Here is a 57,671-nt window from a genome sequence, read left to right on the forward strand (position 1 = left end):
AACCATAAGTGGCCGTTACCGCAGAAATGGATATGTACTCAGTCAGCAAGAACCTGGTCGGCTATAAGGCCGCCAAGATCAAAACAAGATCCCGGTCCAAACTGACAGAGCCGTCAGTTACCAGTCACGCTCCTGACCGGCGAACAGGTTTATAAAGGAAGGTATAAACCTGACAAAACCAGACCACTCAGCCCGGCGCCCCACTCGCATGCGAATACAGAAAAAAACCGCCCTGCTCGCCGCCCTTCTGATCACCCTGGCAGCGACGGGCGTTTGGTACGCCACCAAACCCGTCACCACCAAACTGGCCGCCCCCAGCGCCATCCCCGTGCGGGTGGTCAGCGTCGTCGAAAAAGATGTCCCCCGCTACGTCAGCGGCATCGGCTCGGTGTTGTCCTTGCACAGCGTGGTCGTGCGCCCGCAAATCGACGGCATCCTCACCAAACTGCTGGTCAAGGAAGGCCAACTGGTGAACCAGGGCGACCTGCTGGCCACCCTCGATGACCGCTCGATCCGCGCCAGCCTCGACCAGGCCCGGGCGCAACTGGGCGAAAGCCAGGCGCAACTGCAAGTGGCCCAGGTCAACCTCAAGCGCTACAAACTGCTCAGTGTCGACGACGGCGTGTCCAAGCAGACCTACGACCAGCAACAAGCCCTGGTCAACCAACTCAAAGCCACCGCCCAAGGCAATCAGGCCTCAATCGACGCCGCTCTGGTGCAGCTGTCCTACACACAGATTCGCTCGCCAGTCACCGGTCGCGTTGGTATTCGCACAGTCGATGAAGGCAACTTCCTGCGCATGACCGACACCCAAGGTCTGTTCACGGTGACCCAGATCGACCCGATCGCCGTGGAGTTTTCCCTGCCGCAGCAAATGCTGCCGACCCTGCAAGGCCTGATCAACGATCCACAGCAAGCACCGGTCAAGGCTTACATCGGCGCTGACACTGACGGTGAAACCGGCAACCTGCTGGGCGAAGGTCACCTGACCCTGATCGACAACCAGATCAACGCCAACACCGGCACCATCCGCGCCAAAGCCGAATTCGCCAACCCCGCACAGAAGCTCTGGCCGGGCCTGCTGGTGACGGTAAAGATTCAGACAGCGCTGGATAAAAATGCGCTGGTGGTGCCGCCCACGGTCGTACAACGCGGGCTCGATCAACATTTCGTGTACAGGGTCAACGGCGACAAGGTCGAAGCCGTGCAGGTGCAAATGGTTTATCAAGGCAGCGGCCAGGACATTATCAAAGGCGTTAAACCAGGCGACGTGCTGGTCAGCGACGGCCAATCGAGGCTCAAACCCGGCTCGACGGTTCAGGTACTGAGCGAGCCAGCGCAAGTGGTCCAGTCGGAGCCAAAACCATGAAGGGCCACGGTTCCATTTCCGCGTGGTGCATCGATCATCCGGTGGCGACGGTCCTGCTGACCTTTGCCCTTATATTGCTCGGCGTCATCGCCTTCCCGCGACTGTCGATTGCGCCACTGCCGGAAGCGGAATTCCCGACCATTCAGGTGGCCGCGCAGCTGCCCGGCGCCAACCCGGAGACCATGGCCTCGTCGGTGGCCACGCCGCTTGAAGTGCAATTCAGCGCCATCCCCGGCGTAACCCAGATGACCTCGAGCAGCGCCCTGGGCTCGACCATCCTGACCCTGCAATTCACCCTCGACAAAAGCATCGACACCGCCGCCCAGGAAGTCCAGGCCGCGATCAACACCGCCGCCGGCAAACTGCCCAAAGATATGCCCAACCTGCCGACCTGGCGCAAGGTCAACCCGGCTGACAGCCCGGTGCTGATTCTCAGCATCAATTCACCGCAAATGCCCGGCACCGAACTCAGCGATCTGGTAGAAACCCTGCTCGCCCGTCAGATCAGTCAGATCGACGGTGTAGGCCAAGTGAACATCACCGGTCAGCAACGTCCGGCGATTCGCGTGCAGGCCTCGGCGGACAAACTCGCCGCCATTGGCCTGACCCTGGCGGACATTCGCCTGGCGATCCAGCAAACCAGCCTCAACCAGGCCAAAGGTGCGTTATATGGCGAGTCGAGTATTTCGACCCTGTCCACCAACGACCAGTTGTTCCACCCCGAGGATTACAGCCAACTCATCGTTTCCTACAAGAATGGTGCGCCAGTTCATCTCAAGGACGTGGCCAAAGTGGTCAACGGTTCCGAAGATGCCTACATCCAGGCCTGGGCTGACGGCCAGCCGGGGGTGAACCTGGTGATTTTCCGGCAACCGAGCGCCAACATCGTCGAGACCGTTGATCGTATTCAAGCGGCCCTGCCGACGCTGAATGCCATGTTGCCGGCCTCGGTGCAGGTCAAGGTGCTGATCGACCGCACCCAGACCATCCGCGCCTCGCTGCATGAAGTGGAAGTCACCCTGATGATCGCGATCCTGCTGGTGGTGGCGGTGATGGCGCTGTTCCTGCGGCAACTGTCGGCGACCCTGATCGTGACAGCGGTGCTCGGTGTGTCGCTGACTGCCAGTTTCGCCCTGATGTACATCATGGGCTTCAGCCTGAATAACCTGACGCTGGTGGCGATCGTGGTGTCCGTCGGGTTTGTGGTCGACGATGCGATTGTGGTGGTGGAAAACATTCACCGGCACCTGGAGGCCGGCGACGGCATGCGCGAGGCGGCGATCAAAGGCGCCGGCGAGATCGGTTTTACCGTGGTCTCGATCAGTTTCTCGCTGGTGGCGGCGTTCATTCCGCTGCTGTTCATGGGCGGTGTGGTCGGGCGGCTGTTCAAGGAGTTCGCCTTGACCGCGACCTCGACCATCCTGATTTCGGTGGTGGTATCCCTGACCCTGGCACCGACGCTGGCCGCGCTGTTCATGCGCGCACCGGCGCATCATGCCCACAGCAAGCCGGGTTTCGGCGAGCGCTTGCTGGCGCTGTACGATAAGGGCCTGCGCCGCGCCCTCGCCCATCAGACATTGATGATCGGTGTGTTCGGCCTGTCGCTGGGGCTGGCCATTGCCGGTTACATTTTCATCCCCAAAGGCTTCTTCCCGGTACAGGACACCGGATTCGTCCTCGGCACCACCGAAGCAGCTGCAGATATTTCCTACGGCGACATGGTGAAAAAACACTTGGCGATGGCCGAAATCGTCGCCGCCGACCCCGCCGTCGAGACGTTCTCCCACTCGGTCGGCGTTTCGGGCAGCAACCAGACCATCGCCAACGGCCGCTTCTGGATTTCGCTGAAAAAGCGTGGCGACCGCGATGTGTCCGCCAGCCAGTTCATCGACCGGATTCGCCCGCAACTGATGAAAGTCCCGGGCATCGTGCTGTACCTGCGCGCCGGGCAGGACATCAACCTCAGTTCCGGCCCGAGCCGTGCCCAGTACCAATATGTACTCAAGAGCAATGACGGCGCCCTCCTGAGTACCTGGACCCAGCGTTTGACGGAAAAACTTCGCAGCAACCCGGCGTTCCGCGACATTTCCAACGACTTGCAACTGGGCGGCAGCATCACCCACATCAGCATCGACCGCAGCGCGGCGGCGCGTTTCGGCCTGACCGCCAGCGATGTCGACGAAGCGCTGTACGACGCCTTCGGCCAGCGGCAGATCAATGAATTCCAGACCCAGACCAACCAGTACAACGTGATTCTGGAACTGGACACCAAACAGCGCGGCAAGGCCGAAAGCCTCAACTATTTCTACCTGCGCTCGCCACTGAGTGGGGAAATGGTGCCGCTGTCGGCCCTGGCGAAATTCGATGCGCCGACCATCGGCCCGTTATCCATCGCTCACGACGGAATGTTCCCGGCGGCCAACCTGTCATTCAACCTGGCATCCGGCGTGGCGTTGGGTGATGCGGTGATCATGCTCAACCAGGCCAAGGCTGACATCGGTATGCCGGCCGCCATCAGCGGTAATTTCCAGGGCGCGGCCCAGGCGTTCCAGAGTTCGCTGGCCAGCCAGCCGTGGTTGATTCTGGCGGCGTTGGTGGCGGTGTACATCATTCTCGGCGTGCTGTACGAAAGCTTCGTGCATCCGCTGACAATCATCTCGACCCTACCCTCGGCGGGGCTCGGGGCAGTGATCATGCTATGGATCTGCGGCCAGGACTTTTCGATCATGGCGCTGATCGGGCTGGTGTTGCTGATCGGTATCGTCAAGAAGAACGGGATTCTGATGATCGACTTCGCGCTGGATGCCCAGCGCAACCGTGGCCTGCCACCGCTGGAGGCAATCCATGAGGCCTGCCTCACACGGTTCCGGCCGATCATCATGACCACGCTTGCCGCCCTGCTCGGCGCCTTGCCGTTGATGATCGGCTACGGCACCGGCGCCGAACTGCGCCAGCCATTGGGCATCGCGGTGGTCGGCGGTTTGCTGGTGAGCCAGGCGCTGACGCTGTTCACCACGCCGGTCATATACTTGTGGCTTGAGCGGATATTCCATAGACCCACACCAGCACAGCAGCCGGTGCTGGCGACCACAGACTGAGGCGGGGTCATGCGCGTTCTGATTATCGAAGACGAGGAAAAAACCGCGGATTATCTGCACCGCGGTCTGACGGAACAAGGTTACACCGTGGACGTGGCCCGCGATGGCGTCGAAGGCCTGCACCTGGCGCTGGAAAATGACTACGCGGTGATTGTCCTCGACGTCATGCTGCCGGGCCTCGACGGTTTCGGCGTGCTGCGCGCATTGCGTGCGCGCAAGCAAACCCCGGTGATCATGCTCACCGCTCGCGAGCGGGTGGAAGACCGCATCAAAGGCCTGCGCGATGGCGCGGACGATTACCTTGGCAAACCGTTTTCCTTCCTCGAACTGGTGGCGCGCCTGCAAGCGCTGACCCGTCGCAGCGGTGGCCACGAGCCGGTGCAGGTGAGCATCGCCGACCTGTGGATAGATTTGATCAGCCGCAAAGCCACTCGCGCCGGCACCCGCCTGGATCTGACCGCCAAGGAGTTCTCACTGTTGAGTGTGTTGGCGCGCAGACAGGGTGAAATCCTCTCGAAAACCGCCATCGCCGAGATGGTCTGGGACATCAATTTCGACAGCGACGCCAACGTGGTCGAAGTCGCGATCAAACGCCTGCGGGCCAAGCTCGACGGGCCGTTCGACGAGAAATTGCTGCACACCATTCGTGGCATGGGTTATGTGCTGGAGAGCCGTGGTGTCCAGTAACTCCATCGCGCTGCGCCTGAGCGGGATGTTTACGCTGGTGGCGTTGCTGGTGTTCCTGTTGATCGGCGGTGCGCTGTATCAACAGGTCGACAAGGGCTTGGGCCTGCTGCCCGAAGCCGAACTCGACGCCCGCTACAGCGTGCTCGAATCGGCGCTCAACCGTTACGGCACGCCCGAGCATTGGGTGAAGATCAACGCCAAGCTCAAGCTGCTGAGCGAAGAAGATAAACGCATTCGCTTTTGGGTGGTCAGCGGCAATCCCGGTTATGAATACGGCCAACCCGACGCGTCGATCCGCGCGTTCGCACAAGGCCCGTTGGGCATGCGCGACATGGCATTGCCCGACCATCCGTACCCGCTGAAAGTGCTGCTAACCGAGTTGCCAGCCAAGGACCAGCGCCCACCGCTGCGCTTCATGATAGGCATCGACACCGAAACCTTTTACGAGACGCAGCACCACTTGCTGATCGCCCTGATCAGCCTGGCGATCATTGGTGTATTGCTGGCCTCGCTACTCGGTTATTGGGTGGCGCGGATCGGCCTTAAGCCGCTGATCAAGTTGTCGCAGGAAGCCCAGCGCCTGGCGCCACCACGGCTGTCCGGGCGTCTGCAACTGTCGCCATTGCCCCCGGAGCTCGATCAGTTCGTCAGTTCGTTCAACGCCACCCTGGAACGGGTGGAACAGGCCTACTCGCGGCTGGAATCGTTCAATGCCGACGTGGCCCATGAACTGCGCTCGCCGCTGACCAACCTGATCGGTCAGACCCAGGTTGCACTGACACGCGGGCGTTCAGCCGAACACTACTTCGAAGTGCTGCAATCGAACCTTGAAGAGCTTGAACGGCTGCGCTCGATCATCAACGACATGCTGTTCCTCGCCAGCGCCGACCAAGGCAGCAAGGCCACCCAACTGACGTCCACCTCACTGGCCGACGAAGTGGCGACGACGCTGGAATATCTGGATTTCATTCTTGAGGATGCGCAGGTTCAGGTCGAGGTCAGTGGCGATGCGCAGGTGCGAATCGAGATCGCACATCTGCGCCGGGCGTTGATCAACTTGCTGAGCAACGCGGTGCAGCACACCGCGCCTGGGCAAGTGATTCAGGTGCGGATCGAAGTCGAGGAGCACCAAGTGAGCATCGGCGTCGCCAACCCGGGGTCGCCGATTGCCAATGAGCATCTGCCGCGCCTGTTCGAACGTTTCTACCGGGTCGATGCGTCACGCAGTAACAGTGGCAACAACCATGGACTGGGGTTGGCGATCGTCAAGGCGATTGCGCTGATGCATGGCGGGGATGTGTTTGTGCGCAGTGATCATGGGATGAATACCTTCGGGATTCATTTACCGGTTTGATTTCGAAATATGTAGCGACTGTCTGCTGAAAGCAAAAAACACGTTCAACCTATTATTTCTGACAGTAGACAGCTCGATGCTTACGGTCCCAAATGAAGAACCTTGCCATCTCCCAAGATATCGGCAAGACCTCTCTTCATCACGAACAGGAGTTCGGCATGACTACCGAAAATGTAGTGCAAGAATCCAAAGGCACACTGATTGCGACCAAATCCTATGAGGGCCCCATTAATGCGAGTGTCGTTTCATACAGAGAAGGCTCCAGAGACGGCATAACTCTTTACGGGCAGATGTTTACCGACGCTGAAAACTCCAGGGGTATTCAAATCGAGTTTTTTAAAGACGCTGAGGTGGGGGTAGCTTTGCCGGTTGGAGGCAACTGGCCAAAGGTCATTACACTGTCATACTTTCGCCAAGAGGGCTCCCACAGGACTCAGTACACGGCTCAAGCAGGCGATTTAACACTCAAATCATTCGATTATGAAACAAGCTATGCATCGGGGACTTTTAAGTTCTGGGCGGAGGTTGATGGGGGCACGCATGAGTTCGAAGGGAATTTTGATATCCGCCTGATCCCGACGAAACAGTGACTTTCTGCTTACCCCCCTACACCTCCTTGCCAACGTAGTAACTGTTGCCGTGCAGGCAACAGTCCTTATCCTGATCGACTCTTTTTCCCATCCCTGATCCCCCTTATCGTTGCCCCATCAAACAGCACTTGCCAAGCAAGAAGGTTTAAAGATGTCCAACAGTATGGGTATTGCCAGCGCTTTCGTTTTGTCGTCCTTGTTCCTGTCTCCATTCGCCATGGCTGAAGAGTCGCAGACATTCGTCGCACAAAATGCCGAACGCGCCAAAGCCTACGAACAGTATCAAAGCGAACTGACAGCCAAGGCTCAAGAGGCTGCGCAAACCCCTCAAGCGTCGAGCACTCAAGCCCAGCCTCGGGTTGAGAAAGACAGCTGATCCATACGTATCGCTCTGTTTCCCTCGACACTTTTCATCGGCTCTTCCCTTTGAAAAGTTGTCTTCAAAGCCGCTGCTATCAGCGGCTTTTTTTCGTGGTGGTTTTAAACCCCTTCAGTTCGTCTTCCCTGACAACAAACATCCGCACTTCAAAACAATGAAATACTTAGTTGACCCAAGGAGCTTTACCGCACGTGCGTTTCCCTCTCAGATTCAGTCCGCTGTTCATTGCAATCACTGCAACGATGGCCAACAACGCGCAGGCCGACGACGAATCCAGCCGCGAAGGCTTTGTCGATGGGTCGAGCCTCAACCTCAATGCCCGCAACTACTACATGAACCGCAATCGCCTGCAAAAGGCCGATGACAACATCGAGTGGGGTCAGGGCTTTCTCGGCCGCTTCGAATCGGGCTTCAGCCAGGGCACCATCGGTTTCGGCGTTGATGCCCACGCGATGCTCGGGCTCAAGCTCGACGGCGGTGGTGGCACCGACGGGTCGAGCATCCTGCCGATCAGCGATGGCAACGGCAAGGCACCGGGCTCGTTTTCCACGGCTGGCGGCACCCTGAAAATGCGGGCCTTCGATACCGAATTGAAGGCCGGCGACCTGTTCCTTGCCAACCCGGTGATCGCCGGTGGCGAAACCCGCATGCTGCCGCAGACCTTTCGCGGCGTCAGCCTGACCAACCACAGTGTCGACGGGTTGATGATCGAGGGTGGTCAGGCCAGCTTCACCAAACTCTACAACCAGAGCGGCCACACCCGCATCGGCACGTCCTATGGCAGCCTGGCCGATGGCGATGAAAGCCGGCATTTGAATTGGGCCGGCGTGGCCTGGAGCGGCCTGCCGGGTTTGACCAGCAGCCTGTATGCGGCCGAACTCAAGGACATCTGGAACCAGTACTACTACGACCTGGATTACACCTATGCGCTGAATGACTTGGTCAGCCTCAACCCGGGCCTGCACTTCTATCACACGCAAGACACCGGCGATGCACTGCTGGGCAACATCGACAACAACACCTACAGCCTGCATTTCACCGTCGGAGTGGGCCATCACAGCGTCACCGCCGCCTACCAGCGGGTCAACGGCAACACGCCGTTCGATTACATCAGCCAGGGCGACAGCATTTATCTCGACAACTCCCAGCAGTATTCGGACTTCAACGGTCCGAATGAGCGCTCGTGGAAACTCAAGTACGCCTACGACTTTGCTGGCCTCGACATGCCCGGCCTGACCTCGGCGGTGTCCTACTCACGGGGTGAACTGGACCTGACCAAGGTCGATCCGGACAGCCGCGGTTACGCCTCGTGGTACAGCGCCGACGGCAGAAACGCCAGGCATTGGGAACGAGACATCGAGCTCAAGTACGTGGTTCAGGGTGGCAAGGCCAAAGACCTGGCGATGCGTCTGCAATGGGCGTCTAACCGTGGCGGCAACGGTTACGGTGCGCTGGATCAGGACACGGATGAATACCGGGTAATTGTCGACTACCCGCTGAATGTCTTCTAAGCTTCAATTAGCAAAAGGCCAGCATGTTTTGCTGGCCTTTTTTTTATCCGGGATTTATATAGGCGCGCAGGACGCAACCGGTTTCTAGGACTCTGCCCGATTCTTGTAAAAGCACTTTCATAACGCCTTATTTGCAGAAGTCAGAACCATGAGTGTGAACAGTGCGAAATCCCGTGATCCGATCCGTTCGACACGCTCGGAGCGGCTTCTGGTTCTCAGTAGTGTGTTGTTGGTGATTGCAATACTGAGCATCGTCGCGTTCCTGCTGATCCGCGAACACGCCAATGCCAAATTGTCCGCCGCTCGCGCCGCCAACAATATCGTGCAATTGATCGACGCCGACGTGCTGCGCAATGTCGAACTCTATGACGTGTCCCTGCTGGGTTTGATCGCTGCCTCCCAGCGGGAAGACCTCAAGAACGTTTCCCCAGCCATTCGTCACCTGGCCTATTTCGACCGCGCCACTGCCGCGCCGTACAAGGGCAACATCTTGTTGCTCGACAACAAGGGCGACGTGATCGCCGACTCGGCCTCGTTGGAGCCCAGAAAGGGCAACTTTGCTGATCGCGAGTACTTCCAGACCCATATCAACAACCCGGACCCTGGCATGTTCATCAGTCGCCCCTTCAGGGCCCGGCCGCCGGAACAGGATTGGCGGATCAGTTTCAGCCGCCGGGTGAACGGCACCCAGGGTGAGTTCCTCGGCGTGGCCAAAGCCGCCATGCGCTTGAGCTACTTCGATCAGTTGTTCAACAGTTTGAGCATCGGCCGCGACAGTACGGTCAGCCTGATCAGCAAGGACGGGATTCTTCTGGCCCACCAACCCCGCCTGGCCGAAGAGCTGATCGGCAAGGATTTCAGCAACCGCCCCAATTTCCAGCGCATCGTCAAAGAAGGCAACGGCAGCTTCACCGGCATGTCCAGTCGATACAACGATGAGCGCTTGTACACCTTCTCCAAGGTCGGGAATTTGCCGTTGATCGTCATCGTTGCGCTGTCCAGCGATGAAGTCTTTGCGGCCTGGAAGCGCACCGCGGTGGTGGTCAGCTCGGCAACCATTGCCCTGTGCGCAAGTCTGCTGTGGCTGACCTGGTTGCTCTGCCGGGAGCTGCGTCGACGCCAAAGTGCCGAGCAGGAACTGGCACAATTGGCCGCCACCGATCCCTTGACCGGTCTGGCCAATCGCCGAAGCCTGGATCAGGCCCTGCACCATGAATGGTTTCGTGCCCAGCGTTCCGGTCAGCCGTTGTCGCTGTTGATGATCGATATCGATCACTTCAAGGCGTTCAATGATCGCCACGGCCACCAGGGAGGCGACGATGCCTTGCGCTCGGTGGCCAAGTTGATCGACACCCATGTCCGACGGCCGGCGGACATGGTCGCCCGGTATGGTGGCGAGGAGTTTTCAGTGATCCTGGCTGAAACCGACAGCGCCGGCGCCCAACAGATTGCCGAAAAAATCCGTATAGCGGTGGAGCAATTGCCGTTGGTGGGGGGGGATGTCTCGCCAATTACTGTCAGTATTGGTATCAGTACCTGGACGACAGCAACCGACATCAGCCTGGAACAGTTGCTGTTTGCAGCGGACAAGGCGCTGTATCAGGCCAAGGAAAATGGGCGGAACCGGGTGGTCGCTGCGGATTGATCTTTCCCGCAGGCATAAAAAAAGGCCACCCGAAGGTAGCCTTTAAAAAACTAGAGAGGTTTTTTGCTTACACGGCCGCAACAGGACGCATGTAAGAGATCGGTGCGGTGCTGGCGTCTTCGAACGTCACGACTTCCCAAGCATCTGTCTGCTCAATCAACTTGCGCAGCAGCTGGTTGTTCAATGCGTGTCCGGACTTGAAGCCCTTGAACTCACCAATCAGGCTATTGCCCAGCAGGTAGAGGTCACCAATCGCATCGAGGATTTTGTGCTTCACGAATTCGTCTTCATAGCGAAGGCCGTCTTCGTTCAGTACACCATCCGCGTCGACCACAATTGCGTTTTCAACGCTGCCGCCGAGTGCGAGGTTGTGCTTGCGCAGGTACTCGATATCACTCATGAAACCAAAGGTACGCGCGCGGCTGACTTCTTTTACGAACGAAGTGCTGGAAAAATCCACGCTTGCACTTTGTGTGCGGTCACGGAAAACCGGGTGATCGAAATCGATCTCGAAGCTCACTTTGAAACCTTCGAAAGGGACGAAAGTGGCGCGCTTGTCGCCGTCTTCCACTGTCACTTCCCGCAGGATCCGGATGAACTTCTTGGCGGCGTCCTGCTCTTCAAGGCCGGCCGATTGAATCAGGAATACGAAGGGTCCAGCGCTACCATCCATGATCGGGACTTCGGACGCGGAGAGCTCGACGTAGGCGTTATCGATGCCCAGGCCAGCCATGGCCGAGAGCAGGTGCTCCACCGTGTCCACTTTGACGTCACCGTTAACAAGCGTGGTCGACATAGTGGTTTCGCCAACGTTTTCCGCGCGGGCAGGAATCTGCACCACAGGGTCGAGGTCAGCACGACAAAACACAATGCCGGTGTCGACAGGCGCTGGCTTGAGGGTCAGGTAGACCTTCTCCCCGGAGTGCAGGCCGACACCTGTGGCACGGATAATATTCTTCAGGGTGCGTTGTTTAATCATGGCATGGGCCGCTTCAGCGCAAATTGCGAACTGGTATCAACAAAGGCTGGCGATGATAGCAGACCAGACCTTTGCTGAACACCAATCACCCTAATACCCCTGATACATTTCATCAATCGGCCTGACGACGCAGGAAAGCCGGGATGTCCAGATAGTCCAGATCATCTTGCGGGTTCATCTTCGCGGCAGTCGCAGCACCGGCCTGAGCCTGGTTGCGCATGACGGTCGGACGGTCCAGGTCACGGTAGTTCACCGCAGGCTGTTCCTGACGAACAGGGGCTTGTTGTTGTGGCTGGGAGGCCATCGAGGTGTGAACGGTGTTGTCGATGACCTTCACAGGCTTCTCGATTTTAGCGCCCAGACCTGTGGCAACCACAGTCACGTGCAGCTCGTCGCGCATGTCCGGATCGATAACGGTACCGACCTTGACCATTGCGTGCTCGGATGCGAAGGCTTCGATGATGCTACCCACGTCGGAGTACTCACCCAGAGACAGGTCAGGACCGGCGGTGATGTTCACCAGGATGCCGCGTGCACCTTGCAGGTTCACGTCTTCGAGCAGCGGGTTGCGAATGGCCGCTTCGGTCGCTTCACGTGCACGGTTCGGACCGCTGGCGCAGCCAGTGCCCATCATCGCCATGCCCATTTCGCTCATTACGGTACGTACGTCGGCGAAGTCGACGTTGATCATGCCCGGACGCTTGATGATGTCGGAGATACCGCGAACGGCGCCGGCCAGTACATCGTCGGCCTTGGCGAAAGCCGACAGGAGGCTTGCGTCTTTGCCGAGGATGGTCAGCAGCTTCTCGTTGGGAATGGTGATCAACGAGTCGACGCTTTCAGACAGCAGACGGATACCTTCGTCGGCGAGCTGCATGCGCTTGCGGCCTTCGAACGGGAACGGACGGGTCACCACCGCAACGGTGAGGATCCCCATTTCCTTGGCCACTTCAGCAATGATTGGCGCTGCACCGGTACCGGTACCGCCGCCCATGCCGGTAGTGATGAACACCATGTTGGTGCCCTGCAGGACTTCGGCAATGCGCTCACGGTCTTCGAGAGCGGCCTGACGACCTACTTCAGGGTTGGCGCCGGCGCCCAGACCTTTGGTCACGCTGGTGCCCAGTTGCAGAATGGTGCGCGCGCTGATGCTTTTCAGCGCTTGGGCATCAGTGTTGGCGCAGATGAATTCAACGCCTTCAATGTTGCTCTTGACCATGTGATTGACAGCGTTGCCGCCGCCTCCGCCAACACCGATAACTTTAATAACCGGGCTTGCGGGGATGTTGTCTACGAGTTCGAACATTTTCCCTCTCCTTACATTCTCTAGTTTTTTCGCCTACTGCTTTTGAAGCGGTGTTGCGGTAAAGCTTTAGAAATTGCCTTGTACCCAGCTCTTGATGCGATCGAGCAGAGCGGCTTTCGGTTCGTCATTGCTGTAGCTGTCGCGGCTGCCGATGCCCGAGAACGAAATCCCGTCGGACTGCTTCTGCAGGCCGTACATCAACAGGCCAACGCCGGTGGAATAGATCGGGTTGCGGACCACGTCGTCCAGACCCTTGACGCCATGGGGCACGCCCAGGCGAACCGGCATGTGGAAGATCTCTTCGGCCAGTTCGACCGCGCCTTCCATCTTCGACGTACCGCCGGTCAGCACGATGCCGGCCGGGATCAGGTCTTCATAGCCGCTGCGACGCAGTTCGGCCTGAATCAGGGTGAACAGCTCGTCGTAACGCGGCTCGACCACTTCGGCCAAGGCCTGGCGGGACAGTTCGCGCGGTGGACGGTCGCCGACACTCGGCACCTTGATGGTTTCACCGGCACCGGCCAGTTTGGCCAGGGCGCAGGCATAGCGAATCTTGATTTCTTCGGCGTACTGGGTCGGGGTGCGCAACGCCATCGCGATGTCGTTGGTCACCTGGTCGCCCGCAATCGGGATCACCGCGGTGTGACGGATCGCGCCTTCGGTGAAGATCGCGATGTCGGTGGTACCGCCGCCGATGTCCACCAGGCACACGCCCAGCTCTTTCTCGTCGTCGGTCAGGACCGAATACGCGGAAGCCAGTTGCTCAAGAATGATGTCGTCGATTTCCAGGCCGCAGCGGCGCACGCATTTTTCAATGTTCTGTGCGGCGTTGACGGCGCAGGTGACCACGTGAACCTTGGCTTCCAGACGCACGCCGGACATGCCCAGCGGCTCGCGCACGCCTTCCTGGTTATCGATCACATAATCCTGCGGCAGGGTGTGCAGCACGCGCTGGTCAGCCGGGATTGCCACAGCCTGGGCGGCGTCGAGGACGCGCTCAAGGTCGGCAGAGCTGACTTCGCGATCACGAATCGCCACGATGCCGTGGGAGTTCAGGCTGCGGATGTGATTGCCGGCCACGCCGACGAACGCCGAATGGATCCGGCAACCGGCCATCAGCTGCGCTTCTTCGATAGCGCGCTGGATCGACTGGACGGTGGACTCGATGTTCACCACTACGCCTTTTTTCAGGCCGCGGGACGGATGTGTACCGATCCCGACGATTTCGAGCGTGCCGTCGTCCGCGACCTCGCCGACCAGCGCCACCACCTTGGAGGTGCCGATATCGAGACCGACGATCATTTTGCCGCTTTGCACGTTTGCCATGGGTCCTGCCTCTTCTTAATTCTTTGCGACAGCGGGTTGGGCTGTCGTCGGCGCTACAGGTTCCCGCCAGCCAACGGCAAGGCCGTTGGCGTAGCGCAGATCGATGCGCGCAATGTTCGTAATCTGCTCTTTGAGCGTCTTGTCATAGATGGCAATGAAGCGGCGCATCTTTTCCACCAGGTTGCCGCGTCCCAGCAGCAGTTCGATTCCGGGACCGGCGCTGCCTGCGCCGGTGGTCAGGAACCAGCTGCCTCGTTCACGCAACTCCAGGCGTGCAATCGAGAAGCCCAATGGCCTGAGCATCTGGCTCAGCACCTGGTATTGCTGCATCACTTGTTGCTGGGCCCGCTGCGGGCCGAACAGCTGTGGCAAGTGTTCGTAGTTCGCCAGCTCGCGCGGGGTGAACGCCTGTCCCTGGTTGTTCAACAGCGACTCATCGCCCCAACGGGCCACCGGCAGTTGTTCTTCCAGGCGAATCACTACCTGATCCGGCCACACCCGACGCACTTCGGCGTGGGCAATCCATGGCATCTGTTCAAGCTCGGTGCGCATGCTCGCCAGGTCGATGGTGAAGAAGCTCGACGCCACGTACGGGGCGATCCGCTGCTGCACCGCTTGCTGGCTGATGTAACTCAAGTCGCCCTGCACGGCGATTTTGGTGATCGGCCGGTCAGCGTACGGCAGCAAACGCTGTGCGCCTTCGTAAGTACCGAGCCCCAACGCCACCAGCAGCACGGGCCAGAACAGGCTTTTCAGAAAACCGAAGTTGGCTTTCGGCAGGCGCACGGACATCGGCTCTTTGGCCACCATTCGGCTGGCACCCCGCGGCACCGGCTTGCGGCCGGGTGGTGCGGAGGACTGATGTCTCAGCTGTGCGCCTTGCATGGTCTTACCCTCGTGGCTCGATGCTTGCGGCCAGAATCGCCAGAACCAATTGCTGGAAATCCAGGCCGGCGGCACGGGCCGCCATTGGCACCAGACTGTGATCGGTCATGCCCGGTGCGGTGTTGACTTCCAGGAACCAGAACTGCCCGTCGGCGTCCTGCATCACGTCCGCCCTGCCCCAACCGGCGATACCCAGCGCCTCACAGGCTTTGGCCGTGAGGTCCATGAGTTCCTTTTCTTTGTCGCTGTCCAGGCCGCACGGAATGCGGTACTGGGTATCGTTGGCGATGTACTTGGCGTCGTAGTCGTAGAAACTGTGCGTCGTGCCCAAGGCAATCGGTGGCAACACCTGGTCACGCAGGGTGGCGATGGTGAACTCCGGACCGTGAATCCATTGCTCTACCAACACTTGCGAATCGTAGGTACCGGCCGCTTTCCACGCCTCGATCAACTCGGGCGCGGAAGTCACTTTGGCCATCCCGATACTGGAACCTTCATGGGCCGGTTTGACGATCAACGGGAAGCCCAGTTCCGTGGCCGCCGAAATACAATCGGCCTCGGAGCGCAGTACCGCGTGGCGTGGCGTCGGAATGCCGAGGCTGTGCCAGACCTGCTTGGTGCGCAGTTTGTCCATGGCCAGTGCCGAGGCCAGAATGCCGCTGCCGGTGTACGGAATCCCTGCGCATTCGAGCAGGCCCTGCATGCTGCCGTCTTCACCGCCACGACCGTGGAGGATGATAAAGGCGCGGTCGATTTTTTCGTTCAGCAAGCGCTGCAGCAGGTCATCGCCCACATCAATACCGAACGCGTCCACACCAGCGCTTTGCAGTGCGTCGAGCACCGCGTTACCCGACTTCAGGGACACTTCACGCTCGGCACTCTTGCCGCCGAACAGCACGGCAACGCGACCGAAATCCTTCGGCGCGACAGTGGAGACGAGGTTGGCGTAAGCAGCAGTCATTTCAACTTCCCCTCTACCGGTGCGGCAACGGCCCCGGCGAACAACGGACTGTTCAACAGTTTGGGTGCGAGACCGCCGATATCACCGGCGCCCTGGCACAGCAGAATGTCGCCGGCACGCAGCAGCGGCTTGACGATCGGCGCGAGATCGATACCGCGCTCGATGTAGATCGGGTCGAGCTGACCGCGCTGACGGATGCTGTTGCACAGCTTGCGGCTGTCGGCGCCCGGAATCGGCTCTTCGCCGGCCGGATAGACTTCCATCAGCAGCAGCACGTTGGCGTCGGCCAGCACATTGACGAAATCGTCGTACAGGTCGCGGGTGCGGCTGTAACGGTGCGGCTGGTAGACCATCACCAGACGGCGCTCCGGCCAGCCACCGCGCACGGCTTTGATCACGGCCGCGACTTCGGTCGGGTGGTGACCGTAGTCGTCCACCAGCATCACGTTGCCGTCTTCGACCGGCAATTCGCCGTACACCTGGAAGCGACGGCCAACACCCTGGAACCCGGACAGGCCCTGGACGATGGCTTCATCGCTGACGCCTTCATCAGTGGCAATGCAAATGGTCGCCAGCGCGTTCAGCACGTTGTGGTTGCCCGGCATGTTTACCGAGACATCCAGCGGCTCGCGATCAGGGCGCAGCACGGTGAAGAAAGTCTGCATACCTTGCTGGCGCACATTGATGGCGCGCACGTCAGCGTCATCGCCGAAGCCGTAAGTGACCGTCGGACGCTTCACCAGCGGGAGGATTTCACGCACCACTGGATCGTCCAGGCACACCACCGCCAAACCGTAGAACGGCAGGTTGTGCAGGAACTCGACGAAGGTTTTCTTCAGCTTGTTGAAGTCGCCGTCGTAGGTCGCCATGTGATCGGCGTCGATGTTGGTGACCACGGCCACCAGCGGCTGCAAGTGCAGGAAGCTGGCATCGCTTTCGTCGGCTTCGGCGATCAGGTAGCGGCTGGTACCGAGCTGGGCATTGGTGCCCGCGGCATTCAGACGGCCACCGATGACGAACGTCGGGTCCAGGCCACCGGCGGCGAACACCGAAGCGATCAGGCTGGTGGTGGTGGTTTTGCCGTGAGTACCGGCGACGGCGATGCCGTGGCGGTAGCGCATCAGCTCGGCGAGCATCTCGGCACGCGGCACCACCGGAATCCGGCGTTCCAGCGCGGTCGCGACTTCCGGGTTGGACGTGTTGACGGCGCTCGACACCACCAGCACGTCGGCGGCTGCGGCGTTCTCGGCACGGTGGCCGATGAAAATATGCGCACCAAAAGATTCCAGGCGCTCGGTCACCGGCGAAGCTTTCAGGTCGGAACCGGACACTTGATAGCCCAGGTTCAGCAACACTTCGGCGATACCGCACATACCCACGCCGCCAATTCCGACGAAGTGGATACGACGGATACGGCGCATTTCCGGTTGTGGCATGGCTTTCTTGTTCTCAACCATGGGCCACCTCAAGGCAAGTATCGACCACGTTACGAGTGGCATCGGGTTTGGCCAGGCGGCGTGCCGCGCTGGCCATGTCGTTGAGTCGTTGCGGTTGCATCAAGACCTCTGTCAGGCGAGCGGCAAGGTCCGCTGCGCCAGTCGTTCTTTGCGGCATCAGGAAGGCAGCGCCTTCACGGGCCAAATAATCGGCGTTGCGGGTCTGGTGATCGTCGATCGCGTGGGGCAAAGGCACCAGCATCGAGGGCAGACCGGCGGCCGCCAGTTCACTGATGGTCAGCGCTCCTGCGCGGCACACCACCAGGTCGGCCCAGCCATAGGCTTGGGCCATGTCTTTGATGAATGGCTGCACTTGCGCCTCGACGCCAGCCGCGCGATAGCGCTCTGCAGTCACTTCATCGTGGTTTTTGCCGGCCTGATGGAACACGTCCGGGCGCAGGTCGGGGGCGACTTGCGACAGGGCTTCAGGCAGCAACTTGTTCAACGGCTCTGCGCCCAGGCTTCCACCCAGGATCAGCAAACGCGCCTTGCGACCGGCCAGGGCAGGTCGCGGTGTTTCGAGGAACAGCTCGGTGCGCACCGGGTTACCGGTGGTCCGACGGCTGTCCGACAGGGTAAAGGTGTCGGGGAACGCTTCACAGACTCGGGCGGCCAACGGCACCAGCAACCGATTGGCGGTACCGGCCACGGCGTTCTGCTCGTGAACGATGACCGGCACGCCGGCCAGTCTGGCTGCAACGCCGCCAGGACCAGTCACAAAACCACCAAAGCCGACCACACAGACTGGCCGCAGCTGACGAATGATCGCCCGCGCCTGCCAGATCGACTTGAGCAACATGACCGGCGCCTTGAGCAGGGACAATTTGCCCTTGCCGCGCAAACCGCTGGCGTGGATCCGATGCAATTCAATACCGGCCGCCGGCACCAGATCGTTTTCGATCCCGCGGGGCGTGCCGAGCCAGTGCACGGTGTAGCCACGGGCCTGGAACTCACGCGCACAGGAAAGTGCCGGGAACACATGGCCCCCGGTGCCGCCAGCCATGATCAGTACGTTAGCGCCCATGGTTCGGCTCCTCGGCGAAGTCGCTCTCATGGAATTCCATTTCTTCGCTGCCCAAATGGGTTCGACTCTCCCACTCGATGCGCAGCAACAAGCCAAGACAGGCACAGCAGATCACCAACGAACTGCCGCCATAACTGAGGAATGGCAGGGTCAGACCTTTGGTCGGCAGCAGGCCGACGTTCACGCCGATGTTGATCAGGAACTGGCCGATCCACAGGAACGACAAGCCGTAAGCAACGTAGGCGGCAAAAAACTGTTTGGCTTTCTCGGCCCACAGGCCGATGTACATGCCACGAATACACACGAAGACGAACAGCGCCACCGTGCACAAGGAACCCACGGCCCCGAGTTCTTCAGCCAGCACCGAAAACACGAAGTCGGTGTGGGCTTCCGGCAAGTAGAACTGTTTCTGCACGCTGTTACCCAGGCCGACGCCCAGCCATTCGCCGCGACCGAAAGCGATCAAGGCCTGGGAGAGCTGATAGCCGGCACCGAACTGGTCGGCCCACGGATCGGCAAAGTTGGTCAGACGCGCCATTCGATACGGCTGCATCTGAATCAACAACACCACCGCCGCGACAGCCAGGACCACCATCAGGGAAAACCGGAACAGACCGACTCCGCCGAGGAACAGCATTGCCGCCGCCGCCCCCATCATCACGACGGTGGCACCGAAGTCCGGCTCCATCAGCAACAGACCCGCCATTGGCAACAGCACGATGAACGGCTTGAAGAAGCCCATCCAGCTTTCACGCACTTCTTTCTGACGGCGCACCAGATAACCGGCGAGGTAGATCACCACGAACACCTTGGCGATCTCGGAAGGCTGAACGTTGAAGAAACTGAAGCCGATCCAGCGCATCGAACCGTTCACTTCCCGACCGATCCCCGGGACGATCACCATCACCAGCAAGCCGAACGCACCAAGCAGCATCAGCCAGCCCAGGCGTTGCCAGGTGGCAATCGGAATCATCATGGTGACGATGCAGGCACCCAGGCCCAGCACAACGTAGATCAGGTGGCGAATCATGTAGTACAGGGCGCTGCCCGACTGCACCGCCCCCACCTCGGTCGATGCCGAGGCAATCATGATCAGCCCCAGGCCGAGCAGTGCCAGGCAACCGGCGAGCATCGGGAAATCGAGGTCGATACCGCGCCCGGTGATAAGCGGCGATGGATACGGCTTGATGATGTTCTTCAAGCTCATGCCAGATCCTCCACGGCGCGGACGAACTGGTGACCACGGTCTTCATAGTTCTTGAACATGTCGAAGCTGGCGCAAGCCGGCGACAGCAGCACCGCGTCGCCCTTTTCGGCGATGGCGCGGCATTGCTCGACCGCTTCGATCAGCGAGCCAACGCGAATCAGTGGCACGGCATCGCCGATGGCCTCACCGATCTTGTCGGAATCACGGCCCATCAAAATGACGGCGCGGCAGTTGGCCGCCACCGGATCACGCAAATCCTTGAATTCGGCGCCCTTGCCATCGCCACCGGCGATCAGCACAAGCTTGCCGTCGATGTCCGCCCCCAGGCCTTCGATGGCCGCCAAGGCGGCGCCGACGTTGGTGGCTTTGGAATCGTTGTAGTAGCTCACGCCATCAAGGTCGCGGACCCACTGGCAGCGATGCTCGAGCCCGGCGAAATTACGCAGGGCCGAAAGCATTGCGTCGAACGGCAGGCCCACGGCGTGGCCGAGCGCCAAGGCCGCCAGGGCATTGGACTGGTTATGCGCGCCACGAACTTTCAACTCGCGCACCGGCATCAGGTTCTGGAATTCGAAGGCCAGGTATTTCTCGCCGTTCTCTTCTCGAATGCCGAAGGCCTTGAAGTCGGGTTTGTTCAAACCGAAGGTCCAGCACGGCTGACCTTCACCCATCAGCGGACGGCTCAGGGCGTCCTGACGGTTGACCACAAACTGCCTGGCGCCCCGGAAGATCCGGTGCTTGGCCAAGTGATAGGCCGGCAGACCGCTGTAGCGGTCCATGTGGTCTTCACTGATGTTGAGCACGGTCGCCACTTCGGCGTTGAGCTGATCGGTGGTTTCGAGCTGGAAGCTCGACAGTTCCATCACGTACAGTTCGATGTCGTCGCTGAGCAAATCCAGCGCCGGTGTGCCGAGGTTGCCACCAACGGCAACACGCTTGCCGGCCGCAGCCGCCATCTCGCCGACCAGGGTGGTGACGGTGCTTTTGGCGTTGGAACCGGTAATGGCGACAATCGGCGCTTTCGCGTTACGCGCGAACAGCTCGATGTCGCCGGACATTTTCACGCCACGGGCGGCGGCAGCCTGCAGGGCCGGGGTCGCCAGCGCCAGGCCGGGGCTCACGTAGAGCTCGTCGGCACGGCACAGGAATTCGACGTCCAGCTCGCCACAACGCACTTCCACGTGCGGATAGTCACGCTTGAGCGTGGCCAGTTCCGGTGGATTTTCCCGCGTATCGGCGACAGCAAACGACACGCCCCGGTTCGCCAGGAAGCGAACCAGGGACATGCCGCTCTTGCCGAGGCCGACAACGATGCGGAAGTGGTCAGAAGCGATCAGAGACACTCGTTCTACCTCAGCTTCAGGGTGGCAAGGCCGATCAACACGAGAATCACGGTGATGATCCAGAAACGGACGATCACGCGCGGCTCGGGCCAGCCCTTGAGTTCAAAGTGGTGGTGAATCGGTGCCATGCGGAATACACGGCGACCGGTCAGCTTGAAGGAGGCGACCTGAATGACGACTGACAGGGTCTCCATCACGAACACACCGCCCATGATGAACAGGACGATTTCCTGACGGACGATCACTGCGATGGTGCCCAGGGCCGCACCCAGCGCCAGCGCGCCAACATCGCCCATGAAGACTTGTGCCGGATAGGTGTTGAACCAGAGGAAGCCCAGGCCCGCACCGATCAAGGCGCCGCAGAACACAATCAGCTCACCCGCGCCCGGTACGTAAGGAATCAGCAGGTATTCGGCGAACTTCACGTTACCCGACAGGTAGCAGAAGATCCCCAGGCCACCGCCGACCATCACGGTGGGCATGATCGCCAGACCGTCGAGGCCGTCGGTCAGGTTGACCGCGTTGCTCGAGCCGACAATCACGAAATAGGTCAGGACGATGAAGCCTGCGCCCAGCGGAATGCTGTAGTCCTTGAGCATCGGCAGGATCAGGGTGGTTTCCACCGGCGTCGCGGCAGTCATATAAAGGAAGATCGCCGCACCCAGGCCGAACACCGACTGCCAGAAATACTTCCAGCGGCTCGGAAGGCCGCGGGAGTTTTTCTCGATGACTTTGCGATAGTCGTCAACCCAGCCGATGGCGCCGAACAGCAGGGTCACCAACAACACGACCCAAACGTAACGGTTGGTCAGGTCAGCCCAAAGCAAGGTGCTGACGCCGATGGAGGAAAGAATCAGCGCGCCGCCCATGGTCGGGGTGCCCGACTTCGACAGGTGCGATTGCGGACCGTCGTTGCGAACGGATTGACCGATTTGACGGTTCTGCAGAGTGCGGATCATCCACGGGCCATAGCACAGCGACAAGACCAACGCGGTCAGTACACCGAGAATCCCGCGCAGGGTCAGGTACTGAAAGACCGCGAAGCCTTTGTAGAACTGTTGCAGATACTCCGCTAGCAGCAGCAGCATTAATGTTTCTCCAGACTGGTCCCGCACAAAGCGGCAACGATGTTTTCCATCGCAGCGCTGCGCGAGCCCTTGATCAAAAAGGTAGTGTTTGTGTCCTGCTCGGCTTCCAGGGCCTTGATCAGTTCAGCCTGTGTGCTGAAGTGAAAGGCCTGCTCGCCGAAAGCGTTCACGGCGTGAGCCATCATTGGCCCGACGGCGTAAAGCGCGGAAACCTTGCCGCGGGCGTAATCGCCCACATCGCGGTGCCCCTGCTCTGCCCACGCGCCCAACTCGCCGATATCCCCGAGCACCAAAACGGTGCGGCCGGAAAAGCCGGCGAGTATATCAACGGCGGCGCACATAGAGGTGGGGTTCGCGTTGTATGTGTCATCGATTACGCGCATGCCGTTAGGCGCCAGTTGCGCGACGGTGCGGCCCTTGACCGGTTGCACCGCGCCAAGGCCGGTGGCGATGCCGAACAGCGACACACCCAAGGCATGCGCGGCAGCGGCAGCGGCCATGGCATTGGCCACGTTGTGAGTGCCGAGCAGATTCAGCTGAACCCGCTCCACACCTTCAGGGCCGTGCAGGTTGAACGCCGGGCAACCGCGGGCATCGCGATCCAGGTCGCTGGCATGGAAATCGGCGTTGACGTTGCTCAGGGCAAAAGTCAGCACTTTTCGACCGGCGGCACGGGTCTTCCAGATGTCGAAGGCCTTGTCGTCGAGATTCAGCACAGCGATGCCATCGGCATCCAGCCCTTCGAGAATCTCGCCCTTGGCTTCGACGATTTTTTCCGGCCCGCCGAACTCACCAACGTGGGCAGTCCCGGCGTTGTTGATGATGGCCACGTGGGGTTTGGTCATGGCGACGGTGTAGGCAATCTCGCCAATGCGCGAAGCGCCGAGTTCGATCACGGCGGCGGTGTGTTCCGGCGCCAGTTCGAGCAGGGTCAGCGGTGCGCCGAGGTCATTGTTCAGGTTGCCACGGGTCGCCAGCACCGGACCGCGCGTGCGCAGGATGCTTGCCAGCATTTCCTTGACCGTGGTCTTGCCGCTGGAGCCGGTAACGGCCGCGACCGGCTGAGTGAACGCGGCACGGTTGATCGCGCCCAACTGGCCGAGGGCCTGGCGGGTGTCCTTGACCAGCAGTTGCGGCAGCGAGCTGTCGGCCACTTCGCGCTCGACCAGTGCACCCACGGCGCCTTTGGCGGCGACGTCGTTCAGGTAGTCATGGCCATCGAAACGTGGACCGGCCAGAGCAATAAACAGCTGGCCGGGCTTGATCGCGCGGCTGTCGATGCTGACACCATCAAAGCTGGCATCGACGGAGATCAGACGGGCATTCAGTGCGCCGGTCAGTTCGCTCAGTTTCAAGGCTTTAAGCATGGGCCACCTCCCACGCGGTCAGGGCATGATCGGCCTCGACCAGATCGGAGAAAGCGAGGCGTTCGCCATTGATTTCCTGATAGTCCTCATGACCTTTACCAGCCAGGACAATCACGTCATCCGCCGAAGCGCTGGCGATCAACTGGGCAATCGCCTGGCCACGACCGGCGACGAAGGTGACTTTATCCACAGCGGTGAAACCGGCGCGGATGTCGTCGAAAATCGCGGCGGGGTCTTCGGTGCGCGGGTTGTCGTCGGTGACCAGCACACCATCAGCCAGACGCTCGACCACTTCAGCCATCAGCGGACGCTTGCCGCGATCGCGATCACCGCCGCAACCGAACAGGCACAGCAACCGGCCTTTGGCGTGAGGACGCAGGGCCATCAAGACTTTTTCCAGCGCATCCGGTGTGTGGGCGTAATCGACCACCACCAACGGCTGAGTGCCGCCGCCCAGACGCTGCATGCGACCGGCCGGGCCTTCGAGTTTCGGTAGCACGTTGAGGATTTCGTCCAGCGCGTAGTCCAGACCGAGCAAGGCACCGACCGCGGCCAACACGTTGCTCAGGTTGAAACGGCCGAGCAAGGTGCTGCGCAAATGGTGTTCGCCCTGCGGCGTAACCAGCGTGGCGCGCACGCCCTCGTCACTGAACTGCGCTTCGCGGCAATACAGGTAAGCGCGGGAGTCTTCCAGGCTGTAAGTGATCAGCCGCGACTCACCTTCATCAGCCGCCAGTTGCCGGCCAAAATCGTCGTCGAGGTTGACCACCCGGCACTTCAGATCATTCCAGGCAAACAACTTGGCCTTGGTTTCGCCATAGGCCTGCATAGTGCCGTGGTAATCCAGATGATCACGCGACAGGTTGGTCATCACCGCCACATCGAAGGCCAGCGCGGTTACGCGGCCCTGATCCAGCCCATGGGAAGAGACTTCCATGGCCACGGCTTTGGCACCGGCCTTTTTCAAGTCGGCGAGGGTCGCTTGCACTGCAATCGGATTCGGCGTGGTGTGCAGGCCGCTCTCCAGCGCGCCGTAGAAACCGGAGCCCAGAGTGCCGACGATGCCACAGTGTTGACCGAGCAAATCGAGGGCTTGCGCGACCAATTGGGTCACGCTGGTTTTACCGTTGGTGCCGGTCACGCCGATCAGGTTCATGTGACGGCTCGGGTCGCCGTAAAAGCGCCCGGCGATATCCGACAGCTGCGCCGCCAGGCCTTTGACCGGAATCAGCGGCACGTCGGTAATCGGCAGCACGGTCGCGCCTTCGACTTCATAAGCCACGGCGGCAGCACCGCGCTGCAAGGCGTCGGCGATGTGCGCACGACCGTCGAACTTGCCACCAGGGACCGCAAGGAACAAATCACCTGCCCGTACGTTACGGCTGTCCAGCGCCAATTCGCGGATCAATAGATCATGGCCGGCGTGGGCGAAAATCTTGTTCAGGCTCAGCGACATCAGCCGCGCCCTCCATTAGCTTTCAGCGGAACGACCGGTGCGGCGTTCGCTTGTTGAGTGGCTGGCAGGTTGTCCGGGGTGATGTTCATCAGGCGCAAGGTCCCGGACATCACTTTGCTGAACACCGGCGCCGATACCAGACCACCGAAATAACCGGCCTTGGTCGGTTCGTCGATCACCACCACGATCGCGTAACGCGGGTCGCTCATCGGGCCGAAACCGGCGAACAGCGAGCGGTAGGAGTTCTCGGCGTAGCCTTTGGTTCCGACCGACGTCTTACGCGCAGTACCCGACTTGCCGCCCACGTGATACGCCGGCACCTGCGCACGGAATACGCCGCGCGGGGCTTCGATCACTTGTTGCAGCATGCCTTGCATGGTTTTCGCGACGGCTTCCGGCAGCACCTGAGTGGTTTGCGGCGCCTTGTCGGTTTTGATCAGGGTCAACGGTGCGAGGCGACCATTGTTGGCCAGGGCCGAGAAGGCGTGGACCAACTGGATCGCGGTCACGGAAATACCGTAGCCGTAGGACAGCGTGGCGGTTTCAGCCTTGCGCCATTCGCGGTAGTTCGGCAGGTTGCCGACGCGCTCACCCGGGAAACCCAAGCCGGTGTCCTGGCCGAGGCCAACTTTCTGTGCCAGACGGAAAATCGTTTCGCCGCCGATGTCGAACGCGACCTTACTCATGCCGACGTTACTGGAATTGATCAGGATACCGGTCAGGTCGAGCACCGGACCTTCGGTCTTGGATACGTCCTTGATGGTGTATTTACCAATCTGCAAGCTGCCCGGGTACACCTCGACGGTGTCGCTCGGTTTCCAGCGCCCGGTTTCGATCGCGGCGCTCATGGAGATCGCTTTCATGGTCGAGCCCGGCTCGAACACGTCGATCATTGCGCGGTTGCGCATCATCGCCGGTTGCAGGTTGCGACGGTTGTTCGGGTTGTAGGTCGGCTGGTTGACCATGGCGAGAATCTCGCCGGTCTTCACGTCCATGATCACCAGGCTACCGGCCTTGGCGCCGTTCTCGATGATCGCGTTGCGCAGCTCGCGGTTGGCCAGGTATTGCAGGCGCAGGTCAATGGACAACGCCAAGGGCTTGCCGGCCTTGGCGTTTTTGGTGACCTGGACATCTTTGATCAGCCGGCCGCGCCGGTCCTTGATGACCTGTCGCTTGCCGGGCACCCCGGCCAGCCATTCGTCGTAGGCTAGCTCGACGCCTTCGCGCCCGTGATCGTCGATGTCGGTAAAGCCGACCATGTGGGCAGTGACTTCACCGGCGGGGTAGAAACGCCGGAACTCTTCGATGCCATAAACGCCCGGCACTTTCAGATCGAGCACAGCCTGGCCCTGCTCGGGAGTCAGCCCGCGCACCAGGTAGATGAATTCTTTGTTGGCCTGGGCTTCGAGACGTTCGGCCAGGGCTTTGGGATCCTGCCCCAGGGCAGCCGCCAGTGCCGGCCATTTCTCTTTGGCCAGTTGCATTTCCTTGGCGTTGGCCCACAGCGTGGTGACCGGGGTACTCACGGCCAACGGCTCGCCGTTACGGTCGGTGATCAGACCACGGTGAGCCGGAATTGGAATATGACGGACACTGCGCGCGTCGCCCTGACCTTTAAGGAAGTCACGGTCGACCACTTGCAGATCAATGATGCGCCAGGAAATCGCCGCCACCATGATGCCGAGCAAGCCCAGCACCAGACGGAATCGCCACGGGAAGAGTGCGCCTTCGAGTTTCATCATGGCGCCACCATCTGCACTTCAGCAGCGCCAGGAATACGCATCTTCAGTTGCTCGGTCGCCAACACTTCGATACGGCTGTGGGCGGTCCAGGTGCTTTGTTCGAGAATCAACCGGCCCCACTCCGCCTGCGCCTTGTCGCGCACGCTCAATTCGTTGTACAGCGAATTCAACAGCTGACGGTTCCAGTGGGCGCTATAGGACACGCCGATGGCCGATACGAGCACACCGATAAACAGCAGCAGCATGAAAAAGCTTCCGCCGGGAAGTGGTTTGGCGAAAAGCTTGCTCACCGCAGTTTCTCCGCGACGCGCATGATGGCGCTACGGGAACGTGGGTTGGCTTTGAGTTCGGCCTCGGAGGCGGACTGCGCTTTGCCATGGACTTTGATTTTCGGTTCGAAGGCGACGTGACGGACCGGCAAGTTGCGCGGCAAGTTGTCGGCTTCGCCTTTCACCAGTTTGCGCATGAACAGTTTGACGATGCGGTCTTCCAGCGAGTGGAAGCTGATCACCACCAGGCGACCGCCGACTTCCAGGCACTCCAGCGCGGCTTCAAGACCGGTTTCCAGATCGCCCAGTTCGTTGTTGACGTGAATACGCAGCCCCTGGAATGCACGGGTGGCCGGGTTCTTGCCCTTTTCCCATGCAGGGTTGGCGACTTTCAGCACTTCTGCCAGATCGGCAGTGCGCTCGAACGGCTTGATGTTACGACGTTCGGCCACGGCACGCGCCATGCGGCCGGAGAAACGTTCTTCGCCGTATTCCTTGAACACCCGGGCGATTTCTTCCACCGGCGCGGTATTGACGAACTCGGCGGCGCTGATCCCGCGGGACGGGTCCATGCGCATGTCCAACGGACCGTCGTTGAGAAAACTGAAGCCGCGCTCAGGGTCGTCGAGCTGCGGCGAAGATACGCCGAGGTCAAGCAGAACGCCGCTGACCTTGCCGGCCAGACCGCGTTCGGCGACTTCCGAACCGAGTTCGGCAAAGCTGCGCTGTACAACGACAAAGCGGCCGTCTTCGGCCGCTAGCGTTTGCCCGGTGGCAATCGCTTGAGGATCTTTGTCGAACCCGAGCAACCGACCATCGGGCCCGAGCTTGCTGAGAATCAACCGGCTATGTCCGCCGCGTCCGAACGTGCCGTCCAGATAGCAGCCATCAGGACGTACGGCGAGAGCCTCGACAGCTTCGTCAAGCAGTACGGTGATGTGGTTAAAGCCGCTATCAATAGTCACAGGATCAAATCACGCAGTTCATCAGGCATGGCGCCCGGTTGTTGAATAGCAGCCAGGTCAGCGGCAGAAACCGCATTCCAGGCATCCTCGTCCCACAATTGGAACTTGTTCAGTTGGCCTACCAACATTGCGCGCTTATCCAACTTGGCATATTCGCGAAGACGCGGCGGGACCAGAAAACGACCACTGCCATCGAGCTCGAGGTCGACGGCATTACCAATCAGTAAACGTTGCAGGCGGCGGTTTTCTTCGCGAAGCGAAGGCAGTGCGCGCAGTTTGGTTTCGATAATTTCCCACTCATCGAGGGGATAAACACACAAACACGGATCAACGGCATCAATGGTGACGATTAATTGACCGGAACTACGCGAAACGAGCTCGTCACGGTACCGGCTCGGCATGGCGAGACGGCCCTTTGCATCGAGACTGATAGCGTTAGCTCCGCGAAACACGTCAGCGTTTCTCCAAATATTAGCGTTTTGCGCTCAAAAAACCCACTTCATGCCACTTTCCGCCACTTGCGCACACTATAGGAATGCGCCCACCACACCGTCAAGGCGCGGATAGAAGGAAAAGCCTTACAGAACGGAGATTTAGGAGTGCAAAAGGAGGGGAAACGAGAATCTGGCGGATGAATTTGTTCAATAACTTGAATCAGCACAGAAGGCTGCGTTCAGAAGTTAAAGTAGTTTGTTAAGAGTAAGATTTTTTCGGTATTACAAAAGCGCTTCTGCTATTGATTCAGCAGGGAGGGAAATTGCCATTACGCATATCGCTGTCAATGATTGAAGCAGAGAGAAAAAAAGGTGGAGAGTCGATCTGTAAGCCGGGTTCTGTCTTGAACAGTCATTCGTCTACGATGGCCATCACTGGACATCTTTAGCAACCTACCCGGTCCCAGCGCGGGCCACGCCTTGGGACCCTATTTGGTCTTGCTCCAAGTGGGGTTTACCTAGCCACGAACTGTTGCCAGACGTGCGGTGCGCTCTTACCGCACCTTTTCACCCTTACCGGCGCCGAAGCGCTTAGGCGGTTATTTTCTGTGGCACTTTCCGTAGGCTCACGCCTCCCAGGCATTACCTGGCACTTCGCCCTATGGAGCCCGGACTTTCCTCCCCCCCCTAATTTTCATAGAGGGCAGCGACTGTCCGATCGACTCTCCGCCGCGAAGATTAACGGCAGAGCGGTCGAAGAACAAGCTCTAAAAGCCTCTGGCCGGCGCTGCGCGTCGCTTTTTTACTCGCCCTTCTGCTTATCCAGCGCAACCTGATAGAGCACATTCTTGCGCTCGCCAGTAATTTGCGCCGCCAATGCCGCCGCACGCTTGAGCGGCATTTCTTCAAGCAGCAGATTGAGAATACGCATGGCTTCGCTGCTGACAGCGTCCTCAGTCTCGGGAGCAGACCAGCCAGCGACCAGCACTACGCACTCGCCGCGCTGCTGGTTGCTGTCCGATTCGACGAACTCGCGCAACTCGGCCAGCGGCAAGCCTTTAAGGGTTTCGAAGGTCTTGGTCAGCTCACGCGCCAGCAATGCCGGACGATCGGCGCCGAACACCAGCTCCATGTCTTGCAGGCATTCAAGGATGCGGTGTGGAGCCTCATAAAAAATCAGTGTGCGCGGCTCTTCTTTTATCAGCTCCAGGCGAGCGCGTCGGCCGACAGCCTTGGCCGGTAGAAACCCTTCGAAGATGAAGCGGTCCGATGGCAACCCCGCCGCCGAGAGCGCCGCAATCAATGCACAGGCCCCCGGAACCGGCACCACATTGATCCCTGCGGCACGGGCCTGACGCACCAGGTGATAACCCGGATCGGAAATCAGCGGCGTCCCGGCATCGGAGATCAATGCCACATCGTCGCCAGCGAGCAAGCGAGTGATAAAGCGGCTGCCTTCATCCCTCTCGTTGTGTTCATGGCAGGCCGCCAGCGGCGTGGGGATGCCGAAGTGCTGCATCAATCGCTGGGAATGGCGAGTGTCTTCGGCAGCAATCAACGAAACCTCGCGCAGGATCTTCAGCGCACGCGCACTGATATCGTCCAGGTTGCCGATGGGCGTCGCCACCACATAAAGCGAGCCAGCAGCGGAATTCAAAGCACCTGGAGCAGTCAAAGCGCACACCTCATGATCGGTAAAAGCCGCCATTGTAGCGCGTAGCGACATTCGCGATACCTGCAAGCAACCCTCGGTTTTCCAGCCTTTTGTGCAGTGTCGCAACATTTGCATGAGCTAAATTGATCGATTCACGCCAGTAACATCGCGCCCCGGCCAGCGCTTGGGTACAATTCCACGCTTATTTGATCGAGTATCAGGAACACTTACATGATCGCTTGCCTGCGGCTGTTCTCTGCCCTCTGCCTCGCTGCCTTGCTGGCGGCTTGCGCCAGCTCGCCCTCCTCCAGCCTTGGCGAACTTCCACGGACCCCGGATGCCAGTGTCGAGCAACTGCTCGAACAGGCCACTCAAAGTAAAACGCCGGACAAGGCAGCCTTGCTGCGCTTGAGCGCGGCAGACCTGGCTTATCGTCAGGGCAATGCCGGTCAATCCGCGCAAATCCTGCAACAAGTACCGATGGAACAACTCAAGCCTGGCCAACAGGTCTTCGCCAGCACCCTGGCGGCTGAATTGGCCATGGTGCGCAATCAGCCCAAAGCGGCGCTGACGGCCCTGAACCATCCGAGCCTGCAACGCCTGAGCGAACTGCCAGCCGAACAACAGGTTCGCACCGGCACCGTCCATGCCCGCGCCCTTGAGGCCGACGGCCAGACCCTGGCCGCCGCACGGGAGCGCATTTTCATCGCCCCCATGCTGAGCGATCAAGCTGCGAGCAAAAACCACGAAGCGATCTGGACCCTGATCGCTTCACTGCCGACCGATCAATTGCAGCCGACCACCGACGACGACCTCGGCGGCTGGTTGAGCCTGGCCCGGGCAGTGAAAACAGCCGGCACCCTGGAACAGCAGCAAGCCGCGATCGACAACTGGCGCGCGAACAATCCAAAGCACCCGGCCGCCATCCAGCTGCCGCTGCCATTGACCAAACTCAAGGATCTGGCCAGCCAGCCCCTGAGCAAGATTGCCCTGCTGCTGCCGCAAGACGGCCCGCTGGCCTCGGTTGGCAAAGCATTGCGCGAAGGCTTCATGGCCGCACACTACCAGGCGCAACAAGCCGGGCAGAAGCCGCCAGCCATCGAGTTCTATGACAGCTCGCGCCTGACCTCCCTCGACGAGTTCTATCGCAAGGCCCAGGCTGACGGCGTGCAATTGGTGGTCGGGCCGCTGGAAAAGCCGCTGGTCAAACAGCTCAGCGCTCGCCCGCAACTGCCAATCACCACCCTGGCGCTGAACTACAGCGAAGGCGAACAAGGTCCGGCCCAGCTGTTCCAATTCGGCCTTGCCGCTGAAGACGAAGCCCGCGAAGTATCCCGTCGTGCGCGCGCCGATGGCTTGCATCGCGCCGCCATCATGGTGCCGAAAGGCGAATGGGGTGACCGCGTACTCAGAGCATTCAGCCAGGATTGGCAAGCCAACGGCGGCAGCATTGTCGCGACCGAGCGCGTCGACCAACCGGTGCAACTGGCCCAGCAAATTGCCGACATGTTCCAGCTGCGTCAGAGCGAAGGCCGCGCCAAGAGCCTGCAAAACACCGTTGGCTCGCAGGTAGCCGCCCAGCCTTCGCGTCGTCAGGACATCGAGTTCATCTTCCTGGCCGCGACGCCGCAACAGGCTCAACAGATCAAACCGACCCTGAACTTCCAGTACGCGGGTGACGTGCCGGTTTACGCCACTTCCCACGTATTCAGCGCCAGCGGCGACCAGAACCAGTACAACGACATGAACGGTATTCGCTTCTGCGAAACCCCATGGCTGCTGGATGCCAACGACCCGCTGCGCAAACAAGTCACCGCACAATGGCCACAAGCCGCTGGCAGCCTGGGCCGTCTATACGCGATGGGCGTTGACGCCTATCGCCTGGCACCACGCCTGGGGCAACTCAAGGCCTTGCCGGACAGCCGCATCGAAGGTCAATCGGGCAGCCTGGGCATGACTCAGAATCAACGGGTAGTGCGTCAGTTGCCATGGGCACAGTTCGTCAGCGGTCAGGTTCAACGCCTGCCGGACACCTCACGCTGATGCCCGACAGGTCACGCCAGCAGAGCGGCAAGGATGCCGAGCGCCATGCGCTCGAGCATCTTCAGCAACAAGGTCTGCGCCTGCTGGCGCAGAACTGGTTATGTAAACGCGGCGAGCTTGATCTGGTCATGCTTGATGGCGATACAGTAGTATTCGTCGAAGTCCGATACAGAAAAAACACCCAATGGGGTGGCGCGCTCGATAGCATCGATGAGCGCAAACGGCAGAAACTGATTTTCGCCGCGCAGTACTTTCTTCAGCGCGAGTCGCGTTGGGCCAATTCCCCTTGCCGCTTCGACGTGGTTGCCATCGACAGCAACCTTGATCAGTTGAACTGGTTGCAGAATGCCTTCGACAGCTGATCGCTTGCGCCCCGAACCGGACACCTTCACCCAACACTTTTGCTCTTTGCTTTGCGGGCTGCACATTCATGTGCCGAGTAGCCGCGCTAATTAAGGTCACACAGATGGACATGCAATCGCGAATTCGCCAGCTTTTTCAGGCCAGTATCGACACCAAGCAACAGGCGATGGACGTACTTGCACCGCACATCGAGCAAGCCAGCCAGGTCATGGTCAACGCCCTGCTCAACGAGGGCAAAATGCTGTCCTGCGGCAACGGCGGTTCCGCCGGTGACGCACAGCACTTCTCGTCCGAACTGCTCAACCGTTTCGAGCGCGAGCGCCCGAGTCTGCCGGCCATCGCGCTGACCACCGACAGCTCGACGATCACCTCGATCGCCAACGACTACAGCTACAACGAAATCTTCTCCAAACAGATCCGCGCCCTCGGCCAACCGGGTGACGTATTGCTGGCCATTTCCACCAGCGGCAACTCGGCGAATATTATTCAAGCGATCCAGGCCGCACATGATCGCGAAATGATTGTCGTAGCATTGACGGGTCGTGATGGCGGCGGCATGGCGTCACTGCTTTTGCCGGAGGACGTCGAGATTCGCGTACCGGCCAACGTCACGGCACGTATTCAGGAAGTCCACCTGCTGGCGATCCATTGCCTTTGCGATCTGATCGACAGCCAACTGTTCGGGAGTGAAGAATGACCCCTAATCGCCTAGGCCTTCTGGCCTTGACCCTGTGCCTCGGCATCAGCGGCTGCACCTCGGTGGTTAACGCCAGCCGTGAAGCGCCGATCGACGATGATCGCGGCACCCGCACCTTCGGCAGCAAAATCGACGACTCCCTGATCGAAACCAAGGCCGGTGTAAACATCGCCAAGGCCGATCCGGACCTGGACAACAACTCGCACATCGTCGTCACCAGCTTCAACGGCGTGGTGCTGCTGGCCGGGCAAACTCCACGCGCCGACCTCAAGGCCAAGGCCGAACAGGTTGCCGCCTCCGTTCAGCGCGTGAAGAAGGTGCACAACGAACTGCAAGTGCTACAGCCCTCCTCGCTGCTGGCACGCCAGAACGACACTTGGCTGACCACCAAGATCAAGACTCAGATGCTCACCGATCCCTCCATCCCGGGCTCGCGCATCAAGGTTGTGACCGAAAACGGCATCGTTTATCTGCTCGGCCTGCTGACCAAGCAGGAAGCGGCGCAGGCGACCAATCTGGTGCAAGGCGTTTCTGGCGTGCAGAAGATTGTGAAGCTGTTTGAGTACATCGACTGATACATCCCTCCTGCAGCAATAAAAAAAGGCGATCCATCCGGATCGCCTTTTTTATTACTTCACCACTTTCAAACTGGGTCGACCGCTGGGACGCGGCGGCTCGCTGTCGGGTGGCGGGATATCATCATCCGGCTCGATCTCTTCCTCGTCATCCAGAGGCGATTCCATATCGAACACCATGCCTTGGCCGTTCTCCCGAGCGTAAATGCCCAGGATCGATGCGATAGGCACGTACAGGGTGTGCGGCACGCCACCGAAGCGCCCTTCGAAACTGACCGCCTCGTTATCCATGTGCAAATGACGCACGGCTGCCGGGGATACGTTCAGGACAATCTGCCCGTCACTGGCAAAACCCTGAGGCACCTGTACCGACGGATACTCGGAATTGACCAGCATGTGCGGGGTGCAATCGTTGTCCACAATCCACTCGTAGAGCGCGCGGACCAGATAAGGTCGACTGGAGTTCATAGCGGCTCCTTAAGCCTTAGCGCATATCGCGTTCGACACCAGACAGACTCGCCTGGAAAGCCTCACGCGCAAACTGGCGCTCCATGTAATCAAGCAGCGGCTTGGCAGGCCGCGGCAGTTCTATACCCAGAATCGGCAATCGCCAGAGTATTGGTAGTAGGCAGCAATCCACCAGACTTTGTTCCTCACTGAGGAAAAACGGCTTGTCGGCGAATAGCGGCGACACGCCTGTCAGGCTTTCGCGCAGCTCTTTACGAGCCACCACGCGAGCTGCTTCCTTGGTCCGCGAATCCAGAATCAGATCCACCAGGCCACACCAGTCACGCTGAATGCGATGAATCAGCAGGCGGCTGTTGGCACGCGCCACAGGATAAACCGGCAGTAGTGGCGGATGCGGGTAACGCTCATCCAGATATTCCATCACCACGGTCGACTCCCACAACGCCAGATCACGATCGACCAGGGTGGGCAGGCTTCCGTAAGGGTTCACTTCAATCAGTTTAGGCGGCTGACGACCAGCCTCCACGTAAATGATCTCGGCGCTGACACCCTTCTCTGCAAGTACGATGCGCACTCGGTGGGAATAGTGGTCGGCGGGGTCGGAGTAACAGGCCAACCGATTGGTCACGCCCATGGCGGTCCTCCTCGCTTGTTGAAATTATCGGAAACGGAAAAACACGCGCGCCCAGAGGGCGCCTCCCGTAACGCCTGGATCACCAGACTCGTTACACCTTCAGAGACGCCCCTGGGCGCGTGCGATTAACAGCAATGGCTTACAACGTTATCAATGGACGTCTTTCCAGTATTCACGCTTGAGCAAGTAAGCGAATACGAAGAAGAACGCCAGGTACAGCAACACATAGGTACCGATGCGCTGATGCTGCAGCTTCACCGGGTTGGCCGAGTAGGCCAGGAAGGTCACCAGATTCTTGACCTTCTCGTTGAACTGCTCTTCGGTCAGCGTGCCGGTTTTCGGCAATACAGTCAGTTGATCGCAGGCTTCATGAGTCAAAGCGGTGCCGGTCAGCGGATCGAATTGCTTCTTGCCGTCATCGACGACTTGAACCTGCTTACAGCCTACCACCTGGCGACCCTGCAAGCCGACCAGAACGTTAGGCATGCCGACGTTCGGGAACACCTTGTTGTTCACGCCCCATGGACGCGACGGGTCTTCATAGAACGAACGCAGGTAGCCATAGAGCCAATCTGTGCCACGAACGCGAGCCACCAGTGTCAGGTCGGGTGGCGCCGCACCAAACCAGGTCTTGGCGTCAGCCGGCTGCATGCCGATGCTCATGTGGTCGCCGATCTTGGCGCCAGTGAACACCAGTTTCTCGAGCATCAGCTCGTGAGGAATGCCCAGGTCATCGGCGACACGCTCGTAGCGCTGGAACTTGGCACTGTGGCAGCCCATGCAATAGTTGGCGAACGTACGTGCGCCATCCTGCATCGCAGCCTTGTCGGAAACGTCGATGTCGACTTTTTCCAGCTCTGGGCCGCCGTGCTCGGCCGCGAAGGACAGTGCTGGCAGAGCAGCAAGAATCAGTACAGCAAATAGTTTTTTCATCAGCCAGTCACCCTTTCCGGAACCGGTTTGGTCTTCTCGAGCCTGGTGTAGAACGGCATCAGAATGAAGTAGGCGAAGTACAGGAAGGTACAAACCTGCGACAGCAACGTACGTTCCGGGGTAGGCGCCATCACGCCCAGCCAGCCAAGAATCACGAAGGAGATGCAGAATACCCAGAGCCAGATCTTGCTCAGCCAACCCTTGTAGCGCATGGACTTGACCGGGCTACGGTCGAGCCAGGGCAGGACGAACAGCAAGGCAATCGAAGCACCCATGGCAACAACACCCAGGAGCTTGTCCGGAACTGCCCGCAGAATCGCGTAGAACGGCGTGAAGTACCAGACCGGAGCGATGTGCTCAGGGGTCTTGAAAGCGTTCGCCACTTCAAAGTTCGGCTTCTCGAGGAAGTAGCCGCCCATTTCCGGGAAGAAGAACACGATCGCGCAGAAGATGAACAGGAACACCACCACGCCGACGATATCTTTCACGGTGTAGTACGGATGGAAGGCAATGCCGTCCAGCGGTACGCCGTTTTCGTCTTTGTGTTTCTTGATGTCCACGCCGTCCGGGTTGTTCGAACCCACTTCGTGCAACGCCAGAATGTGCAGCACCACCAGGCCGAGGATCACGATCGGCAAGGCAACCACATGCAAGGCGAAGAAACGGTTCAGGGTAATACCGGAAATCAGGTAGTCACCACGGATCCACTGGGTCAGGTCGTTACCGATGACCGGGATCGCACCGAACAGCGAGATGATCACCTGGGCGCCCCAGTAGGACATCTGGCCCCACGGCAGCAGGTAACCCATGAAGGCTTCAGCCATCAGCGCCAGGTAGATCAGCATGCCGAACACCCACACCAGCTCACGCGGCTTCTGGTACGAACCGTAGAGCAGGCCACGGAACATGTGCAGATAAACCACGATGAAGAACGCCGAAGCGCCAGTGGAGTGCAGCAGACGCAGGATCGAGCCGTACTCGACGTCGCGCATGATGTATTCGACGGAAGCGAATGCTTCTTCCGCCGACGGGGTGTAGCTCATGGTCAGCCAGACACCGGTAACGATCTGGTTGACCAGAACGAGCAGCGCCAGGGAGCCAAAGAAATAGAAGAAGTTGAAGTTCTTCGGGGCGTAATACTTGCTGAGATGGTCTTCCCACATTTTGGTCGCGGGAAAGCGCGCATCAACCCAATCCATGAACTTGCTCATCACGCTTTCTCCGTATCGACGCCAACGACAATGATGTCATCGGTCTCATAGGAATGCGGGGGAACTGGCAGGTTCAAAGGCGCGGGTTGCGACTTGTAGACGCGGCCAGCCAAATCGTAGTGGGAACCGTGGCAAGGGCAGAAGTAGCCCCCGACCCAATCCTTGCCCAGATCGGCAGGTGCCACTTCCGGACGGAAGGTCGGTGAGCACCCCAGGTGAGTGCAGATACCGATCAGCAGCAGGACTTCTGGCTTGATCGAACGCGTCTGCGGGTCGACATAGGTCGGTTGCGTCGAGTTCTTGGAGGCGGGGTCAGACAGCTGGCCCTCAATCTTTTTCAGATTCCCCAGGATTTCCTCGGTACGGCGGACGATGAACACCGGCTGACCGCGCCACTCAGCAATCATTTGCTGGCCTGGCTCGATTTTGCTGACATTCACTTTCACCGGTGCACCTGCGGCTTTCGCCTTGGCACTGGGAAACCATGACCCCACGAACGGGACCGCAGCCCCCACCGCTCCTGCAGCACCCACCACGGATGTGGCTGCTACCAAGAAGCGACGCCGGCCTGCATTCACGCCGTCATTGCTCATTCAGTCCTCTCCCATCAGCTTTGTGGCCTGTTAAATCAGGCGTCTACTAAGTAAAAATCTGAACTTATAAAAATTTTGCCGAATGGTAATGAAAAGCCCCAATTCTGACAAGGTAATTACCGAAGGGCTCCACTGCCAAGCCTTGTAGTATAGGGCCTCTGCGGATGTGGCAAGTTGTCACAGCGCAATTCGTTGATAAATAGCGCCCATAAAAAAACGCCCAGCTTCGCAAGGAAACTGGGCGTTCTTTTTGAACGTGAAAGCGAATTAACGCTTCGAGTACTGCGGACGCTTACGCGCTTTACGCAGACCGACTTTCTTACGTTCAACTTCACGAGCATCGCGGGTTACGAAGCCAGCTTTGCGCAGAGCAGAGCGCAGAGTTTCGTCGTAATCCATCAGAGCGCGAGTGATACCGTGGCGGATTGCGCCAGCTTGACCACTTACACCACCGCCGATCACGGTGACGTAGATGTCGAACTTCTCGACAGTCTCAGTCAATTCCAGCGGCTGACGAACTACCATGCGGGCAGTTTCGCGGCCGAAGAAATTATCCAGCGAACGGTTGTTGATGGAGATGTTACCAGTGCCCGGACGCAGGAAAACGCGTGCGGTTGCAGTCTTGCGACGGCCAGTGCCGTAATTTTGAGTCGCCGACATAATGAACTATTCCGTTAAAACTTCAGTTCTTGGGGCTGCTGAGCAGTATGAGGGTGAGCAGCGCCCGCATAGACTTTCAGCTTACGATACATGTCGCGACCCAGCGGGTTCTTAGGCAGCATGCCTTTGACCGCGGTCTCGATCACGCGCTCAGGGGCTTTAGCGATCAGCTTTTCGAAGTTGATCGACTTGATGCCGCCCGGGAAACCGGAGTGGGAGTAGTACATTTTGTCAGTGGTTTTAGCGCCAGTAACACGTACTTGCTCAGCGTTGATTACGACGATGTAGTCGCCGGTGTCAACGTGAGGAGTGTACTCAGCCTTGTGCTTGCCACGCAGACGGCTCGCGATTTCAGTGGCCAGACGACCCAGGGTCTGACCAGCAGCGTCGACGACAAACCAGTCGCGCTTTACTGTTTCCGGTTTAGCAGTAAAAGTTTTCATTCTTTATAGCCTCAGGGGCCGCCCTGTAAATTAGACGGCGGATCTTACTGAATAGTGCGTACTTTGACAAGTCAAAGGCAGCCGGATACAGACGCTTTCGGGGGCTCGGGTCGGCGCGTCCGTTCAACGGCAAGATTCTTCGGCGGCGGCGCATCACTTCCACTGCAGAAAGAGGTGCGCAATTATGCAGATTGCGAAAAATATTTCAACCTGCTTTTATGATTGTTTTGCCCAAGGAGCACCCGATGGACTATCGCCAGCTAGGCCGTACCGATCTGAACGTGAGTGCCATCTGCCTCGGCACCATGACCTGGGGCGAGCAAAACAGCCAGGCTGAAGCCTTCGCCCAGATCGAACGCGCCAAGAGCGCCGGGATCAATTTCATCGACACCGCCGAGATGTACCCGGTGCCGCCCAAGGCCGACACCTACGCCACCACCGAGCGCTACATCGGCAACTACTTCAAAAGTCGCGGCGATCGCGCCGACTGGATCCTGGCGAGCAAGATCGCCGGCCCCGGCAACACCATCGATTACATTCGCGACAAAAACCTGCGGCACAACCGCCAACACATCCGCGAAGCCGTGGACGCCAGCCTCAAGCGCCTGCAAACCGACTACATCGACCTGTATCAGTTGCACTGGCCGGAACGCAGCACCAATTTCTTCGGTCAGCTCGGCTACAAGCACAAGATAGAAGCCAATCTGACGCCACTGGAGGACACCCTCGAAGCGCTGGACGAGCAGGTCAAGGCCGGCAAGATCCGCCACATCGGCCTGTCCAACGAAACCCCGTGGGGCACCATGCGCTTCCTTGCCCTCGCCGAAGCCCGTGGCTGGCCCCGCGCGGTATCCATCCAGAACCCCTACAACCTGCTCAATCGCAGCTTCGAAGTCGGCCTGGCGGAAATTGCCATCCGCGAACAGTGCGGCTTGCTGGCCTACTCGCCACTGGCGTTCGGCTTTCTGTCGGGCAAGTACGAAGGTGGCGCGCGCCCACCCAAAGGTCGCCTGAGCCTCTACAGCCGCTTCAGCCGCTATTTCAACCCACAGTCGGAAGCAGCGTGCAGTCGTTACGTGGCACTGGCCCGTAAACACGGCCTGGACCCGGCGCAGATGGCGCTGGCGTTCGTCACACAACAGCCATTCGTGACCAGCAACATCATTGGCGCCACCACGCTTGAGCAACTGGACAGCAACATTGCCAGTGTCGATTTGAAGCTGTCGGATGAAGTGCTGGCAGGCATTGAGGCGATTCACCAGGATCAGCCGAATCCTGCGCCGTAACTTACGTCGACGATCGTTCCCACGCAGAGCATGGGAACGATCACGCTGCATTACAGCGACCGCGCAATAATCTCCTTCATGATTTCATTGGTCCCGGCATAAATCCGCTGCACCCGCGCATCCGCCCATGCCCGGGCGATCGGGTATTCCCACATGAATCCGTAACCGCCATGCAACTGCACGCATTCGTCGAGCACCTTGCATTGCAGGTCGGTGCCCCAGTACTTGGCCATCGCCGCTGTCGGCACGTCGAGCTTGCCTTGCAGATGCAGTTCCAGGCAGCGATCGACGAAGACCCGGCCGATCTGGATCTCGGTCGCCATTTCAGCGAGCTTGAAGCGGGTGTTCTGGAAGTCGGCGATGGCCTTGCCGAAAGCCTTGCGTTCACGGGTGTAATCCAGCGTCCACTGCAACGCCGCTTCGGCTGACGCCAAGCCTCCCACCGCGACCGTCAAGCGCTCCTGCGGTAACTCCTGCATCAGGTAAGCGAAGCCCATCCCCGCTTGGCCCAACAGGTTTTCCTTGGGCACCCGAACGTCCTGGAAGAACAGCTCCGAGGTGTCTTGAGCCTTCATGCCGACCTTTTCCAGGCGCTTGCCCTTGGCGAAACCCGGCGTGTTGGCCTCCACCAGAAACAGACTGGTGCCCTTCGCCCCCGCCTTCGGATCAGTCTTGGCCACGACGATCACCAGGTCAGCCAGAAAGCCGTTGGTGATGAAAGTCTTCGAACCGTTGATCACGTATTCGTCGCCCTCCAGCACCGCGGTAGTCTTCACCCCTTGCAGGTCGGAGCCAGCACCCGGCTCGGTCATGGCAATCGCAGTGACCATCTCGCCAGACACCAGCTTGGGCAGGTATTTGTGCTTCAGCGCTTCACTGCCGTAATGCAGGATGTAAGGCGCAACAATGTCCGAATGGAGAGAAAAGCCGATCCCGGTCAACCCCAGGCGGCCGATCTCCTCGATCACCACCGCGCTGTAGAGAAAGTCAGCGCCCAGCCCGCCGTATTCTTCCGGCAGATGGGAACAGAGCATCCCCGCCTCCCCCGCCTTGTTCCAGAGATTGCGGTCGATATAGCCTTGTTTTTCCCATTGCCCATGGAACGGCAAGGCCTCTTTTTCGAGGAACGTTCGCACGCTGTCGCGAAAAAGTTCGTGGTCGGGGCTGAACAAGGTTCTGGGGATCATGCGGCACCTGTCGTTATTGTTAGACGGAATTGACCTTCAGAGACTAAGCCTCGCTTCCGATACAGGACACTGGACACATCCGACAAAAAATAAGACGATCCAGCCGTCTGGTGACCACTTTCCCCTATAAAAATAAAGTTGAATTATGTCTAACCAAGCCTCACAGCCCTTACGGCGCGTCAGTATCCTGGCTATCGACCGGGTTTTCGCTTCCACCCTCATGCAAGCCAAGGATTTCTTCCATCTGGCCAGCCTGCGCTATGGCAAACAACTGGGCCACGGCCTGACACCGGCGTTCGAAACCCGGCTGGTCAGCCCCGACGGCAAACCGGTGAACAGCTTCAGCGACGTGATCATGCCGGTGGACGGCGGCCTGGAAAATGCCGACGTCATCATCCTCCCCGCCTTCTGGGACGATTTCGACACGCTCTGCAAACGTTATCCACAGGTCCTGCCGTGGCTGCGCGAACAACACGCCCGCGGGGCAGTGCTGTGTGGCGAGGCCACGGGGGTGTTCTGGCTCGCCGAAGCCGGGCTGCTCAACGGCAAGGAAGCGACCACGTACTGGCGCTTCTTCAATGCTTTCGCCGAGCGCTTCCCGCAGGTTCATCTCAATCAGGACAAACACCTGACCGACGCCGACAACCTGTATTGCGCCGGCGGCACCACCTCGGCCTGCGACCTCTACATTTACCTGATCGAGCGCTTTTGCGGTGCCAACGTGGCCCAGGCCGTGGCTCGCGACATTCTCTACGAAGTACAACGCAGCTATGCACCGGGGCGGATCGGTTTCGGCGGGCAGAAACTGCACCAGGATGTGATCATCCTGCAGATCCAGCATTGGCTCGAAGAACACTTCGCCGATAAATTCCGCTTCGAAGACGTGGCCCGCGAACACGGCATGAGCATCCGCAACTTCATGCGACGCTTCCAGACCGCCACCGGCGATAAACCGCTGCATTACCTGCAACGCCTGCGCATCGAGACCGCCAAGGGCTTGTTGTCCGGCAGCCGCAAGAGCATCAAGACCATCAGCTATGAAGTCGGATACGACGATGCGAGCTTCTTCGCCCGGCTGTTCCGCCAGCATACGGAGTTGTCGCCGAATCAGTATCGGCAGCAGTTTCAACAAGCAGCTTAAGAGCTAGACACCAATCCAGATTGGCTCTTCAGCGCGCATAAAAAAGGGCCTGCAATGCAGGCCCTTTTTTATTTTCCGAAATGTCCTACGGCTTGTGCGCCCGGGACAGGAATTCGTGAGACTGCATTTCCAGCAAGCGGCTAAGCGTGCGCTGGAACTCGAAGGTCAGGCGACCGCCGGTGTAGAGGTCTTTAAGCTCGACTTCGGCGGAGATGATCAGCTTCACGTTGCGGTCGTAGAACTCGTCGACCATGTTGATAAAACGTCGGGCGATGTCGTCGGTGGTGACGCTCATCTGCTCGACGCCGCTGAGCAACACGGCATGGAAGATCTTGCCCAGTTCGATGTAGTCGTTCTGGCTGCGCGGGCCGTCGCACAGTTCGCGGAAGTCGAACCAGGCCACGTCATCGCAGGTGCGCACGGCGCGGATTTCACGGTTCTCGATCATCAGCACGTCGTTCTCGACGGCAGCCGTGCATTCCGGCGTCAGGGCCCGGAAACTCTTGCGCAGGCTTTCCTGGGCGGCTTCGTCCAGCGGGAAGTGGAACAGCTCCGCTTGCTCGAGGTGACGCAGACGGTAATCGACGCCGCTGTCGACGTTGACGATCTCGGTGTTCTGCTTGATCAGCGCAATGGCCGGCAAGAAGCGCGCACGTTGCAGGCCGTCCTTGTACAGACCGTCCGGCACGATGTTCGAGGTCGCGACCAGGGTCACGCCGTTCTTGAACAGTTCTTCCATCAGCGTGCCAAGGATCATGGCGTCGGTGATGTCGGAGACGAAGAATTCATCGAAACAGATCACTCGCGTCTCGTCGGAAAAGCGCTTGGCGATGATCGTCAGCGGGTTTTTCTCGCCGCCCAGAGTCTTCATCTCTTCGTGCACGCGCTTCATGAAGCGGTGGAAGTGAGTGCGGGTCTTTTCCTTGAACGGCAGCGCTTCGAAGAAGGTGTCGACCAGGTAAGTCTTGCCGCGACCCACGCCGCCCCAGAAGTACAGGCCCTTGACCGGCGCCTGGTCCTTCTTGCCAAACAGTTTGCCGAGCAGGCCCGGTTTGTTCTGCGAGGCCGCGACCAGATCGTCGTACAGGCGCTGCAAATGACGCACTGCCGTTTCCTGCGCAGCATCGTGGAAGAATTCCGGGCGTTTCAGATCAGCTTGGTATCGTTCTAGGGGCGTCATAATTCGTTAGCAAGGCAACAAAAACGGGCCGTCACTGTAGCGACGGCCCGTGGGAATGGCAATCGGCCCTTGGTCGGACCGAACCGTTGTTTATTCCTGAACCGGTGTCAGTGCAACCCGCAATGCGCCGATGGCAGCATCGCGAGCAGCACTGTCGGCGAAGGCCGGGCTGTCGGCCACGCACTCGCCTTCCAGCCAGACGCTGAAGTTCAGGTCTTCACTGCGCACGTCCAATGGCTGGCCGGATTGCAGTTGTTTGGTCACCTGACCTGCGGTTTTGCCATCGGCGAAGTGCCGCGACAGCAGCAGCTGCTCGCCATCGGCCGCCAGCAGACGGAAGCGGAAACTGCCATCGTCTTCACGGAAGCTGACAAAACGCGCGGCTTTCGCGGCTTTCTTCTTGGTGGTGGCAGCCACTTGAGTCTGGGCGACGAAAGAACGCAGGCCGACCGCTTCACGCAGTTCGTTGAGGAACGGCGTGGCCACGGCACGCGCCTTTTTGGCGCCGGCCTGCAGGATGTCTTCCAGATCCGCCGGACGCTCGATCAACTGCTGATAACGCTCGCGGGACTCGCCCAATTCGTTATCCAGCAACTGGAACAGGCGATTCTTCGCCTCGCCCCAACCCAGGCCCTGGAGCAATTCGCTGCGGAATTCGTCGGCTTGTGCCGGTGTAGCGAAAGCCTGGAACAAGGTGAACAGGTGCGAGTTGTCCGGATCTTTGGCTTCACCCGGGGCACGGGAGTCGGTCACGATCCGCGAAATCGCGTCTTTCATCTCTTTGGCGCTGCTGAACAACGGAATGGTGTTGTCGTAGCTCTTCGACATCTTGCGACCGTCGAGGCCTGGCAGCGTGGCGACGCTTTCCTCGATCAGCGCTTCGGGCATGGTGAAGAACTCCTTGCCCTGGCCGAACAAGTGGTTGAAGCGCTGGCCGATGTCACGGGCCATTTCCACGTGCTGAATCTGGTCACGACCGACCGGCACCTTGTGGGCGTTGAACATCAGGATGTCCGCGGCCATCAGCACCGGGTAGCTGTACAGGCCCATGGTGATGCCCGCATCCGGGTCTTCGCCATTCTCGACGTTCTTGTCCACCGACGCCTTGTAGGCGTGGGCGCGGTTGAGCAAGCCCTTGGCGGCCACGCAGGTCAGCAGCCAGGTCAGCTCCGGGATTTCCGGGATGTCGGACTGGCGATAGAACGTCACCCGGTCCACGTCCAGGCCACCGGCCAGCCAGGTCGCGGCGATTTCCAGACGCGAGCGCTGGATGCGCAGCGGGTCATCGCATTTGATCAGGGCGTGGTAGTCGGCCAGGAAGTAGAACGAATCGGCATTGCTATCGCGGCTGGCAAGAATCGCCGGGCGGATAGCCCCCGCGTAATTGCCCAGGTGCGGCGTGCCGGTGGTGGTGATGCCGGTGAGGATACGGGTACGAGTCGTCATGGGTAATCGCTTGTCAGACTGCAATCAATTCGAAAGACGCGGCAGGATCAGATCCTTGAGATCGGTCAGCTTGCCATGAAAAAAGTGTCCGCATTCTGCCACTTTCAGCAGCTCATGGGGGCGATCGAGTGCGTCGGACCAATCGTAAACGAGTTGCGGATCGATCACTTCGTCGGTTTCCGGCTGGATCAGGGTCAATGTACCTTGGTGCGGCAGTTGATCCTGATCGCCCAGACGCATGACCGCAGGCGCGACCATGAACAGATGCTTGATCTGCTCACCCTTGGCCTCCAGGCGTCCGCCGAGACTGGCTGCAACAAAACCGCCGAAGGAGAAACCGAACAGGGTCAAAGGTAATTCAGGATGTTTGGCCCGCAGCCACTCGGCCGCTGCCTGGGCATCGTCGACTTCGCCGGAGCCCATGTCGTGCGAGCCTTCACTGGCACCGACGCCACGGTAGTTGAAACGCAAGGTAATCAAACCGGCGTCCCGCGCGGTGCGCTGCAGGGTCGAGACGACTTTGTTGAGCATCGTGCCGCCCTGCACCGGGTTCGGATGGCAGATCAGCGCCAGGCCGCGGGGCTGCTCATTGTCCGGGCTCATGTTTTCCAGATACAGGGCTTCCAACTGACCCACCGGGCCATCAATCACTACAGGGGTTTCGCGCATAAGCAAGGAAGGAACTCCGTGACCTCGAATCGGGTCGACTCGTCTAGCAAATTGTCTGTGCCAATCTATTGCGAGTGAATCGCGGTATACAGCGCAGGTTCGAGCCGTTAACGTAAAGCAAAGCCGTTTATAGAGGAAGGACTCGTGGAACACTCGCTCTTAGTTTGGTTGTTGCCGACTCTTGCCCTGGTTGTGGGTGTCGCCATTGGATTCCTGATCGCTCGCCTGGTGCCGAATGCCGCTCCGAGCAGCACGCAACGTCAGCTGGATGATATTCAGGAACGTTTTGACAAGTATCAGAACGAAGTGGTCACCCACTTCAACAGCACTGCATCCCTGGTCAAGAAACTGACTCAGAGCTATCAGGAAGTGCAGGATCATCTCGCCGAGGGTGCCAACCGCCTGGCCCTGGACGAGCAGACTCGCCAACGCTTGCTGGCTGCCCTGCACGCTGACGCGGTGCAGGCTCCACGGGAACGCCTGACGCCACCGCGCGATCAGGAACCGCCTCGCGATTACGCTCCCAAAGCCCCGAACGCGCCGGGCATGCTCGATGAGCATTACGGCCTGAAGAAGTAATCAGGTTTCGCGCGACACAAAAAGCCCTCGGACGAGTGATTGTCCGAGGGCTTTTTTTTATTCTGAAGTTTTCATCGCCTGAACAAGCGGCACAAAAAAAAGCCCGATCCTTTAAGGATCGGGCATTTTCATTTCAGGAAGAGGTCAGCCTCTTATGGGTACTGCTGAACAGTGCCTGGCTGTTGCTGACCGCCGTATTGCTGGCCCGGAATCGCCTTCAGGTTGACCTCGACGCGGCGGTTCTGTGCCCGGCCATTGGCATCACCGTTGCTGGCAATCGGGTTATCCGGCCCGGCACCACGTGCCGACAGGTTGGCGCCACTGACACCCTGTGAGGTCAGGTAAGTCGCTACGCTCTGGGCGCGACGCTGGGACAGGTCCATGTTGTGCTGGCGGCTGCCGGTGCTGTCGGTGTAGCCGACGATCTCGATCTGGTTCTGGTTGAACTCCTTGAGCGAGCCCGCCAGGTTGTTCAGCGGCTGGTAGAAGCTTGAGGCAATGTTCGCCGAATCGGTGGCGAACGTGATGTTACCCGGCATGATCAGCTTGATCTGATCGCCCTGGCGCTGCACCTCAACCCCGGTGTTGGCCATGCTGGCGCGCAGCTTTTTCTCTTGCTGGTCGGCGTAGTAACCGTAACCGGCGGCAGAAGCACCCACCACGGCGGCGCCAATCAACGCGCCCTTGCCACGGTTATCGTGGCTGATGGCAGCACCGGCCAGCGCACCGGCCAGGGCGCCGAGGCCACCGTATTTGGCGGTTTTGCTCATGCCCGTGGAGCTGCCATCGGCCTGACCCTGGTTGTCATAAGGGTTCGGCGATGCGCAACCGGACAACAGAGCCACCGCAGTAGCGACAACAATCAAACGACGCGAGGTGAACATGGAGGAGCTCCTACTTTTTTTGCATTCTGTGGTGCAACGGACTTAAGCAATGAACCTTTGCGGGCGTTGGATCACTGGCAACGACAAAAATTCCGTCATGAGCCATCAGGCTCGCACAAAGGGGTTACCGCGCATTTCATCGCCCAGACAGGTGTCCGGACCATGCCCGGCCACTACGGTGGCCTCTTCGTCGAGGGTATACAACCGCTGCTTGATCGACCGCACGAGCGTCGCCTGATCGCCGCCCCACAAATCCGTGCGCCCTACCCCACGCTTGAACAGCGTGTCACCGGCAATCAGCAGCTTAGCCTCTGAAAACCAAAAGCTCATGGAACCTGGCGTATGACCCGGCGTGTGCAACGCCACACCACAACCGCAGGCCAGCTCTTCTTCGTCGGCCAACCAGCGATCCGGCGATGGCACCGGGGTGTAAGGCACACCGAACATCTGGCACTGCATCTCCAGGTTGTCCCAGAGGAACTGATCGTCCTTATGCAGGTGCAGCGTCGCGCCGGTTTTCTCCTTCAACTGACCCGAGGCCAGGAAGTGATCGAGGTGTGCGTGGGTATGGATGATGCTGACCACCTTCAGGCCCAAGGCGTCGAGGCGCGCGAGGATCAGCTCGTGATTGCCGCCCGGGTCGACGACGATGGCTTTTTTAGTGATGGGGTCGCCGATGATTGTGCAGTTGCACTGCAAAGGGCCGACGGGGAAGGTTTCGCGAATGAGGGTGGGTTGCTGAGACATCGGGCACGCTCGGAAAACAGGAATGGCCAATTCTGGCACAAAATCGCATTAATCCATTTACACCTATTTGCGTCGTAAAAATGCGCTACCCCAACACCCCCAACTCTTTAGCCCTTGCCACAGCTTGGGTCCTGCGTTCTACCCCAAGCTTACTGTTGATATGACTGGCATGTGTCTTCACCGTATGCAGCGAAATGAACAACTGCTCACTGATTTCCTGATTCGAACACCCCAGTGCGATCAGTCGCAGAACGGCCAACTCACGTGTACTGAGTTGTTCGGCGACTGGCGATGACTCCACCACCGAACGGGAAGCCATGACCGGAAGCTTTTCCAAGAGACTCTGCGAAACAGCCGTCGGCGCACAGAGTTGAAGTTGCCCGCGCAGCCAGTCCGCGTGCTCAGCCAGTAATCGGTCAAACGGTTGCAGGACACCTCCGGCGGCCGCCTCCAAAGCCTGGGACAGCGCCTTGCGGGCCTCGGGTTCACGCCCACTCACCAGCAACAGCATGACTTTCTGACTCAGCGTCATCACGCTGAGCATCTGCCGACCACTGCGCTGACCGTGCTCATGCAGCGCGTTCAAGCGCCCTTCGGCGAGCATGGGCTGGCCCTTCATCACGTCCAGCACCGCCTGTTGCAGTTCAATGTGCAACGGTAATTGCGGATGAAATTCCGGAGGAGCCGCCCGGTGCTCGCCGTTGTAAGTCTGGCCCAATCGCGCGAGCCAGGCTTCGGCCAGATCGATGCGCCCCTGGGCTAGCCACAGCTCGCATTTGACCAGGGTAATCATCGCCAGATAGTAAATCGGCGGAACGTCCCAGATGTGCATCAGCCGCTCGGCCTCAGCGAGTTCGGCGAAGGCTTTTGCAAATTCGCCGCTGCTGCCGTCCAGCCGGGCAATAACACAGTGGCCGATCAGTACACTGATGTCACGACAGGCCCTGGCTTCACCCAACCCCGCGAGTAAACGTGCCCGCGCGGCCTGGGGTTGCAAGCGCAGCGCCAGCAAAAAACCCTCGTACAAGGTCAGGCGGGCGCGCACCGCATAAAGCCGTTGTGGGGATAAACCTTGCAGGCGTTGCAGCCCCTGACGGACTTCATCCAGTGAACGCAGGATCTCCCCTCGCGCCTGCAATACCCGGGCGCGGTCGTAATGAGCCAAGGCCTCGAACAACGGATTGCCAACGCGCTGTGCCAACTCCAGCGAATCACGATTCAACCCCCGGGCACGCCACAAGTCGCCATCGGCAATCGCCAGATTGGACAAGGTCGACAGGCACATCAGTCGCTGTCCATACCGTTTGGCCGGCAGGCTTTCCAGCGCTTCGGTGCAATAGAGCATGGTCAGCTCGCGATCGCCTCGCCCCCGGGCAATGATCCCGCTCAGGGCCAGCCATTGCGCCAGCATGGATTTTTGCGCAGTAGCCGACGGCGCCGGCAGGAAGCGGCTCAGGTGACTGGCCAGCTCCTCGGCGGCGTCCAGTTGACAGGCCAGCCCCAATGCCCAGCTGTAGAGCACGATCAGCCGTGGCGTGCTGATTAACAGGCTATCGGGCAAGTCCATTTTCCAGCGCAGCAACATGCCGACGTTCTGCTCGGCCAGCAGTTGCTCTTCAGAAAGGTTTTGCACCAGATTCGCCGCGACATCCAGATGCCCGGCGCGCAATGCCTGCTCCACCGCCTCATCGAGTAGCCCTTGGGCGTTGAACCAGCGGCAGGCGCGCAGGTGCAAACTGGCCGTCGGCACCATCGCCTGGGCGGTGGGCCGGCTGCGCAACAGATCGGAAAAAAGGTGGTGATAGCGATACCAGTGACCGTGTTCGTCCAACGGCACCAGAAACACCTGATGCGCCAGCAGGAAACGCAGGATTTCGGCGCTGTCATGGGCTTCGCGCACAGCGTCGCACAGCTCACTGCAAAAGCGCTCCTGGGGCGCGGTGTCGTACAGGAATGACTGCACCTCGGCGGGCAGGCAATCGATGACTTCTTCGAGCAGGTAATCGCGAATCAGCCCTTCCCCGCCGTACAACGATTGGGGCAATGCGCCCTCACTGCCCACCTCGGAGGCCGCCAATAGCCAAAAGCGCAGCCCTGCCACCCAGCCTTCGCTGCGCTGGATCAAATTCTCCAGCGCCTCGCCACGCAATGAAATGCTGTGTCGATCAAGCAGGCTCAGGGCTTCATCATGGGTCAACCGAAGATCCTGCTCATGCAACTCGAGCAGTTGCCGCGACAGCCGCAGGCGTGCCAGATGCCAGTCCGGACGCTGCCGACTGGTGACCATGACCAACAAGCCATCGGGTAAATGATTGAGGAAAAACTGCAGACAACGATCAAGCACCGGGCCCTGGGCCAGATGATAGTCATCAAGTACCAACAGCAGCGGCGTGTTGGGTGAGAGGTGCACAGTCAGTTCATCGAGCAAACCGTCCAGCCATTCTTCAAAGGCGAACGGTTGATGACGTTGGCGCATTTTCAGCAGCCCCAACGCCTGGCTGCCCAGTTGTGGAAAGTAGTCCTGAAGACCTTCGAGCAGGCGCTCAAGAAAACGGCCGGGATCACTGTCCCGCAGACTCAAGCCCAGCCACAGGCTTCGCCAGTGATCCGGCAACCCCTGACAAAACTCCACCGCCAATGAACTCTTGCCGAACCCTGCCGGCGCGCTGACCAGCAACAGCCTGCCACCGAGACCTGCACTCAGGCGCTCGCACAGACGCGGCCGCAGCACATGGCCGTCAGGCAGTGGAGGCCGGAAAAAGCGCCCGTCCAGTGCCGCGACGGCAACGCTTGCAGGACCCGGAAGTGGGGACAGATCAGTCATGGCCGGCTCTTGTTTGAAATACTGATGGCGGCGTTACAGATGTCCGCAGCCTAGCGGTAAACGAAGAGCTATTGAAGGTTATTGCTACAAATGACTACAAAAAGACTACAACCAAAAATGTCGGTATACCGGACAGCTGCTACGACGCTCTTTATGAACTTCCAAAAAAAAGCCCCGAACCAGTCGGGGCGTTTTTTTCGAGGATGCGGCCTCGGGTTACAACGTTTTTAGCGAACGCCTTCCTGACGCAACGCGGCCGGAGTGAAGTCGGCGGTGCTGGCGGTGAAGCCGAAGTTATAGGCCGACTTCTCTTCGTTCTTCATGCCCAGTGCCAGGTAGCGGCCCGATTGCAGGTCGTACAAGGTTTCGAGGGCGTACCACGGCACTTGCTTGTCGTAGTAGTTCTCGGAGTGAGCCTCGGCGACGCGCCACAGTTGCCCGCGACCGTCGTAGTGGTCGACCACTGCCGCTTGCCAGGTGTCTTCGTCGATATAGAAGTCACGTTTGGCGTAGATGTGACGCTGACCTTCCTTCAGTGTCGCGACCACATGCCAGACCCGGCGCAGTTCATAGCGAGCCAGGTCCTGGTTGATGTGACCAGCCTTGATGATGTCGGCGTACTTCAGCTGTGGCGAATCGAGCTTGTAGCTGTCGGAGGCGATGTACATCTCTTTCTTGCCTTCGAGCTTCCAGTCATAGCGATCCGGCGCACCGTTGTACATGTCCAGGTTGTCGGAGGTACGCAGGCCATCGGCAGCGGTACCCGGCCCGTCGTAGGACACTTGCGGCGCACGACGCACACGACGCTGCCCGGCGTTGTAGACCCACGCCGAACGCGGTTCTTTAACCTGGTCGAGGGTTTCGTGCACCAGCAGCACACCACCGGCCAGACGAGCCGGCGCGGTCACTTTCTGCTTGAAGTAGAACAAAATGTTGCCTGGGTTCTTCGGGTCGTAATCCTTCATCCTGTCGCGGAACACGAACTGGTCCTCGAAGTACACCAGGCTGAACGAGCCGTTCGCCTGCGGCGTGGCCTGGGTTATCAGGCGGGTCACACTGCCGCCGCGATAACGGGTGATATGGTTCCAGATGACTTCAACGCCGCTTTTCGGAATCGGGAACGGGATCGCGGTTTCGAAGTTCTCCAGACCGTTGCCACCGGACACCAGATTAGTGTTGGTAGCGTTCTTCTTGATGGAGGCAAACACCTCATCCGGCACAGTGGCGCCGCGATGGGACGGGTAGACCGGCATCTTGAAGGTTTCCGGGTAGCGCTTGAACATCGCGTACTGGCCCGGCGCGAGTTTGTCCTTGTACTGGTCGACGTTCTGCGCGGTGATGGTGAACAGCGGTTTTTCACTCGCGAACGGATCAGACAGAAAACCCTTGCTGTCCACGCTACCGGCGTTTTTTGGCATCGGTTTCCAGGCCGGGATCGAGCCGTCGGCGTTGCCTGCCATCTCGGCCCCCATCGGGGTCAGGCTCTTGCCCAGCTTGTCCGCTTCGGCCGCAGGGACCGCCGCCATGACAGCGGTCGCCAGCAGCGAAAGCCCCAGAACACCAACATGGAACAGACTCTTTGTTATTTTCATAAATGTGTTCGTCCTGAAAATACTGTGCTTAGAAGTTCACGCCGAAGCTGAGCGCAACGAAGTCGCGGTCATCTACGGTGGTGTACTTGCCGTCGAAGAAGTTGGTGTACGCCAGGCTCGCGGTGTAGGTGTTCTGGTATTCGGCATCGAGCCCCAGGCTTACCGCTTTACGACCTTCCTCGAAGTTGCCGCCAGGGCCTGGCGAGTAACCGCTCACGTCGTGGGACCAGGCCACGTTCGGCTTGAGGTTCACACCGGCGAATACGTCGGGGTATTCCCAAATGGCCCGGGCGCGATAACCCCACGAAGTGGCCGTAGTGAAGCCGTCGTCGTTGCAATTGCGGCTGCGGTTATTGGTAGCGGCACCTGGGCCGGCACCGTTGATGGTGCTGGTATTAAGGATCGCCGAGCAGGTATCGAGACCACCGGTGGACGGCAGTTCGCCAGGCCCGTAGACCGGGTCACGGCCATAACGGACGTCAGAGGTGCTTTCCAGGCCACCGACATGGGTCACGCCCAGTTCGCCCACCAGGGTCAGACGGCTGGCGCCCATGACCTGATCGAAGAAGTGCGTCAGGGTGGTCTGGAACTGGGTGATTTCCTTGCGGCGATAGCCGTGCAAGTCCTGACCCGGCACACCATTAAGCAGCGAAGCATTGGTCAGGGCGCCGCCCAATGGACGCACGCCGGCGAACAGAATGTCGGTGGAGTTGAGCTGCACCGGCGCGTTCGGACGATAGCTGAGCTCACCGCTCCACGCCGTGCCGGTAGGCAAGGTAGTGGAGAAGCTCAAGCCGTAGAGGCGGATGTCTTCCGGGTACTCGACGAAGTAGTTCGAGTTACCCGCGACCACCAATGGTGCCAGAGCCCGAAGCGCCCCCGGCAAGGCCGCTGCCCGTGCATAGGCCGATGCTGGAGCACCCGTGGCGCTGAAAATCGGCGCACGGCTGTGATAGTTCATGAAGTAGGCGCCGAACTCGGTATCCAGCGGCTCAAACATGTATTTGAGGGACGCGCCCCACTGACCGCTGTCCCGCGCATCGCGATCCGCGCCACGGCGCACCAGCACACCTTCTTCGTTGACGTCCACGCCCAGCCTGGTCAATGTCGGCAGAGCGGCGGCCGGAATGGTCGAACGCTTGTTCAGCACGCGCAGGTTGTTGTCGCAACCGTCGGCAATGATGTCGGGCTGGGAGAAAAAAGTGCCGCAGTTGTCGACGACGGTCTGGTCCCATTCCAGCTGATAGAAGGCTTCGGCCGACAGGGTGTCGGTGAGGCTCTGGGACACGTAGAACATGTTGACCGGGATCAGACCTTCCTTGACCTCGGCGCCGGGACGACGGAACGCGGAGACGTCGATCGGGTTGATCGAGTTGATGCCGCCGCCGATGAAAGTACTTTCACCCCAACTCACAACCTGCTTGCCCAGACGCACGGAACCCGGCTGATCGGCAATGGAGTAGTTGTGGTAGACGAAGGCGTCGAGGATCTCGCCGCCGGAGGATTTGGCGCCTTCCTTGCGGTTGCTGTCGCTGATGTCCTTGAATTCGCGGCTTTCATCCTTGAGTTCGAAGTCGTACCAGTATTTGCCTCGGACGAAGACACCGGTGTCGCCGTATTTCAATTCAAGGTCATGAATACCCTTGAAGATCTTCGAGAAAGTTTCGCCACTCTTGAAGTTGGCGTGACCGTCATCGGACGTCTGGGACAGGCCATGGCCCCCGTTATTGACGCCGATCAGGTTTTTGTTGGGACTCTGAGTAGACCAACTGGCTCCGATCGACAGGGATGAGTCGAATTGACCTTCGATTTCACCAACGTTGAAACTGACGCCGAATGCGGGCCCGGCGAGCGAAGAGGCGAGACTGACCGCCAGGGGCAGTTTCGCCCGGCGCCAGAACTGGTTTACTGATGTCATCGACGCTACTCCATGTGCATTATTGTTATGGCTTAGTACTTTTAAAAACGCTGTGGGTAACCGGAAGCCAAGCGGTCCGAAGTCACTCCAAAGTTGCATCGCCCCGTTTATTGCGTGAGCTCCGTTCTTAAAAATCCTTGAGCGGACTATAGCCAGCAGGTAGTAGTGCTTGATCCCTCTAAAGTGTGATTTGCGCTGCCGGCCACTCTGGAACAGTCCTTTCGCCAGTCCGACACATGTCGGCACGGCAAGGATGGCTGAAAATTCGGATTTCACAAGCCAAGCGCTTGCTTGGTGGCTCTGGCGTGCCCTTTTGGGCACGCCAGATGACGCTTAAAGCGTCGAGAGGAAGGTGCTGTTGTTGGCCTGCCATTCGGTGATGTCGACGCGGATACGCTTCTTGTCGAGCTTGCCGACGCTGGTCTTGGGAATTTCAGTAACAACGGCGATCTGACTCGGGATAGCCCACTTGCTCAGGTGCCCCTGTTCAACGTACGGCTTGAGGTGCTCCTTGAGTTCCCTGGCCCCGATCTGATGCCCTTCGCGAACCACCAGCAGCGCAAATGGGCGCTCGCCCCACTGTGGATCGGCGATGCCCACCACTGCTACCTCGCGTACCGCAGGGTGGCGACTGATCAAGTCTTCCAGGTCCAGGGAAGAGATCCACTCGCCACCGGTCTTGATCACATCCTTGATCCGGTCACGGATGTCGATCACGCCCATGCTGTCCAGGGTTGCCACATCGCCGGTGTGCAGCCAGCCCCCGGCCCAGAGCTCGGCGCCTTTTTGCGGCTCGTTGAAGTACCCCTCGGTGAGCCACGGCGCACGCAGCACCAGTTCGCCCTGGGTTTCGCCATCGGCTGGCAGGAAGTTGCCCTCGGTGTCGACGATTGCCGCCTCAACCAACGGCCCCGGCACACCCGCCTTGATCCGGTAGGTGGTGCGTTCATCTTCGGTGCCGGCCATCAGCTCATCGTTGAGGTGGGCGCATGATACCAATGGCCCGGTCTCCGACATGCCATAAGCGGCGGTCAATTGGATGCCCTTGGCCTTGGCGGCATCGTACAGCGCATGGTTGAGCGCACTGCCGCCGATGACGATTTTCCAGCCACCGAAATCGACGTTTTGCGCCGCCTTGGCATTGAGGACCATTTGCAGAATGGTCGGCACGCAGTGGGAAAAGCTCACCTTCTCCTTGCGCCACAGCTCCACCAGATACTCGGGGTCGTAACGGCCCGGATAAACCTGCTTGAGCCCGAGCATGGTCGCCACATACGGCAAGCCCCAGGCATGCACATGGAACATCGGGGTGATCGGCATGTACACGTCGTTGGTGCCCAACAGCCGCACGCTGTCGATGGCGCCCATGATGGTCGCCACACCCATGGTATGCAGCACCAGTTGCCGATGGGTGAAATACACGCCTTTGGGGTTACCGGTGGTGCCGGTGGTGTAGAACGTGGTGGCCACCGAGTTTTCGTCAAAGTCCTGGAAGTCGTACTGCGGGCTCGCCGCGGCCAGCAACTGCTCGTACTCGCCGACAAGGTTTGGCAGCTCGGCAGTCTTTTCCGGTAAATCGGTCAGCAGCAGGGTTTTCTCCACCGTGGTCAGGTGCCCGGCAATCGCCTTGTACAAACCGACGAACTCGCTGTTGACCAGCACGAAGCGGTCCTCGGCATGGTTCATGGTGTAGAGAATCTGTTCCGGCGAAAGGCGCACGTTGATGGTGTGGATCACCGCGCCGATCATCGGGATGGCAAACATGCACTCCAGGTAGCGATGGCTGTCCCAGTCCATCACCGCCACGGTATCCCCGGCCTTCACGCCGGCTTCTGTCAGCACATTGGCGAGCCGTGCGACCCGCTCGATCAGGGTCGGATAGCTGTAGCGCAACTGATCGCGATAGATGATCTCCCGAGTTTTTTCGTAACGGGCGCCGGACATCAGCAGCCGTTTAATCAACAACGGATACTGGTAAGCGCCCTCGGCTGGAGGAATAACGCGAGTCTGCAACATAAGAGTCCCTTTTTGACTGCACAGTCTTGGCTGCTAAAGCTAAGCACTCTAGAGGCCTTGAACGCCAGCCAAATCAGCCAAAGGTATGATTTGCAGAGCCGTACAAATGCTAGCTTTGCGCCAGCATTTGCGAGAGTTCGTCAGCCGTTACGCCATTTTTCCTACGGCAGCCTCGGCTGGTGTCCGGGGGAAAACCATTGCAGCCACGAAGGTCAACGCCGCAATACTCGCCAATATCAGGTAAAGGCCTACAAAACCTTGGCGCGGTTCGACGAACGAAATCAGCGGAATCGCGGTAGCACTGGCACCGAACGATAAACAGTAACGCAGCGCGAAGACTCGGGATTGCCATTGCGGCGCGACAAAGTTGGCGACCATCGCATCATTCACCGTGACCTGGCCAAACACCACGAACATGAACGCCGCACCCAGCACGATCACGGCCCAGCCGTCGACATAGGCCAACCCGAACAACAGTGGCGCCTGGCACAGCGTCAACACTATGAACGGCCATTTCAGACTGAAACGATGCAAGACCCGGCCGATGCTCAACTGCGCCACGGCGCCGAAGGCATACGCCAGGCTGACTACGACGCCAAGGATTTGCGGTGAAGTAAACAAATCGTGCAGGCGTTCCTGAAACAATTTCGGATAGGTCATGGTCGTGGCGTTGAACACCACACCGCCGGTCGCGGTGGCCAAGGCCAGTACGCCGAACACCATGACCATGGAAATCCGCTGGCCAGCCGCATCTTTGAGCGGTGTGTGCGCACGCTTGGGGATCGGTTCTTCGCGCACCTGAAACGCGAAACCGATGCCCAGCCCAATCGCCACCACGCCAGGCAAAACGAACGCCGAACGCCAGCCGAGTTGCGCCACCAGCAACCCGGTGATCAGCGCCGAAAACGCCACGCCAAGGTTGCCCCACATGCCGTTGATACCGATTTCACGGCCCCGGTTCTGCGCGTAAGCCACCAGCATCGCGGTGCCCACCGGGTGATAGATCGCGGCGAAAATACCGATCAGCGTCAGGCCGAGTACCAGCATCGGTGCGCTGCTGCTCACGCCGGTAAAGATCGCCGAAGCGCCAATGCCGAAAAAAAACACCAGCATCATTTTCCGTCGGCTCCAGCGATCCCCCAGCCAGCCGGCCGGCAGCGAACAGGCGCCAAAGGCAATAAAACCACCGAGAGATAGGCCGATCAGCGCGGCGTAGTCCTGCGCGAAGGCCTGGGTCATGCCGAGAACGGCGGCGGGGAAAATCAGCATGAACATGTGATCGATCACATGAGCTGCGTTGATATAGCGGAGGACATTTCTGGACTGGTTCATCGCGGCACGCTTACGTTGTAGTGAGCGGCTTATGCTAAGTTGGCGAAAAAGAGTAATTCTGACAACAAAGTCATTGGATCTGACATGTTAATCAGCCATTTCCTGCACGGGCCGG

At 59.5% G+C, this 57,671-nt stretch carries 51 protein-coding genes and 1 other RNA gene (1 of these 52 running past the window's edge); 16 read left to right on the forward strand and 36 right to left on the reverse strand.

Annotation, left to right across the window (positions count from 1 at the left end; all coding sequences use genetic code 11):
* Positions 1-208: 208 nt before the first annotated feature.
* The 8 genes from JUI81_RS28895 (at position 209) to JUI81_RS28930 (ending at position 10,633) form a co-directional block, all read left to right on the forward strand.
* A complete protein-coding gene (locus JUI81_RS28895) occupies positions 209-1,369 on the forward strand; it encodes an efflux RND transporter periplasmic adaptor subunit (RefSeq protein WP_204125513.1) in 1,161 nt (386 codons plus the stop codon).
* Positions 1,366-4,467 (forward strand): multidrug efflux RND transporter permease subunit, encoded by a 3,102-nt coding sequence (locus tag JUI81_RS28900; RefSeq protein ID WP_019582343.1) that lies wholly within the window; start codon positions 1,366-1,368, stop codon positions 4,465-4,467. Before JUI81_RS28895 ends, JUI81_RS28900 begins: the two co-directional genes overlap by 4 nt.
* Positions 4,468-4,476: 9 nt before the next feature.
* Positions 4,477-5,154 (forward strand): heavy metal response regulator transcription factor, encoded by a 678-nt coding sequence (locus JUI81_RS28905; protein ID WP_018930141.1) that lies wholly within the window; start codon positions 4,477-4,479, stop codon positions 5,152-5,154.
* Positions 5,144-6,508 (forward strand): heavy metal sensor histidine kinase, encoded by a 1,365-nt coding sequence (locus tag JUI81_RS28910; protein WP_019582345.1) that lies wholly within the window; start codon positions 5,144-5,146, stop codon positions 6,506-6,508. The genes JUI81_RS28905 and JUI81_RS28910 overlap by 11 nt, the downstream gene beginning before the upstream one ends.
* A gap of 92 nt (positions 6,509-6,600) precedes the next feature.
* The gene (locus JUI81_RS28915) at positions 6,601-7,098 is read left to right on the forward strand and encodes a hypothetical protein (protein ID WP_019582346.1); all 498 of its coding nucleotides are present in this window, start codon (positions 6,601-6,603) and stop codon (positions 7,096-7,098) included.
* Positions 7,099-7,249: 151 nt separating this feature from the next.
* Positions 7,250-7,474, forward strand: a complete 225-nt coding sequence (locus JUI81_RS28920) for a hypothetical protein (protein ID WP_019582347.1) — start codon at positions 7,250-7,252, stop codon at positions 7,472-7,474.
* A gap of 194 nt (positions 7,475-7,668) precedes the next feature.
* Positions 7,669-8,988 (forward strand): OprD family porin, encoded by a 1,320-nt coding sequence (locus JUI81_RS28925; RefSeq protein ID WP_204125514.1) that lies wholly within the window; start codon positions 7,669-7,671, stop codon positions 8,986-8,988.
* A gap of 148 nt (positions 8,989-9,136) precedes the next feature.
* On the forward strand, positions 9,137-10,633 hold the full coding sequence (locus JUI81_RS28930; protein WP_204125515.1) for a sensor domain-containing diguanylate cyclase: 1,497 nt from the start codon (positions 9,137-9,139) through the stop codon (positions 10,631-10,633).
* A gap of 67 nt (positions 10,634-10,700) precedes the next feature.
* On the opposite strand, the gene lpxC is transcribed toward JUI81_RS28930, so the two are convergent.
* From lpxC to rsmI, 18 genes are all read right to left on the reverse strand, one after another.
* Entirely contained in the window at positions 10,701-11,612 is a 912-nt protein-coding gene (gene lpxC, locus JUI81_RS28935; protein WP_007939852.1) for a UDP-3-O-acyl-N-acetylglucosamine deacetylase, read from the reverse strand.
* 112 nt (positions 11,613-11,724) lie between these two features.
* Positions 11,725-12,918, reverse strand: a complete 1,194-nt coding sequence (gene ftsZ, locus JUI81_RS28940) for a cell division protein FtsZ (RefSeq protein WP_007939850.1) — start codon at positions 12,916-12,918, stop codon at positions 11,725-11,727.
* A gap of 66 nt (positions 12,919-12,984) precedes the next feature.
* Positions 12,985-14,244 (reverse strand): cell division protein FtsA, encoded by a 1,260-nt coding sequence (gene ftsA, locus JUI81_RS28945; protein WP_007939849.1) that lies wholly within the window; start codon positions 14,242-14,244, stop codon positions 12,985-12,987.
* 15 nt (positions 14,245-14,259) lie between these two features.
* A complete protein-coding gene (locus tag JUI81_RS28950) occupies positions 14,260-15,129 on the reverse strand; it encodes a cell division protein FtsQ/DivIB (protein WP_204125516.1) in 870 nt (289 codons plus the stop codon).
* A 4-nt stretch (positions 15,130-15,133) separates the two neighbouring features.
* The gene (locus JUI81_RS28955) at positions 15,134-16,090 is read right to left on the reverse strand and encodes a D-alanine--D-alanine ligase (protein WP_019582350.1); all 957 of its coding nucleotides are present in this window, start codon (positions 16,088-16,090) and stop codon (positions 15,134-15,136) included.
* Positions 16,087-17,547, reverse strand: a complete 1,461-nt coding sequence (murC, locus tag JUI81_RS28960; protein WP_019582351.1) for a UDP-N-acetylmuramate--L-alanine ligase — start codon at positions 17,545-17,547, stop codon at positions 16,087-16,089. Before murC ends, JUI81_RS28955 begins: the two co-directional genes overlap by 4 nt.
* On the reverse strand, positions 17,540-18,610 hold the full coding sequence (murG, locus tag JUI81_RS28965; protein WP_018930134.1) for an undecaprenyldiphospho-muramoylpentapeptide beta-N-acetylglucosaminyltransferase: 1,071 nt from the start codon (positions 18,608-18,610) through the stop codon (positions 17,540-17,542). The genes murC and murG overlap by 8 nt, the downstream gene beginning before the upstream one ends.
* Positions 18,600-19,817: a putative lipid II flippase FtsW gene (gene ftsW, locus JUI81_RS28970; RefSeq protein ID WP_019582352.1), complete on the reverse strand. Its 1,218-nt coding sequence runs from the start codon at positions 19,815-19,817 to the stop codon at positions 18,600-18,602. The genes murG and ftsW overlap by 11 nt, the downstream gene beginning before the upstream one ends.
* Positions 19,814-21,160, reverse strand: coding sequence for a UDP-N-acetylmuramoyl-L-alanine--D-glutamate ligase (gene murD / locus JUI81_RS28975; protein ID WP_018930132.1), 1,347 nt, complete (start codon positions 21,158-21,160; stop codon positions 19,814-19,816). Before murD ends, ftsW begins: the two co-directional genes overlap by 4 nt.
* A 5-nt stretch (positions 21,161-21,165) precedes the next feature.
* On the reverse strand, positions 21,166-22,248 hold the full coding sequence (mraY, locus tag JUI81_RS28980; protein ID WP_008016698.1) for a phospho-N-acetylmuramoyl-pentapeptide-transferase: 1,083 nt from the start codon (positions 22,246-22,248) through the stop codon (positions 21,166-21,168).
* Entirely contained in the window at positions 22,248-23,615 is a 1,368-nt protein-coding gene (gene murF / locus JUI81_RS28985; protein ID WP_019582353.1) for a UDP-N-acetylmuramoyl-tripeptide--D-alanyl-D-alanine ligase, read from the reverse strand. Before murF ends, mraY begins: the two co-directional genes overlap by 1 nt.
* A complete protein-coding gene (locus tag JUI81_RS28990; protein ID WP_096481075.1) occupies positions 23,608-25,071 on the reverse strand; it encodes a UDP-N-acetylmuramoyl-L-alanyl-D-glutamate--2,6-diaminopimelate ligase in 1,464 nt (487 codons plus the stop codon). Before JUI81_RS28990 ends, murF begins: the two co-directional genes overlap by 8 nt.
* Positions 25,071-26,810, reverse strand: a complete 1,740-nt coding sequence (locus tag JUI81_RS28995) for a penicillin-binding protein 2 (RefSeq protein ID WP_019651807.1) — start codon at positions 26,808-26,810, stop codon at positions 25,071-25,073. The genes JUI81_RS28990 and JUI81_RS28995 overlap by 1 nt, the downstream gene beginning before the upstream one ends.
* Complete coding sequence (gene ftsL / locus JUI81_RS29000; protein WP_003205353.1) at positions 26,810-27,103, reverse strand: cell division protein FtsL; 294 nt, start codon at positions 27,101-27,103, stop codon at positions 26,810-26,812. The genes JUI81_RS28995 and ftsL overlap by 1 nt, the downstream gene beginning before the upstream one ends.
* Positions 27,100-28,047, reverse strand: coding sequence for a 16S rRNA (cytosine(1402)-N(4))-methyltransferase RsmH (rsmH, locus tag JUI81_RS29005; protein WP_374707280.1), 948 nt, complete (start codon positions 28,045-28,047; stop codon positions 27,100-27,102). The genes ftsL and rsmH overlap by 4 nt, the downstream gene beginning before the upstream one ends.
* Positions 28,044-28,499, reverse strand: a complete 456-nt coding sequence (mraZ, locus tag JUI81_RS29010) for a division/cell wall cluster transcriptional repressor MraZ (protein ID WP_003205355.1) — start codon at positions 28,497-28,499, stop codon at positions 28,044-28,046. Before mraZ ends, rsmH begins: the two co-directional genes overlap by 4 nt.
* Positions 28,500-28,853: 354 nt before the next feature.
* Positions 28,854-29,207: RNase P RNA component class A (gene rnpB, locus JUI81_RS29015), an RNA gene on the reverse strand.
* A gap of 76 nt (positions 29,208-29,283) precedes the next feature.
* Entirely contained in the window at positions 29,284-30,189 is a 906-nt protein-coding gene (gene rsmI / locus JUI81_RS29020) for a 16S rRNA (cytidine(1402)-2'-O)-methyltransferase (RefSeq protein ID WP_018930125.1), read from the reverse strand.
* A 177-nt stretch (positions 30,190-30,366) separates the two neighbouring features.
* On the opposite strand from rsmI, the gene JUI81_RS29025 reads away from it, so the two are divergent.
* The 4 genes from JUI81_RS29025 to JUI81_RS29040 all read left to right on the forward strand — a co-directional run bounded on the left by JUI81_RS29025 (position 30,367) and on the right by JUI81_RS29040 (position 33,813).
* Entirely contained in the window at positions 30,367-32,178 is a 1,812-nt protein-coding gene (locus JUI81_RS29025; RefSeq protein ID WP_028939848.1) for a penicillin-binding protein activator, read from the forward strand.
* On the forward strand, positions 32,178-32,540 hold the full coding sequence (locus tag JUI81_RS29030) for a YraN family protein (RefSeq protein WP_019582357.1): 363 nt from the start codon (positions 32,178-32,180) through the stop codon (positions 32,538-32,540). The genes JUI81_RS29025 and JUI81_RS29030 overlap by 1 nt, the downstream gene beginning before the upstream one ends.
* A 104-nt stretch (positions 32,541-32,644) precedes the next feature.
* Positions 32,645-33,238 (forward strand): phosphoheptose isomerase, encoded by a 594-nt coding sequence (locus tag JUI81_RS29035; RefSeq protein WP_007904374.1) that lies wholly within the window; start codon positions 32,645-32,647, stop codon positions 33,236-33,238.
* Positions 33,235-33,813: a BON domain-containing protein gene (locus JUI81_RS29040; protein WP_019582358.1), complete on the forward strand. Its 579-nt coding sequence runs from the start codon at positions 33,235-33,237 to the stop codon at positions 33,811-33,813. Before JUI81_RS29035 ends, JUI81_RS29040 begins: the two co-directional genes overlap by 4 nt.
* A gap of 54 nt (positions 33,814-33,867) precedes the next feature.
* On the opposite strand, the gene JUI81_RS29045 is transcribed toward JUI81_RS29040, so the two are convergent.
* The 7 genes from JUI81_RS29045 to rplM all read right to left on the reverse strand — a co-directional run bounded on the left by JUI81_RS29045 (position 33,868) and on the right by rplM (position 38,755).
* Complete coding sequence (locus JUI81_RS29045) at positions 33,868-34,281, reverse strand: ClpXP protease specificity-enhancing factor (RefSeq protein ID WP_007939829.1); 414 nt, start codon at positions 34,279-34,281, stop codon at positions 33,868-33,870.
* A gap of 16 nt (positions 34,282-34,297) precedes the next feature.
* Entirely contained in the window at positions 34,298-34,915 is a 618-nt protein-coding gene (locus JUI81_RS29050) for a glutathione S-transferase N-terminal domain-containing protein (RefSeq protein ID WP_007939828.1), read from the reverse strand.
* 150 nt (positions 34,916-35,065) lie between these two features.
* A complete protein-coding gene (locus JUI81_RS29055; RefSeq protein WP_018930120.1) occupies positions 35,066-35,848 on the reverse strand; it encodes a cytochrome c1 in 783 nt (260 codons plus the stop codon).
* Positions 35,848-37,059 (reverse strand): cytochrome bc complex cytochrome b subunit, encoded by a 1,212-nt coding sequence (locus JUI81_RS29060; RefSeq protein ID WP_018930119.1) that lies wholly within the window; start codon positions 37,057-37,059, stop codon positions 35,848-35,850. Before JUI81_RS29060 ends, JUI81_RS29055 begins: the two co-directional genes overlap by 1 nt.
* A complete protein-coding gene (gene petA, locus JUI81_RS29065; RefSeq protein ID WP_007939825.1) occupies positions 37,059-37,652 on the reverse strand; it encodes a ubiquinol-cytochrome c reductase iron-sulfur subunit in 594 nt (197 codons plus the stop codon). Before petA ends, JUI81_RS29060 begins: the two co-directional genes overlap by 1 nt.
* 267 nt (positions 37,653-37,919) lie before the next feature.
* A complete protein-coding gene (gene rpsI, locus JUI81_RS29070) occupies positions 37,920-38,312 on the reverse strand; it encodes a 30S ribosomal protein S9 (RefSeq protein WP_003228056.1) in 393 nt (130 codons plus the stop codon).
* A 14-nt stretch (positions 38,313-38,326) separates the two neighbouring features.
* Positions 38,327-38,755 (reverse strand): 50S ribosomal protein L13, encoded by a 429-nt coding sequence (gene rplM / locus JUI81_RS29075; RefSeq protein ID WP_007939824.1) that lies wholly within the window; start codon positions 38,753-38,755, stop codon positions 38,327-38,329.
* 245 nt (positions 38,756-39,000) lie between these two features.
* On the opposite strand from rplM, the gene JUI81_RS29080 reads away from it, so the two are divergent.
* Complete coding sequence (locus JUI81_RS29080; RefSeq protein ID WP_204125517.1) at positions 39,001-40,041, forward strand: NADP(H)-dependent aldo-keto reductase; 1,041 nt, start codon at positions 39,001-39,003, stop codon at positions 40,039-40,041.
* A gap of 50 nt (positions 40,042-40,091) precedes the next feature.
* Here JUI81_RS29080 and JUI81_RS29085 read toward each other — a convergent pair whose 3' ends face one another.
* Positions 40,092-41,228: an acyl-CoA dehydrogenase family protein gene (locus JUI81_RS29085; protein ID WP_105347905.1), complete on the reverse strand. Its 1,137-nt coding sequence runs from the start codon at positions 41,226-41,228 to the stop codon at positions 40,092-40,094.
* Positions 41,229-41,472: 244 nt separating this feature from the next.
* On the opposite strand from JUI81_RS29085, the gene JUI81_RS29090 reads away from it, so the two are divergent.
* Positions 41,473-42,369 (forward strand): GlxA family transcriptional regulator, encoded by an 897-nt coding sequence (locus JUI81_RS29090; RefSeq protein WP_172901249.1) that lies wholly within the window; start codon positions 41,473-41,475, stop codon positions 42,367-42,369.
* Positions 42,370-42,454: 85 nt separating this feature from the next.
* Here the strand turns inward: JUI81_RS29090 and zapE are convergent, their stop codons facing one another.
* The 3 genes from zapE to JUI81_RS29105 form a co-directional block, all read right to left on the reverse strand.
* Positions 42,455-43,549 (reverse strand): cell division protein ZapE, encoded by a 1,095-nt coding sequence (zapE, locus tag JUI81_RS29095; RefSeq protein WP_019582361.1) that lies wholly within the window; start codon positions 43,547-43,549, stop codon positions 42,455-42,457.
* A 90-nt stretch (positions 43,550-43,639) separates the two neighbouring features.
* Positions 43,640-44,995, reverse strand: a complete 1,356-nt coding sequence (locus tag JUI81_RS29100) for a tryptophan--tRNA ligase (protein WP_018930116.1) — start codon at positions 44,993-44,995, stop codon at positions 43,640-43,642.
* A 24-nt stretch (positions 44,996-45,019) separates the two neighbouring features.
* Entirely contained in the window at positions 45,020-45,664 is a 645-nt protein-coding gene (locus JUI81_RS29105) for an alpha/beta hydrolase (protein WP_019582363.1), read from the reverse strand.
* Between the two features lie 144 nt (positions 45,665-45,808).
* On the opposite strand from JUI81_RS29105, the gene JUI81_RS29110 reads away from it, so the two are divergent.
* Entirely contained in the window at positions 45,809-46,243 is a 435-nt protein-coding gene (locus JUI81_RS29110) for a YhcB family protein (RefSeq protein ID WP_018930114.1), read from the forward strand.
* A 152-nt stretch (positions 46,244-46,395) separates the two neighbouring features.
* On the opposite strand, the gene JUI81_RS29115 is transcribed toward JUI81_RS29110, so the two are convergent.
* From JUI81_RS29115 to JUI81_RS29145, 7 genes are all read right to left on the reverse strand, one after another.
* Positions 46,396-47,127, reverse strand: a complete 732-nt coding sequence (locus tag JUI81_RS29115) for an OmpA family lipoprotein (RefSeq protein WP_018930113.1) — start codon at positions 47,125-47,127, stop codon at positions 46,396-46,398.
* Positions 47,128-47,232: 105 nt separating this feature from the next.
* On the reverse strand, positions 47,233-47,874 hold the full coding sequence (locus JUI81_RS29120) for an MBL fold metallo-hydrolase (RefSeq protein WP_204125518.1): 642 nt from the start codon (positions 47,872-47,874) through the stop codon (positions 47,233-47,235).
* Positions 47,875-47,959: 85 nt separating this feature from the next.
* Positions 47,960-50,698, reverse strand: a complete 2,739-nt coding sequence (locus JUI81_RS29125) for a LuxR C-terminal-related transcriptional regulator (protein WP_204125519.1) — start codon at positions 50,696-50,698, stop codon at positions 47,960-47,962.
* Between the two features lie 227 nt (positions 50,699-50,925).
* On the reverse strand, positions 50,926-52,290 hold the full coding sequence (locus tag JUI81_RS29130) for a DUF1329 domain-containing protein (protein WP_018929604.1): 1,365 nt from the start codon (positions 52,288-52,290) through the stop codon (positions 50,926-50,928).
* A gap of 28 nt (positions 52,291-52,318) precedes the next feature.
* Positions 52,319-54,208 (reverse strand): DUF1302 domain-containing protein, encoded by a 1,890-nt coding sequence (locus tag JUI81_RS29135; RefSeq protein ID WP_019582366.1) that lies wholly within the window; start codon positions 54,206-54,208, stop codon positions 52,319-52,321.
* Positions 54,209-54,541: 333 nt separating this feature from the next.
* Positions 54,542-56,224 carry a fatty acid--CoA ligase gene (locus JUI81_RS29140; protein WP_018929602.1) on the reverse strand — a complete coding sequence of 561 codons (1,683 nt, stop codon included), beginning with the start codon at positions 56,222-56,224 and terminating at the stop codon, positions 54,542-54,544.
* Positions 56,225-56,371: 147 nt separating this feature from the next.
* Positions 56,372-57,556: an MFS transporter gene (locus tag JUI81_RS29145; RefSeq protein ID WP_019582367.1), complete on the reverse strand. Its 1,185-nt coding sequence runs from the start codon at positions 57,554-57,556 to the stop codon at positions 56,372-56,374.
* Between the two features lie 84 nt (positions 57,557-57,640).
* On the opposite strand from JUI81_RS29145, the gene JUI81_RS29150 reads away from it, so the two are divergent.
* On the forward strand, positions 57,641-57,671 hold the start of the coding sequence (locus tag JUI81_RS29150) for a helix-turn-helix domain-containing protein (RefSeq protein ID WP_019582368.1). It continues 740 nt past the right edge of the window; the window shows 31 of its 771 coding nt (coding positions 1-31); the start codon lies at positions 57,641-57,643; its stop codon lies off the right edge, out of view.

Source organism: Pseudomonas sp. 008 (genome assembly GCF_016861935.1).
GTDB lineage: Bacteria > Pseudomonadota > Gammaproteobacteria > Pseudomonadales > Pseudomonadaceae > Aquipseudomonas.

Bases quoted from the DNA above. Each gene is read 5' to 3' on its own strand.
- JUI81_RS29120 (WP_204125518.1), bottom strand. From the start codon at position 47,874: ATGTCTCAGCAACCCACCCTCATTCGCGAAACCTTCCCCGTCGGCCCT.
- murF (WP_019582353.1), bottom strand. From the start codon at position 23,615: ATGCTTAAAGCCTTGAAACTGAGCGAACTGACCGGCGCACTGAATGCC.
- JUI81_RS29025 (WP_028939848.1), top strand. From the start codon at position 30,367: ATGATCGCTTGCCTGCGGCTGTTCTCTGCCCTCTGCCTCGCTGCCTTG.
- JUI81_RS28900 (WP_019582343.1), top strand. From the start codon at position 1,366: ATGAAGGGCCACGGTTCCATTTCCGCGTGGTGCATCGATCATCCGGTG.
- rpsI (WP_003228056.1), bottom strand. From the start codon at position 38,312: ATGTCGGCGACTCAAAATTACGGCACTGGCCGTCGCAAGACTGCAACC.
- petA (WP_007939825.1), bottom strand. From the start codon at position 37,652: ATGAGCAATGACGGCGTGAATGCAGGCCGGCGTCGCTTCTTGGTAGCA.
- ftsZ (WP_007939850.1), bottom strand. From the start codon at position 12,918: ATGTTCGAACTCGTAGACAACATCCCCGCAAGCCCGGTTATTAAAGTT.
- JUI81_RS29035 (WP_007904374.1), top strand. From the start codon at position 32,645: ATGGACATGCAATCGCGAATTCGCCAGCTTTTTCAGGCCAGTATCGAC.
- JUI81_RS29040 (WP_019582358.1), top strand. From the start codon at position 33,235: ATGACCCCTAATCGCCTAGGCCTTCTGGCCTTGACCCTGTGCCTCGGC.
- murG (WP_018930134.1), bottom strand. From the start codon at position 18,610: ATGGGCGCTAACGTACTGATCATGGCTGGCGGCACCGGGGGCCATGTG.
- JUI81_RS29045 (WP_007939829.1), bottom strand. From the start codon at position 34,281: ATGAACTCCAGTCGACCTTATCTGGTCCGCGCGCTCTACGAGTGGATT.
- JUI81_RS29055 (WP_018930120.1), bottom strand. From the start codon at position 35,848: ATGAAAAAACTATTTGCTGTACTGATTCTTGCTGCTCTGCCAGCACTG.
- JUI81_RS29080 (WP_204125517.1), top strand. From the start codon at position 39,001: ATGGACTATCGCCAGCTAGGCCGTACCGATCTGAACGTGAGTGCCATC.
- JUI81_RS29135 (WP_019582366.1), bottom strand. From the start codon at position 54,208: ATGACATCAGTAAACCAGTTCTGGCGCCGGGCGAAACTGCCCCTGGCG.
- JUI81_RS29105 (WP_019582363.1), bottom strand. From the start codon at position 45,664: ATGCGCGAAACCCCTGTAGTGATTGATGGCCCGGTGGGTCAGTTGGAA.
- JUI81_RS29050 (WP_007939828.1), bottom strand. From the start codon at position 34,915: ATGGGCGTGACCAATCGGTTGGCCTGTTACTCCGACCCCGCCGACCAC.
- JUI81_RS29145 (WP_019582367.1), bottom strand. From the start codon at position 57,556: ATGAACCAGTCCAGAAATGTCCTCCGCTATATCAACGCAGCTCATGTG.
- murC (WP_019582351.1), bottom strand. From the start codon at position 17,547: ATGGTTGAGAACAAGAAAGCCATGCCACAACCGGAAATGCGCCGTATC.
- mraY (WP_008016698.1), bottom strand. From the start codon at position 22,248: ATGCTGCTGCTGCTAGCGGAGTATCTGCAACAGTTCTACAAAGGCTTC.
- JUI81_RS29030 (WP_019582357.1), top strand. From the start codon at position 32,178: ATGCCCGACAGGTCACGCCAGCAGAGCGGCAAGGATGCCGAGCGCCAT.
- ftsA (WP_007939849.1), bottom strand. From the start codon at position 14,244: ATGGCAAACGTGCAAAGCGGCAAAATGATCGTCGGTCTCGATATCGGC.
- JUI81_RS28955 (WP_019582350.1), bottom strand. From the start codon at position 16,090: ATGACTGCTGCTTACGCCAACCTCGTCTCCACTGTCGCGCCGAAGGAT.
- JUI81_RS29115 (WP_018930113.1), bottom strand. From the start codon at position 47,127: ATGTTCACCTCGCGTCGTTTGATTGTTGTCGCTACTGCGGTGGCTCTG.
- JUI81_RS28990 (WP_096481075.1), bottom strand. From the start codon at position 25,071: ATGTCGCTGAGCCTGAACAAGATTTTCGCCCACGCCGGCCATGATCTA.
- ftsW (WP_019582352.1), bottom strand. From the start codon at position 19,817: ATGAGCTTGAAGAACATCATCAAGCCGTATCCATCGCCGCTTATCACC.
- JUI81_RS28930 (WP_204125515.1), top strand. From the start codon at position 9,137: ATGAGTGTGAACAGTGCGAAATCCCGTGATCCGATCCGTTCGACACGC.
- JUI81_RS29100 (WP_018930116.1), bottom strand. From the start codon at position 44,995: ATGACGACTCGTACCCGTATCCTCACCGGCATCACCACCACCGGCACG.
- JUI81_RS28920 (WP_019582347.1), top strand. From the start codon at position 7,250: ATGTCCAACAGTATGGGTATTGCCAGCGCTTTCGTTTTGTCGTCCTTG.
- lpxC (WP_007939852.1), bottom strand. From the start codon at position 11,612: ATGATTAAACAACGCACCCTGAAGAATATTATCCGTGCCACAGGTGTC.
- JUI81_RS29125 (WP_204125519.1), bottom strand. From the start codon at position 50,698: ATGACTGATCTGTCCCCACTTCCGGGTCCTGCAAGCGTTGCCGTCGCG.
- rplM (WP_007939824.1), bottom strand. From the start codon at position 38,755: ATGAAAACTTTTACTGCTAAACCGGAAACAGTAAAGCGCGACTGGTTT.
- JUI81_RS28895 (WP_204125513.1), top strand. From the start codon at position 209: ATGCGAATACAGAAAAAAACCGCCCTGCTCGCCGCCCTTCTGATCACC.
- JUI81_RS28950 (WP_204125516.1), bottom strand. From the start codon at position 15,129: ATGCAAGGCGCACAGCTGAGACATCAGTCCTCCGCACCACCCGGCCGC.
- rsmI (WP_018930125.1), bottom strand. From the start codon at position 30,189: ATGGCGGCTTTTACCGATCATGAGGTGTGCGCTTTGACTGCTCCAGGT.
- JUI81_RS29060 (WP_018930119.1), bottom strand. From the start codon at position 37,059: ATGAGCAAGTTCATGGATTGGGTTGATGCGCGCTTTCCCGCGACCAAA.
- JUI81_RS29130 (WP_018929604.1), bottom strand. From the start codon at position 52,290: ATGAAAATAACAAAGAGTCTGTTCCATGTTGGTGTTCTGGGGCTTTCG.
- JUI81_RS28995 (WP_019651807.1), bottom strand. From the start codon at position 26,810: ATGAAACTCGAAGGCGCACTCTTCCCGTGGCGATTCCGTCTGGTGCTG.
- zapE (WP_019582361.1), bottom strand. From the start codon at position 43,549: ATGACGCCCCTAGAACGATACCAAGCTGATCTGAAACGCCCGGAATTC.
- JUI81_RS29085 (WP_105347905.1), bottom strand. From the start codon at position 41,228: ATGATCCCCAGAACCTTGTTCAGCCCCGACCACGAACTTTTTCGCGAC.
- JUI81_RS28915 (WP_019582346.1), top strand. From the start codon at position 6,601: ATGAAGAACCTTGCCATCTCCCAAGATATCGGCAAGACCTCTCTTCAT.
- JUI81_RS28905 (WP_018930141.1), top strand. From the start codon at position 4,477: ATGCGCGTTCTGATTATCGAAGACGAGGAAAAAACCGCGGATTATCTG.
- JUI81_RS29140 (WP_018929602.1), bottom strand. From the start codon at position 56,224: ATGTTGCAGACTCGCGTTATTCCTCCAGCCGAGGGCGCTTACCAGTAT.